Below are 57,671 nucleotides of genomic sequence, written 5' to 3' on the forward strand. Positions count from 1 at the left end.
TTCTTGCCCAGTCCGAATACGAACCGCTGCACGCCATCGGCAAACCCATCGAGTGTTTCGCGACGACCGTGTAAGTCGTCGGCGATCTGTGTGTATCGCACGATCGGCCCAGCGATCAACTGCGGGAACAAGGCAATATAAAGAGCCACGTTTACAAAGTTCTGATCGGCTGGAACTTCCTTGCGATAGACGTCAATCAGATAGGCCATCGCTTGAAAGGTGTAGAACGAAATTCCGATCGGCAATGCAATTTCAGGCACCTGTAGACCGGGTCCGCCGAACGCCACCGACAAAGAACTCAGGCTTTCCACTATCAGCACGGCGTACTTGAAATAGCCGAGGAACGCCAAGTTCGCCACGATTCCCGCCGTCAGAATCCAACGACATTTCGGGGTGTCTTGGGTTTCTTGAATCCAACGACCAATCATGTAGTTCAAGGCCGCCGAGCCAAGCATCAAGACGATCAGGCTGGGTTCGCCCCAAGCATAGAACAGCAGGCTTGCGGACAGCAGCAATCCGTTCCGCAACATTCGCGGCGACACGAAATAAGCCACCAGCAAAATGGGGAGAAACAGATGTAGAAAGATGCTTGAACTGAACAGCATGCCAGGTCTCCGATGCAACCAGCGAATCGGCAGGCGTGATACTGAGGACCGCCAAACCTGTCAATGTCAATCACTTCCGGGACGTGGCGAGCGTCGATTGCGGCGATGGTTTTTCCCTGATCAATTCGATACCATCGGGGCAAACTTACGTATGTCAGCAGTCAGCGAGGATGAGACAAATGGCTTCAGTCGGTTTGGTGGAAATGAACTTCCTCCTTATTTTATCCGGGTTCTTCGGCGGCGGCGGGATACTCGGCTTGCCTCCGGGTGAACGTGACATCCACTACGTGCAAGCCGCCCCTGAGAACGTGTTTCTCTACAATGAATGGAGTCCCCGCGGCGAGGGAACCGAAGGCGGAGCGGGCATCGACGGTTTCGTAGCCGACCCGGAAGTGAAGCTGTTCGCGGATTCCGTGCTCGAAGCCACACGGACCATGTTCGCCAACGACCCCGCCGGACTCACGGAGACGTTTGCCAAGTCCGTTCCCGAAATGTATCTATCACTACTCGGGAGTTCCGGCTGCTTCTACGTGGAGATGGACGCCGAGAAGGCCGCGGAATTGGCGGAGAATCCCCCTGAAATTCCACTCGGCATGCCACCGGGCATCATGATGGCAACCACATATCGTGCCACCGTGATCATCAACCCCGGCAAAGAGAAAGCCGACGCATTCGGCAAGACCATTGAATCCTTGCTGGGAATGATGCCCGGTTTGTTGCAAAAACCTGGTTTGGACCATCAAACGTTTCCCGTTCCGCTTCCGGGAGCCGAACTTACGCTGCATCGGCACGAGAACTATTTCATCCTCGGTTGGGGTGCCGGAACGATTGACCGGGCCGTCGCCGCCTTGGACGACAAAGTTGATAACGATACGAAATCCATCGCGGACAATCCCAAGTTCCAAGCGGCCATGAAGAAGATCGGCATGGAACGTTTGGCGAATGTCGTTTGGATGGATCTGGGCGGACTCTTGAAGCAGCAGGTCGAAAGTGCTGGCCAATCCGGCATGGTTTACACGCAGATGGCCAAGATTCTCGGCCTGGAGAATATCGGCACTTTCGCGCAAGCCGTCGGCGTGGTGGATGGACGCATCACACAAAAAGGTGCGGTTGTCACCGGAGGCGAAACCACTCGATTGTTAGCGGTTCTTGGTGGTCGGGCATTGACGGCCAAAGACTTCGGCCACATCCCCGCCGATGCGGATTTCTATCAAGCATGGTCTGTCGATTGGCCTAAAGTCCTTGCGGAACTGCAAACGGTCGTTGGGGATGCAGATCCAGTCGCTTTGGACGCCCTCAACGGCACGTTGAAACAGCTGGAAACCGAATTGGAACTATCGTTTGAGGACGATATCTTCCCGGCGATCGGTCAGGTGTGGAGTATTCACAGTTCCCCCGCAGGCGGTGGATTGCTCTTCACGAGCCCCGTTCTCACAGTCGACGTGCAAGACAAAGCCAAGGCCGAGAAAGTCTTCAAGCGGCTCATGGAGGTGTTGCAACTCGCTGTTCCCGGCCAAACCCAAGCGGGGCGTTGGGGCCGCGGCGTGTACCTCACAAAACATGAATTTCTTGGGAAGGATGTGCACTTCATCAACACGGTCGGTGATGACGTTCCCTTCGCACCAGCGTTCTGCTTGACGGATTCTCACATCGTGGTTTCGCTCAATCCGCAAGCCATCAAAGCTCATCTGCGTACCTCGAATAAGACGCGGAGCTTGGCGAGCACAATCGAGAAACGACTCGCTGACCATTCGGGCGAGGTGTTGAGTCTGGGATATGCGAAATCGGAAGGAGCAGCGCGAGCGTTCCTGTCGGTGGCCCCGTACATTTCCCAGCTCGTGTTTTCGGAAATCCAACGCGAAGGCGTTCCGATCGACACATTTTCCTGGCCGTCTGCCGCAGCGTTTCTGCCGTACTTGCAAGATGCCCGATCATACGCCGTACGAACCAAAAACGGCGTCATCTGGCATTCGGAGTCCGCATTACCGATTCCCGGCATGGCAACGGTCGCCCGACAGATGCCTATGTTTTTGGGCTTCAGCTACTTCAGTATGGTGCAACGACGGGCACGCTTTGCCCCCGTCCAAGAGGCCATTGAAGCCGACGCGATCCAGGAAGAAGAGTTTTAGGCGGTCGCAAGTCACGAAGTCATCGGTGTGCCACGGCTCTGTGAGCCGTGGTTTCCGTTTTGCCCCAGGGTTCGAATCCGACTCATCGTGCCATGACACCGGTTCTCTAGCTGGCGGCTTCGAATTCCAGCATGAGCCGGCGAACTTGCCGAAGCTGCCCGATTAAGCGGGCGGCGTCTTTCAGGAAGACTTGGTTCGGGCCATCGCTCTTGGCTTCGTCAGGGTTGGGGTGCGTCTCGAAGAAGACAGCATCACAACCACACGCAACAGCGGCACGAGCCAGCGGAAACACCATCTCGCGATTTCCACCGGTTGTTTTGCCGCCCGGTCGTTGCACACTATGTGTGGCATCGAAGCAAACCGGCGTGCCAAGTTCGTGCATCGTGGGAATGCACTGCATGTCGTTGACCAACCGCCCATAACCGAACGTGGTGCCACGTTCAGTCAGCATGATGTTCGAGTTCCCGCTTTCTTCGGTCTTGCGAACGACGTGCACCATGTCTTCCGGAGCCACGAACTGTGGCTTCTTGACGTTGACAACACCGCCACGCTTGGCCGTCGCTTCCGCAGCCGCCGAAACGAGATCGGTTTGCCGAGCCAGAAACGCGGGAATCTGAAGCACATCACAAACCGCTGCCACCGCTTCACACTGACTGGCTTCGTGAATGTCGGTCGTTACCGGCAGACCGAACTTTTCTTTCACCTTGCCAAGGATTTCCATGCCGCGTTCCAGACCTGGTCCGCGGAAACTGTGAATGCTCGTCCGGTTGGCTTTGTCGAAACTGGCTTTGAAGACCAACGGCACTTCCATCTGACTGGCCAATTCCGCCAGATGCCCCGCCGTCTCGAGGATCATTTCTTCGCTCTCGATCACACAGGGACCGGCGATGAACAACAATGGATGCCCCGGTCCGCACGGCGAACCGCCAATCATGATGGGGTTGTTCGGCATCGGGAATTCCTTTTCTCAAGTGGCGAATGAAGCCAAATCCGTAAATGTTTCACACTGCAACCAACCAAACGGAAATCTAGCCGGAAACGCAATCCAGGGGAAGAGGCAATCATCCGCTGCCCTGTCGAATCGCTCTAGACGCATCTTGGCAATTTGACTCTAATTCCGCGCGAACCGACCTGAGGAATCCCCTTTTCGCTTCCTCGTCCACTCAAAAATCCCTTAGTCTTTCGGGAAAAACGACCTGTGAGCAGTGCCACCCGAATCTTGGCTTACGTCATCCCCCACCGAGGAAAAATCGCGCTTTCCGTGTTGTTTGCGTTCCTGGTGGCGGTGCTGTGGAGCTTGAATCTTTCGGCCGCGTTTCCGTTAGTCAAACTTCTGCTGCAACAGCAAAGTTTGACCGAGTACGTCGAAACCAACATTGCCGAGGCCAATGCCGAATTGGACGAACGTCAGCGTCGCGTTGCGCACATCGACAAGCTCATCGCCAATCTCCCAGCGAACGCCGCAAGTTCGCCCGAACAAGTGGAACTTCTCCGCGAACAAGCGAAACAGCAGGCGCTTGCCAGCGAAGCATCGCGAACAGCGCTTTTGATGAACTGGCTGAAGACCTCGGTTCTGCCATGGCTGCCGAACGATCAATTCGCCATGCTCGCGATGCTGTTAGGGGTGGTTTTGTTTGCAACGGTCTTGAAAAGCATCTTTATCGTTGTGCAGGAAGTTCTAGTCGGTAGCATCGTGCAACTCACCGCAATGAGCATTCGCAAAGATTGCTTACGCAAAGTGCTGCACCTCGACTATCAAACCCTGTCCCACAACGGCACGAGCGATTTGATGTCGCGATTCACGTACGACATGAACGTGCTCACGCAAGGACTGACCCTACTCGGCGGGAAAGTCATTCGCGAACCGCTCAAAGCCATGGGCTGTATCGTCTTCGCGTTCCTCGTGAACTGGCGTCTTACGCTGATCTCCATGCTGTTCGTTCCGCTGGTCGGGCTGGTGTTTTACCGCATCGGTCGCAAACTGAAAGTCGCCAGTAAAAAGATGATGGAGAGCATGTCCAAGCTCTATAAAACGTTGGAAGAGACCTTCGATTCGCTGAAAGTCGTGATCGCATTCAACGGCGGACACAAGCACCGCGCTCGGTTCCATCGAGAGAACAAAGAGTATTACCGCAAAGCGATGAAACTCGTCCATTTTGACGCCCTGACGAGTCCGACGACGGAAATCATGGGGTTGTTCGCGGTATTCATTGCCTTGTTGCCTGGTGCGTATCTGGTGATGCGGGAAACCAAATCGATTTGGGGCGTTAACCTCGCGTCCGAACCGATGGACATGGCTCAACTCACCCTGCTCTATGTGTTACTCGCCGGGACTCTCGATCCGATTCGGAAACTGTCGACAGTCTACGCCAAACTGAAACGCTCGACTGCCGCTGCCGATCGCGTGTTCCACTTGATGGATCAAAAAACGCTCGTCAAGCAATCGCCGAAGGCTCAAAAAGCCCCTCGCCATACCCGCGAAATTCACTTCTCGGACGTCACCTTCAGTTACTATTGCAATGACGAAGCCGCGATCCGACCGCCAGTACTCAAGGATGTCGACTTGCGAGTGACGGCGGGGGATGTCGTTGTTGTCGTCGGCGAAAATGGGTCCGGCAAAAGCACATTGGTGAATTTGTTGCCGCGATACTATGACCCCGATCACGGTGCGGTACTCATTGATGGCATCGACATTCGTGACGTGCGATTGGCATCGCTTCGAGATCAAATCAGCGTCGTCACACAAGAAACGCTGCTGTTCGACGAAACGATTTACGAAAACATTCGCTACGGTCGTCCCAGTGCCAACCGAGACGAAGTCATCACCGCCGCGAAACAAGCGCACGCTTTCGACTTCATCAATGAACTGCCCGATGGTTTTGAAACCTGTGTGGGCGAAAAAGGTGGTCGGTTCTCTGGCGGTCAACGCCAACGTATTGCGTTGGCCCGAGCGATCCTCCGAGACCCAACGATTTTGATTCTCGACGAAGCCACTTCGGCCGTCGACGCTCAAAGCGAAAAACAAATTCATGCCGCTCTGCGGGAGTTCGCGGAAGGCCGCACCGTGTTCATGATTACGCACTCGGTCAGCCAAAGCATTCTCGATTTTGTCGACAAGATCGCGGTCATGGACCAAGGCCACCTGATCGCCTATGGTTCCCACGAATCGCTCATCGAGACATGCCCGGTGTATCGCAACTTGTATCGTGCTCAAACCGAGCAACGTCAAAGCAGCGACGCCACCCGGAACATCATTCCGCTTGCGTCCAAGAAAGCCAACGAAAAAACCGATCGAGCCGCACGCCCGACCGGTTCTGATGGATGACCTCAGTGTGGTCGTCAAAAAGACGATTTCGCTGCGTTACTCGGCTTGAAAGTCCTTGGCCTCGGTGAGTGTTGTCATGTATTCGACAACATCGACGAGGTCTTGTTCCGTCATGACTTTCTGTAAATCGGCGGGCATCAGCGACACTTCGTTCTTCTTCATGAACTCGACATCGTCCTTGCTGTAAGTCCGCGTGAGTGCGTTGATATCTTTAATCGAAACCGAATCTTCGGTTTCACTCGTCTTCAACCCGGTGACCTGCGTACCGTCCGTCATCAAGAGCGTGTACGACTCGTAGTTGTGACTGATCCCGGCGGACGGGAACAACACCGATTGGTACATTGCTTGTCGACTGAGCTTCTTGCCGATCTCGGAAAGATTCGGCCCGACCTCTTTACCGACGCCGTTGACGATGTGGCACTTCACACATGTGGCTTCCGTGTTGAACAGCACCCGTCCGCGTTTGGCGTCGCCGCGACGGGAGACGAGTTGCTCGATGGGCGGGAGCGGTTTGTTGTTCTTCGTCGGCGGTAGCGGGAAGAGCTCCTCGGCGGCACGTTTCACATGCGGAAACTGCGAGGCGTGCAACCCGGCGGCAGCGGCAGCGGTCAGTTTCTGATCGAGATTTCCAGCTTTCGCCAGTTCCACGATCCGTTCGGCTCCACCTTTGAACTGCGTCAGCCCGGAGACTGCCGCTCGACGAACCGCAAGTGCGGCCTTCTTGTCATTCATCGTTTGGGTCAGCAACTTCACCGCCCGGCCGTTGTTCGAATATCCCAAAGCCGTCGCGATTGCAGTCGCTTGCGGTGCATCAGAACTCGCGAGTGCTTTCTCCAATAGTTCGTTTTGCTCCGCATCCAAGAGCGCTCGCATGGCTTCGACACCGGCCTGATCCGCGGGGTTCTCGCGTGCGATTTGTAAGAGTCGCGGATACTGCTGCGACAATCCGAATTGCTTGGTCAACGCGACCACACGTTCGGGGTCTTCGATCTTCGCAACGACTTCGTTCAACATCGGCAGCAACTTCTCGCGTTGTTGCCCGGACAGTCCGCCGAGATGTTTCAACGACAATGCCGCGATCTGCGTTTGATCCGCATGATTGCCGGCAAGCAATCCCAAGAGCGTATCGGTTTTCAACTCCCGCTCGGCGGGGTCACGGTGGAAATCAAACGCACGGAAGTATTTCAACCGTTCGCTGTCGGATGTGTCTTCAGCGAGAATCGCGGTCGCCAACAACGGCAAGGCACTCGCGGATCGACTTCGCCAGATGATGTCTTTCTCGGCTTGCGAGAGTCCGGGTGACTTGCTGACGGCATCGGTTTTCAGCCAGGTTTCAAAGAACCGATCCCATTGCCCCTCCGCTCCGATCCCGAGGGCTTCAAGGTACCAACGATCGTTGCCGTCGTATTGGCTTGCCAGATCGGCCCACACTTCAGCGGCTTTTTCTGTCTCGTTGCCTCGCAAAGCAATGGCGGATTCACGTCGAACAGCGGGCGACGGGTCGCGACTCAAACCTTCCACCACTTTGGCCAGCAAACCTTCGGGACCATGTTCGCTGAGATACTCTCGCGGCGGTTCGGATACATATCGCTCCATGTCTGGCACCATCTCACGAATGGCTCGCAGGGCGACAATACGGATGTTCGGATCGGGATGATCCAACGAATTTGCCGCATGGAAGTAGCCGCGTCCTTCGATCTTCGATAGCAACCACAACGCCCGGGCTTGCATCCGCGGATCTTTGTTTCGAAGCAATTCCGTCAACGCCTTCTCGGCCTTCGTTCCCATCTTGTGGAGGGAAGTCCAAGCGAGATACCGAGCCGCCATGTTCGGGCTTTGCAACGCTTCGATCGCACCATCGAGACTTTCGAAGTCAAACTTCGGCGACTTGTATTCCATTTCCTTCGGAGTCAGGCGGAACAAGCGGCCTTTTTGAATATCAGCCATGCGGTGCCCGCCGACGCCAGGGTCGTACCAGTCCGCGACAATCAACGAACCGTCGGGAGCCACACACACATCCGAGGGACGGAACCACTTGTCCCGTGTGCCGGTGAGCATCGGAATGATGTCGGCCGTGTAACCGGCACCATCGACTTTCGCGGGATACGCCCGCACCACATTCGGACCGGCGTCACAGTGAATGATTTCTCCCTGATACCGCTTCGGCAGCAAATCGCCTTCGTACACACAGATGCCCGTGGGCGAACCCGCTCCGGTTTGCAACAAGTTCGGCACCACGCCGGGGTCGTTCAAATGCCAATGACGTTTGGGAATTTCCTCACTCCAACCGGTGCGTTCATCCCGCCAACCGGCTCCGGTGAATTCGTCTTTGTAGCCATAGTTGCCGAACTCCATGACGAAGTTAATCCGCACGCCGCGGTTGCCGTCGTCGTCGTTATCGCTCTGCCAAATGTTGCCGAAACTGTCGACAGCCAACTCCCAATTGTTGCGGAAGTTCCAGCCGAGCGTTTCAAATTCGCTCCCATCAAGATTGCAACGGAAGACCATTCCTTCCTGATACGGTTTGCGATGGTCGTGGACTTCTCGGCCGCTCATGTCGACTAAGACTTTGCCGTCTTTGTCGTGAATGCGTCGCCCGGCATTTCCAAAGTTGAAGTACAATTTCCCATCGGGCCCGAAGAGAAACGAGTGAATCCCGTGGTCGTGTTGTGTGCCGTCAATTTTGGTGAACAACACATCTTTGCGGTCGGCTTTCGAGTCGCCATCGTCATCGGTCAGCACGAACACGCTGTCCCCGGCGGACACAATCACTTGGTTCCCGAGCACACATACGCCATGAGCGGAATCAATGTCGCGACCTTGGTAGAAGGTGGTCGACTCGTCGGCTTTTCCATCGCCGTCGGTGTCTTCGAGAATCAGAATCCGGTCGCCTTCTTTCCGCTCGGGGGTGTCGTTGTTGCGAAACTGGCGATAGTTCACGACTTCGCAAACCCACACGCGGCCGAGATGATCGATGTCGATATTCGACGGGCTGAGCAACATCGGTTCGTGCGCGAACACGGTGGCAGTCAGATCGTCAGCAACATCCAACCCGTCGAGTGCTTCACCCGGAGGCAAATCCCCGCCGCTGGAATTCGCGGTTGAGGCCAACACACGTTGCGGCGGTTTTTCGGTGTAGACGAGGAACTGCACACTCGTGATTCCACCTTGGTCGGTGCCGCCGTTGTCCAGAGCACCGGTGGCTTGGAACTTCTTCGCCGGTTTCGGCAATTCGTAGTGAATAACGGAATTCGCATGCGTGCCGATGCCGTCTTCCAAATACACTCCCAAAACCTTTAGCGGTCGCCCTTCGGCATTCTTGCCGACGTTGACGTTCCCCCAACCGGTTTTCGCCGATTTCCATTTCAGTTCGGTAAGCTTGATTTCCTCACCATCGGCCAGCGTGACGCGTGGGTTGCCCCAGTCGGCCCAATCGCAAGAGTACCCATCGCCGCCGTCCGTCACCACCAAATACAAGTTCTTGGCGTTATTCAGGTCGATATCGATTTTCACCGCGTGACCGGGTGTCGACTCGTTAATCACTTTGCTTTTGAAAACCGGTTCAACGGCAGACGCCGACGAAATCGCCAAACCGAAAAACGCACCGGCCAACGCTGCATCACGCAGCCAGCGACCGAGACGCGGAGAAAATGAATGCATGAATTGTCTCTCCAGAGAATCTTAGGAGTGTGTGGGTTCCTACGAATGAATCTGGAAAAATGGTACGGCATTCATCAATCAAAGTGCAAACGTGCTACCCGAACGCCAAACCAGCATTGCACTCGAGCAGGAGATTCGGTCTACTCGCCATCGAAACTGCGAGTGTTCACTAGGGAGAGTGCGGAACGATGGCTGCTGAAAAATATCTTGTGACCGGAGCCGCGGGGTTCATTGGTTCTCAACTGAGTTTGCGACTGCTCGAAACCGGCAAAACGGTCGTCGGACTGGACAACATCAACGATTATTACGATGTCAGTCTCAAGCACGCTCGACTCGATCGACTCAAAGACCGTGAGAACTTTCGCTTCGTCAAAATGGACCTCGCCGACCGCGAACCGCTCACACAGTTATTCGCGGACGAGCAATTCGATGTCGTCGTGAACCTCGCTGCTCAAGCCGGCGTGCGATATTCGATTGAGAACCCGCATGCCTACGTCGATGCCAACCTCGTCGGCTTTGTGAACATTCTTGAAGGCTGTCGACATCATGGTGTGAAGCATCTCACGTATGCGTCGAGCAGTTCCGTGTACGGCGCGAACACCGAGATGCCGTTCTCGATCCATCACAATGTCGACCACCCGCTGAGTCTGTACGCCGCCACGAAAAAATCCAACGAACTGATGGCTCACTGTTACAGCCATCTCTACGGTTTGCCCACGACGGGTTTGCGGTTCTTCACGGTATACGGACCGTGGGGTCGGCCGGACATGGCGATGTTCCTGTTCACAAAGGCGATCCTTGCGGGCAAGCCGATCAACGTGTTCAATCACGGCCAAATGCGACGCGACTTTACGTATGTGGACGACATCGTCGAAGGTGTGCGACGGATCTCCGAACGCATCCCGACCGGAAATCCCGATTGGTCCGGTGACGCCCCGGACCCGGCGAGCAGTCGGGCACCGTATTACGTCTACAACATCGGCAATAATCAGCCGGTGGAGTTAATGCACGTCATCGCGACGCTCGAAGACTGTCTCGGGAAAAAAGCCGAGAAGAACATGATGCCGATGCAACCCGGCGACGTCCCCGCCACCTTCGCCGACATCGACGACCTCGCCAGAGACGTCGACTTCCGCCCCAGCACCCCCATCGAAACCGGCATCAAAAACTTCGTCGAGTGGTACCGCGAGTTCTATCAGGTCTGATTTTGGCAAAGGGCAAGAGACCAGGGACCAGAGCCGGAACTCGCGGTTTGAGATGAAAGGACTCAGACATGAATAGCACGATCGTGGGACTCATGGTGATTCACCTGCAGTTTCAGTACGGAGTGCAAATTCCTGTCGCTGAGTCTCATGACATGTATCCAGCTTTGAAAGCGTATCAAGATTCCACCGAGCAAAGATATCGCGTTGGTGGTTACGCTTTTGCGCACTTTAGTCCATGGCATCATGTGTATTCACCAGCGGCCGGAAAACTTTTCCCGGAACTTCGCTTCGCACGGGTCGGGTACGATGAACGACCAAACCCTGCAGCACCAGAACGATCTCATGGACTGGCTATGGGATTCGGAGTGACAATGGCTTGCGATGAGAACGGTAACGTCGTGCATCGCTCGTCACTTCACGGCAACAACGATACCTTTGCCGAATTGCTACTCAACCACCAAATCAAGATACAGACCAATCGCGATGCCGAACTCGTGTGGCACGCGTTCTGTGACATTAGTGGACGCCACTTCACGCACAAACAGCAACCGTTTGAGCGAATTAGCGATCGCGAGTGGCACCTTGGTCAGGGTAGCTATGAGGAAGGCGTCTCGTCCGGCCGCGACTTCCGAACGACCATGACCGTAACTTATTACACACGTGTCACGACCGATCCCAAAACCGGTCGCATCACGTCTTGGAAGAGTTGTAGCGACACATCGAACCGACGCACAATTTTGATTGATCCGGTTGAAGAAACGGAAGATACTCGTTCGGACTGACCTCGTGTCTCTAACGCCCAACGAAGACAGCCGTGTTCGAACTGCCATATGAAGTCCGCGAATGGTTTCTCGAATGTGATTGGACGCCGCATTACCGAGCGGCGGTTCCAGATTCCATTCCACGTGATCATCCGACTTACGACGTACTGGAGAACTTCGGCGGCATCACCCTACTCGAACGCAATTGCCCACTCGATGATGAGCCGATTCGGGAATTTACATTTCGCTCTTTTTCTCGGACGTTTGGTCACATTCAACTCTGGGCAGATCGACTTGAGACAACTCTGGTCGGCATTGCAGAGGAACACAATTGGCATGCAGAACTTTACATGGATTCCGAAGGCCGTTGTTTCTCAGATAGTTTGATCCATGATTGTTTTATGTTCTCTGGCGCATCAATCGAGGACATGCTCATCGGCGAACTGCAACAACGTCGTAAGCGTGCACTGCTACCACCACATATTGCCAGCGTTCGCATCTATGGCGAAGAAATCCAGCGAGGGGATCCGCGGATCTGGGACTACACGCAGCACATCCATTAAACCAAGTTCCGGCTAACCGTCAGTGGTACTGCGTTCGATGGCGATCATTTGAAGACCTTGACAGTAACGACAGTACCCCAGCGTGCGTTTGCCGACGGAGGCGGCTCCGATGCGGACGACGCCAGCTTCACTGGCATCACGGGTGGCATTGCAGGAGGTGCAGCGAAGTTGCCAACCGGGTGCATAACCATGCTGACCGCTCACCAGTGCAATGATGACGTGGACAACCAAGAACACACCGACGACAACCGGCAGCATCCAAAACTGCAGCAAAGATTCCATGCGAGCGCGCCTTAGAAACAGTAGCCGTAGGGGGCGTCGTGACACGATTTCCCATTCGTTAGCGTTTATGGGTGTCACTGCTGGCTTGTCCAGAAGTGTTGTTAGCGACTCCCGGATGGCTGGTCACTTGAACTGCTAGGCAAGCTCGCAGTGACACACAACTTCTTTACTGGTAATAGTTTGTGTTCCTTGCGATCTCACAAATTCGCAATTGTACACGACGTACCGCGTTTCAGTGCGGAATCGTCGTGCGTCACGATGCACCCTACGTTTGATTAGAACAACTCCTTGATCACGCTGCCGTGGTCGATCGCGGGGATCGGGCGGCCGGCGTGGTTGTTGAATGACAAGTTGGGATCGACGCCGAGAGCATGGAAGATGGTGTGATGGATGTCGCCGGGGCGTTTCGGGTTGTCTTGCGGGGCGGCACCGAGTCGGTCGGTCGAACCGACCAAGCGTCCGCCTTGAATTCCACCGCCACCGAGGAGGCAGAACATCGAGTTGCCCCAGTGATCGCGTCCGGGGGTACCGTTGCCGCTGCCGTCATTCATCCGAGGCGTCCGGCTGAACTCGCCACATAGCATCACCAGTGTCGAATCGAGCATGCCCCGCGTCGACAAGTCGTCGAACAACGCTGACACGAGCGCATCAATCCGAGGCAGATAGTTCTCGTAACCGGCTTGCAGGTTCCAGTGGTGATCCCAACCGCCGAAGTGGCAGGAGACGACCGTGGAACCGGCTTCGACTAACCGTCGTGCGAGCAGCGTGCTTTGTCCCCAGGTGTTGCGGCCGTACTTGTCACGGAGACGCGGGTCTTCGGAATCGATATCGAACGCCTTCCGTGCTGCGGGACCGGTGACCATTTCGAACGCGTTTTGCTCGAAGCGGTCCATCGCATCCATCATACCGCTGCGGTCGGTTTCCCGACGCAAGCCGTCGAACTGAGCCAACAAATGCCGACGGTCGCCGAGCCGATCGACGGTGATTCCATTGGGAATGTTGAGATTCTGCACCTGGAATTTCGGGCGGTTCGGATCGCTCTGGGTTTGGAACGGATCGTGTTGCACGCCGAGATAGTTGCCGCCGAAGTAACCGGGGCGGATGCCAATGCTCATGGCGTAGGGAATCGCTACGTTCGCGGGCACGCCGGGCTGTTTTGGCCCCCGCATTTTGCTGATGATCGAACCGAAGAACGGATACTTACCGGCGGTGTCGGCTCCACTGGCTCCGTCGCGTCCGGTCAGCATCCAATGCCCGCCGGTGAAGTGGTCGCCATTATCGTGATGCAGCGAACGCACGATGGAAAACTTGTCGGCGACATGTGCCTGCTTGGGGAACATCTCGGTGATGTCGAACCCGGAGACGTTCGTGCGAATCGGGTTCCAAATGCCGCGATACTCCGCCGGAGCTTCCGGTTTCATATCGTACATGTCCATGTGACTCGGACCGCCGTCGAGCCACAAGAGAATCAATGAGGTATCTTTTCGATTCCCACTGGCTTCCTTCGCCCGCAACAGGTTCGGCAACGACAGCGAACCGAGACCGGCTAAGCCGACTTGCAAGAAACTCCGGCGATTCCAACCATCGCAGTACGAATCCGTTCGACCAGCATCAATGCGGAGCATGGCAAGTGTCCTTTTGATTCCACTCCGAAGAGCAAGAAACACGTCGGCGACAATTCATCGGAACCCGCCGATACGTTCCCTATGGTATATTATGCAATTCCTGTGGTAAAGGATTAGTTCACCATCCGGGTCTGTTTTTTGGGACGAATTTTCACCATGTGTCGGCTGATCCATTCGGAACAACCGAGGGGAAATCAAGAGGTACATCGTATGATGCGAATTGCTGGTCTCTCGATTGCTGTACTCCAAGCCATCACGACGCTGTCGGCTGCGGAACGTGTGCGGGTGGAGTTTCGGACCGCGGACGATCAACCGCCGACTTCCACCACTGGACGAGTTCTGGTCGAGGCCCAAGACGGAGGGATTCTGCTGCAGACACCGACGGCGGAAATCGTGACCGTGCCGGGGGAGAATCTCATCGGGAAAGAACCGGCCGGTGAGTTTCAACCAGCCGACAAAGAAACACTCGCCAACGCATTGCTGAACGAACTCGGCGCGGGCTTTCGGATTCAAACCACCGAGCACTATGTCATCGCCTCGGACGCCAACCGTGATTACGCTGCCGATGTGGGGAAACTTTTCGAGCAGTTACACGCCGCATGTCACGAAGCGTTTGCCTCGAAAAGGATCGCATTGACGGAGTCAGAATTTCCGCTGCCTGTGGTGTTGTTCGCCGATAAAAAAGACTTTGCCACATACGCCACCGCGGAAAATGGCCAGGTGACGGCTCAAAGCCAGGGGTATTACTCGGCCCGAACGAATCGGATCATTCTGTACGATCTCTCCGGAAAATCACGGAGTCGGTCGGCACGGGCAAATGCGTTGCGAACGAATGCGGCGACGATCATCCACGAAGCGACGCATCAAATCGCCTTCAACTGCGGACTTCACACTCGCTACGCGGACAATCCGTTGTGGTTCACCGAGGGCTTGGCCATGCAGTTCGAGACGTTTGATCCGCGAACTCGCAACTCGACACGCACGATCGGTGTGCCGCATCGACATCGTTTGCAACAATTTCTGGACTACGCCCGCAAACGCCGACCTCCGAATTCGCTCGAAACACTAATCGCCACCAATGAGCGTTTCGTCGATCCCAACGTCGCGATCGACGCCTATGCCGAAGCCTGGGCGTTCACCTATTTTCTGATGCATCATAAACGGAACGAATACGAGGATTTTCTCAGCCAAATCGCAAAGTTGAAACCATTAGAGTTCACGTCTGCGGAAGATCATGTTCAGGCATTTCAACATGTGTTCGGCGACGACTGGGAATCGCTGGATCAAGAATTCCTACGTGTCCTTAGCCGCCTGGCTCGCCGTTGATTTCTTCAAAGCTTCATGAATCATGGGATTGTCAATGACTTGCAAAAGTTCCATAATGTCTGCGAAGGATTTTCGACGTTCTGCGTAGTTTGTGAAAATGAGTGTGTTTTCGCGATCACTGGCATTCATTGCACTGGGCGGGTATTGGCTCGCTTCGGTGGCCGGATCGTGGTTGCATGATCACTCGCATCTGCACGCGTTGAGCAACACACCGCCCGCAGACGCCAAGCAATCCTCCGCCGAGCACAGTTGCTGTTCGCACGGGCATTGTCATTCGCCAGCGACAACGCCTGCGACAGACACACCCGCGAAACCTCATCACCATCATCATGGTCCGGTACACGACGACGACTGTACTGTTTGTCAGTTGATCGCGTTGGCTCCGATGACCACCATGCCGGTCGAGTTACCGGCGATTGCCGAAATGGTCGCGAACACGGCACCTGTCTCGTGTTCACAGCCTAGCAAACTGCTGCCTTCGCGGTTCCGCTCCCGTGCTCCGCCCGCCGTTTGACGTTCATTTGATTTTATCATGAATGTCGCTCAGGTCGCGTTTCGTTCTGACGTTGCGTCCTGCTGCATTACGGTCATTTTTTGCGGACTTATCTTTCATTATCGGGTTCGCCAATGCGCGGATCTCAGACGGGAGCTGTTGATGTCGACTTTTTCTTCCAGCCGGACGCAAACGCGTCGCGGTTTTACGTTGATTGAATTGTTGGTGGTGATCGCGATTATCGCCATTTTGATTGCTTTGTTATTGCCCGCTGTGCAACAAGCTCGCGAGGCAGCCCGACGCACGCAAACGCGGAATAACCTTCGGCAAGTAGCATTGGCATTGCATAACTATCACGACACCAACCTGACCTTCCCGCCTGGTTGGATTGGCTACGAAGCGGGTACCGGACGAGCCGATGTCGAGGGGCTCAATGGTTGGGGCTGGGCAACATTCATCCTGCCACAACTCGAACAGAACAATCTCTACGATTTGATCGACTTCAATCTTCCGATCAATGACCCCGCGAATGCTGCCATCATCGCGACGCCGCTGGACACGTTCCGCTCTCCGTCCGATCCTTCCAACGACACTTGGCAGATCGAAGAGGAAGGCAGTCCTGGGACGGTTCTGGCGACACTTGCTACCGCAAATTTCGTCGGTAACTTCGGAACAGAGGAACTTCACGACTGCGAAGGACTCTCGGTCGGCCAAGCATGTTCGAGCGACGGGGTGTTCTTTCACAATAGTCGAATCGGCTTCCGCGACCTGACCGACGGAGCGAGCAACACGTTCATGGTCGGCCAACGCAAAACCAATCCCTATGCGTCACCGCCTTGGCACTCGACCTGGGCCGGCGTAATTCCGGAAGGCGAAGAAGCATTCTCGCGGATTCTCGGGATCGCCGACCATGCTCCGAATGATCCGGTCGGCCACTTAGATGACTTCAGCAGCAATCACACGGGCGGCGTGCACTTCGCTTATGGCGACGGACGTGTCCGCTTCGTCAGCGATTCGATCGACCTGACCGTCTACCAAGCTCTCGCCACCCGTGCCGGTGGTGAAGTGATTGGCGACTACTAACGGTTCCCGACATCTCAGCCACGGGGCAGTCCCGTGGCTTGGACGGTGTCAAGAATTTGCAAAGCGAGTCAGTTCGAGTTCTTCGTACGGCCAGACGCCTTCAGATTCGGCATCGAAACCCGCAGCGATTTCCGCGAGAGTTTGGCCGGTTTCGGGGTGTCTGTAGTTCGGGTCCAACTCCGCGAGTGGAATCGCCAGATACGCCATCTTCAAGATCGCAGGATCGGGGACCGGGCGGTGTTCGATTTGCAAAATTTCGTCGTTGAACAATGCGACATCGATGTCGATTGTTCGCGGAGCATTCCGATTCGCAGGATCGCGGACACGGCCCAAACCGGTTTCGATCGCCGTGATCGCTTCCAAGCGAACCGCGTCGGCGGACAGCGGTGTCTCTAACAACACGGCCGCGTTGAGAAAGAATTCCTGATGACCAGGACAATCGATCGGCTTCGTTTCCCATACCCGGGATACCGCGATGACCCGGCCGTACTCCTTCAACTGTTGAACCGCTTTCGGCAAATTCGTGGCCGCGTCGATGTTTGATCCAAGACCCAGATAGACGCGGTTCATGGCTGCTCCTTCCGTGACCGACTCAGCGGCGATCCGCCTGCGTACGTTCGATCGAAACACCGACCGAAGCTGCAAACCGGAGAGCCGATGGTTTCTCCACCGTCACTTCGACGCGTTCCACACGCTCATCGGACAAACACAACTGCGCAATTTCTTCAGCCATCCGTTCGACAAGAAGAAAATCCGAGTTCTCGACCAAATCGATCACGTCTTTCGTAACCGAGCGATAATTCACGGCCTCGGCAATATCGTCGGTCTTTGCGGCGACGCGAGTATCGGCATGCATGACGAGGTTGATCACGACGTCCTGTCGATTCACACGTTCGTCATCGTTGATCCCGATGATCGTCCGCAACAAAAGATCTTTGACGAGAATTCGGTCAGTCATAGTGTGCCTATTGTGATGGGTTCGCAATCGTTTCGCCAGCACGGAAATCACGTTCGTGGCGACTTCAAATGTTCGCCGCCGTTGACGTACAACAAATGCCCGGTGATGAAATTCGATTCCAGCAGATAGATGGCCGCCTCGGCGATGTCGGCAGCGGAACCGGTATGCCCGAGCAGATTGTTCTCGCCGCGTTTCTCGAATTCGGCTTCACTTTCATCGGGTGGCGGCAGAATCGCACCGGGAGCGATCGCATTCACATGCACACGCGGAGCCAGGTCCTTTGCCAATCCTTCCGTCAAAGAAACCAGTGCGGACTTCGTCAATGTGTAAGCCAGATAGTTCGGGTCCGGATGCGTCGCCCGCCAATCGGCTATGTTGAGAATCGCCCCCTCCTGGCGTTCACCCAACTGAGCCACAAACCGTTTCGCCAAGAAGAACGGCGACTTCAAGTTGATCTGCAGATGACGATCGAATAACTCGTCCGACGTGTCGGCCAGACGAGCCGGCTCGAAAATTGCCGCACTATTGACGAGCACGTCGACACCGCCGAACTCTTGCTCGGCAGCTTGAAAGATCACGTCAGCCGCATGTTCGGGGTTCATCAGATCCGCTTGGACCGACGTTGCGCGAACTCCGTGTGAGCGAATGTCGTCGCAGGTTTGTTCCGCTTCGTCGGCAGAACTTCCGTAATGCACCACAATGTGCATCCCCGCTTCGGCCAATCGCAGAGCGATCGCCCGGCCCAATCGAATGGCTCCACCGGTGACGACAGCCGTTCGCCCTGTCAACTCCATACCGTGTTTTCCAATGCTGGGATCCGTTGTCGGTCGTCTTGGGTAAGCATCCAGTTGTAGTTTCTGCGTGGAGAAAGTCCAGCCCAGCCCTCGTTCGCCGGCGCAACCTCACTCGCATTGTGTAGACGCACCAGAGTCTCGAATCGAGAGGATATCATCATGAGTCGCCTTGCACACTGGATTGGTTTAACGATTCTGTTTCTGGCGATGAATCGGGGACTGGCATCCGATGGCACGGAAGCCGTCTATCGCTTGCGAATTGTTTCGACCGAATGCGAGCGGGAATCGTGTCGAGTGACGACAGCTTACGCATCAGCGGTAGCGATCGGACACTACAATCCTGGCAAGGAAATCCTGGTGACGGCGGCACACGCAGTCGATGGAAACCCGCGAAAACTCGAAGTCGACATCAATGGACGATGGACTCCCGGATCCGTTTTGGCGGTGTCGAAAGAGCATCACGATTTAGCACTCATCGGCGTCACACTTAGCGACCGTAAGCTCCAAACGGTTTCCATCGCGGAGTCCCGATTATCACCAAACACTGCGGTGACTTTGGCGGGATATCCCGGTGGAAACGAACAGCATCGTCGCACCAGTCACATCATTGCCTCGCGGTATGGCGAGCGAATTCTCACCGTCGCCACACCTTCGCGACCTGGCGATTCCGGTGGCGGTGTGTTCAATAACCATGCGGAACTCGCTGCGGTCATTTTTGCCACCGCGCCCGTGCGTCACCCGACTCACACACTCGCTACCGATGCCATCGCAATTCGACAGCTGATTCGCGACACCTTCCAAGCCGCACCGCCGACGGTTCATTCCATTCAATCCGCAGCCCATGGCACACCACAACCGCACACCGCATCGCTCAACCCCCTGACGCCCTGTCAATGTCGGGACCAGCTCGCTCGAATCGAAACCCTTACGCGTCAGTTGCAAACCTTGGAATCGGAATTACGCGTTCTGAAATCCACACCTGCGGAAGTTACATCGAACGATCTGCTGCCAATTGAGAATCGTCTGCAACGGCTCGAAAACACTCAGATTCCCGTCCATGTCCTCACGCCCAACGGGACTGTGCAATCGAAAGCCGTCTACCGACTCGGAGAGCCCATTCAACTCCGGCTCATCCCGAGACGCGAGTGACTTCCGAAACAATACCAGCGTTGATCGGGAAGCAGTTTTTATCACGCGGCGATGCGTTCACGATGGAGTCTTCGTATTGACCGCACAACTCAACGACCGTGACTACGGTTCTAGGAGGAAAAGATGCCGATTGAATTGGGAAGTGTCTCGGCGGAAATGATGGTCACACATGCACTCAACGGAGCGCAACGACAAGCGGATGCGTCCGCGAACATCGCCGAGCAAACGCGGTTGGCGTACTTGGAGTCGAAAGAAAAGATCAGTGTTCGAGAGGCACAAGCCATGCAGGACGTCCGCACAAGCGGGATCGCACGTGAAATCGTGCAACACCGTAGTGTGCAGAATCAACCTGCGTAGCTTTTGGGCAAACTTCGGCGTGGGTGGGAACCCTTCACTGAACCCACTCACGCCGATTTTTTTGAGAACAGAGAAACCGTCATGTCATGGATTGAACAACTGCTCAACGACTACGGCAAGATGCGTCTGGCGGGTGAAGCCAAGGATTTGCAAGACAATCAGAAGATTCTCGCGATGGATCGGGCGGTTGTGGACGCTCACAATCGTCGCAACTTTGGTTCCGATTACCGTTCCCCTACTGACTCCGAAGAGTCTGACATGATTCACATTGGCGATCGACACGAGCATTGGCCTTCGCGTCGCAATCCATCGCGACTTTGGCCTGCATTGTTGGGGGCCGGTCTCTTGGCCAGTGGCATTGGCGGGGGAGTCGGTTTGACGCTTCTGTGGAACGCGATCAAACCACAGGGCGGGAACGCCGAACCGAACTCAAACATCGCCAGTCCTGCGTCTTCCAGGGATGACGACACACTGTTCGAATTGCGACTTGGTCCGCCGGAACAATAGCTGGAGCAATCAACAAGCAGCGTTCGCTTCCAGAACGTCAAGGTCGACGAACTCCAGCACGGAAATGTGTGTGGCATCTAACACGACAGGGGCAGCGTAACCGGCTTCGAAGGCTTCCTTCCATCGCAATGCACACACGCACCATTGATCCCCCGGCTTCAAACCAGGAAACTGATAGGCTGGGTTAGGAGTGATCAAATCATTCCCCCGCATGGCAGAGAACTCGAGGAACTCTTGAGTAACTCGCGTGCAAACCAGGTGCAATCCGAGATCGTCGACTCCCGTATTGCAACAACCGTCGCGAAAAAACCCCGTCAACGGGTCTTTGCTGCATGTTTGCAGGTCGCCACCCAAAACATTTTTGGCGGGCATATTCATTCTCCTGGTGAAGTCGTGATGGCTCGGGGAAACCGGTTGATTAACGAATCGATCACCGCATGGTCAAGTGTTCGTTTCGACCGCGATCACGTAGCCGTCGAAAACATTTGCCGAACCCGCTAGGATTTCGAGTGCATTGGTTTCTTTCAAATTGCAAGTGAGCTGGATGTTCGAACGTCGTCTTCTGCCCCCCAATCGACTTGCCATCAGTATGGCCGGTTCCGCAGTGGTTTTGCTGGGACTGACTTGGGCGTTGTTCCAATCGACACCGACGGCCAATCGGCAAAACACAAACGCGATTCCGTTGTTTCTCCATTGCGCGGCTGGATGTCGACTGCCGATGAACCAGCTGATTTCCGATTACGAGCAGTCCAATAATGTTCACATCGAAACGAACTGGGCCGGCTCGGACACGTTATTGAATCAATTGGAAGTTTCGCGACGCGGCGATTTGTACCTGGCGGCCGACGAAACCTACATCGAAGAAGCCCAGCGACGAAATCTCGTTGATGAATCGTTTCCGTTAGCCACGCAACGACCAGTGATTTTGGTGGTCAAAGGCAATCCCAAGAATATCAAATCTGTAGCCGACCTTTCGCGAGACGATGTATTTTTGGCGATTGGAAATCCGGAGTTGGCAGCGATCGGCCAGAAGACTCGCTCGCTATTTGAACAGTCTGGCGACTGGGATGCGATTGCAGCGGCCGTCACCGATCACGGCACATTTCTTCCGACCGTCCCCGAAGTCGCCAACGCGGTGCAGATCGGAAGTGTCGACGCGGGCATCGTTTGGAACACTATTGCTCGACAATACCCCGATTTGGAACCCGTGCGAATTCCGGAACTCGATACCGGTCTTGCCACAATCACACTCGGCGTATTGACGCACTCCGACCATCCCGACTCGGCTCGTCGATTGGCTCGGTTTCTCGCCGACAAACAACACGGGTTGCGGGTCTTCGAGGAAATGGGGTGGGGCAAAGTCGAGGGCGATACTCCATGACGAAGCCCCCCAATATCGCCCCGGTTCGGAATCGATCCGATTGGATCTTCTTCACACTTCTCGGCGTGATCGCGAGCACCTATGTGTTGTTTCTCGGCGGGCTCGTGCTAGCCGACTTCGCCTACATGGCCGGTGCCGCTAAAGATGGGGAATCCATTTGGTCTCCCATTGTCAACGCCTTGAATCGACCGGAAATTCGCGCTTCGATCCGTCTGAGTTTGATCTCCTGCACCATCACGACCATTCTCTCGCTTTGGGTTGCGATTCCGGTGGGATACGTGATGTCACGATGTCAGTTTCCCGGTCGAAATCTTGTCGACGCGATTTTGGACATCCCGATCGTGCTGCCGCCGTTGGTCGTGGGGTTAAGCCTGCTGATCCTTTTTCAATTCCCCCCGTTTGCATGGTTCAATCGGCAGGTTGTGTACCAGACGCCCGCGGTGATTCTCGCTCAGTTTGTGGTCTCGGCGGCGTTTGCGGTCCGGACGATGCGAAACACATTCGACAACCTTAACCCCCGTGGCGAGCAAGTCGCGTTGACGCTCGGATGCACCCGTGCCCAGGCGTTTGGGCTGGTCACGTTTCCGGAAGCTTGGCCGGGAATTCTAACTGCGGGAACCTTGGCGTGGGCTCGCGCGTTGGGCGAGTTCGGCCCACTGCTCGTGTTTGCCGGTGCGACTCGGTACAAGACAGAAGTGCTCTCGACAACGATTTTTCTTGAACTCTCCATCGGCAATCTTCAAGCCGCCGTCGCCGTATCACTGATCATGGTCTTTGCCGCTGTCGTGGTCCTCATGCTGACCCGGATGTGGGGACGTCGAGAAACCACCGCGTAATCTAAGATCATTGCCGGAGAATCTTCTCCATCTTTTTCCCCCTCGCAAGTTCGTCGATCAATTTGTCGAGATAGCGAATTTTTTTCATCAAAGGATCTTCGACCTCTTCAACACGCACACCACACACAACGCCTTTGATGAGTGTATGATTCGGGTGCAACTGAGGGGCTTCTTCGAAGAACGTTTCAAAGTCGTTTTCTTGTTCGATTTGTTGTTGCAGTCCCGCTTCATCATAGCCGGTGAGCCAACAAATGATTTCATCGACTTCCGCTTGCGTTCGCCCCTTGCGTTCGGCTTTGTTGACATACGCCGGGTAAACCTTCGCAAACGCCATACTGTAAATGCGATGCTTTGCCACGGTTAGTTCTCCTGAATCGCTTTCTGAGTCGCGGTTGATCGGTTTAGATGTTCCAACGCGGACGGGCTTTGACAACCGACGATCGCAGGAGCCTCGTGAATGAGCGAATCATTCGTGAGTGCGTCGACCATAAACAGGGCGAAATCGATTCGTCGGGTTTTATTGCTCTTGAGTATGGGATCGCCGACGTGATGACTCCAGACCGGCAGTCCTTGACGATCACCTTCTTCAAGATCACTGCCGCGGACGACCGTCCATTTCTTGTCACTCGCGAAAATCTTGCGACACGCAACCACTTGGTCATTGATATCGACCAACCGCAATGCCTTGGCAATCCAACCGGCTACTTTGACTAGCACTAAAAACTTCTTCGAGTACACATCCTGACCGTCTTTCGTGATATGCCAACCACAGGAAAAAACGAGTCGTGCATGAGGTTCTGCATAGTCTAAAACTGCCTGAGCGGTTCCGGACGAGTAATCATGCACACCCCACGGTGCGAGAACGGTCAGCACACCATCACAACCGGCGACGGCTTGCTGGATGACGTCACGATCGTTCGTAAACCCTGGGATGATTTGGATCTGATCTTTAAAGTCATCAAGTTTATCGACACTCCGAGGACGACAAACTCCGACGACTTCATAGCCCCGGTCTAGACAATGCCGGACCATATAACGTCCGAGTTTCCCCGACGCCCCCACAATGCAAACCTTCATGCTATTTCCTACGATAAGACACACGTCAGCCCGGACGCCGGTCCTTGATTCACCGCCTTTACTTGAGTTTTCCGATAACCCAGAAGATTCCCGTGATGAAGAGAATCGGCGCACAACCGAAGTCTGCTACGAGTGGAACCCATAACCACGGTAATCGGCCCGGTACTGGAATCACAAGCACTCCAATAAACGCAATCAATCCGCCAATGACAGGTATGAAAGAACTATTGCTGCCGAGGAATAACTGACTTGCAAGTATCATCCAGTTTCCGGCAGAACAAAAACCGCCAAACGCTAGCGCGACCCCACCCACAATCCAACGGATAACCTCGACGACTTCCATATCACCTCTACGGACTGTGAGATGGTTTAGTTTCTGAGATCGCCTTGGCTCAATTCTTTGACCATGTCACTCGTGAGACTTTTCAGCCTGAGAATGTGTACGGACACGAAAAACGCAATGATGCACACAACGCATTTGATGCCCCATAGGATCTCAGTAAAAAACACTAAGTATCCAATTGTAACCACAATGAGTGCGAGGGCGACGATCTTGGCGTGATGAGGAATGGCCCGGACTTCGCGATAACTTCGGATATAGAAACCAAACCACCGATGATTGATGAGCCAATTGTAGAGTCGGGGAGAACTGTGACAGAAGCAGGACGCCGACAGCAACAAGAACGGTGTCGTCGGCAAAAGGGGCAGCACGATTCCCAAGAGCCCAAGTGCCAACGACACCAGTCCGATCAGTACTAAGACAATTCGAAGCATTTCTCACAACACGACAGGGTCACGGAACTGCTCCAACATTCGTGATCGGCAAGTCGGCATCTTCTGACATCTCAAACCGATTGGGTTTCGTCGGTGTTTTCGTCGTCGGAAGTCGGGGCGGATGTGGGGGGCTCGAATTTGGGGGCGGTGATTTCCGCGCGTTCTTCCTCGGGCAATGGTCGGCGGGAACTGCTACTCGAGGAATCGGAATACGCGGTGCGGTGAACTTCATCTTGGAAGCCGCTCATGCCGCTTTTGAATTCGCGAAGGCCCTGCCCCATACTCTTGGCAACTTCCGGCAAACGCTTCCCAAACAACAGGAGCCCGATGACAGCGACGATCATCATTTCCATCGGGCCGATGCCGCCAAATTGGGCCAGAATTGGACTGGTCATAACACGCTTATCCTTGACGAATCGAAATACGCGAGTAGGTCAAAATCGAACGACGGCCTTCTTCAGGCACAGGTAAAGAACACGGATTGAATCTCCCGGTTCCCTGGCCGTTCTACGACTTGGAATGATCGCTCAATTCCTCGCGTTCCGGGACGTCCTTGCCTTCGTCGTCTTCTTTGAGTCCTTTCTTGAACGAATTGACACTCTGACCCAGGTTACGCATTGCGGATGGTAGTCGGCTACCGAACAGCAGCAGGACAATGCCGCCGATGATGGCTAACTCGAACGGGCCGGGCATCCCGATAATCGCGGGCATCGTGCTTGATGAGACAGCGGTGAAAAGTGTCGCCATGTTTCGAATCCTCCACGGTAGTTTGAGTGCGTCCAGCAGCACGCACAGAATTAGTCAGAGAAAAAAGCCAACGGCCGAGACCCGGAAATCATCTTCAACGCGGATGGAAACGGATGACCCGTATAGCAAGCAAAACCTGCAAGTTGGATTGCGGGCGAGGGGCGGGACGATTCGTTGAATCAACTTGTCAGCGTTGAATCTGATCAAGGACCACGGCAATTGTCTGGTGCCCACTCAAGAGCCCGCCGAAAGCAGGGAGGATGAGCGGTAGCAACCTCATCATAGCTGAGTGAGTTCCACTGTCAACGAATTCCCCGAAATTTCCCGGTCGCGACACCGCCCAGATCGAATGTTGCCGAAAACCCACGATATGGAGCAAATCGACCAAACGGCCCCGACCCGCCAGATTTCTTCGCTCACTCGCCGATTCGGCTCGCGTGCGGGGTTCGGTGGCGATTAGTTTCGACATGCGAGTACTCCTCGATTGAATCATCGAACCGGATTTGAACCATGCCACGCAACATCATTCGACAAGCCGTTCTCTTGACGACTTTTTTCACGGTTTTCTGGGGATGTCAAACGTCATCCAATCCTGATGCCGTCCGCTTGACCAACGAGTTTGGCGACCGGTACCTCGCAGCCTTGGAACGTGCTGCCATTACTCTGGAAGACGTCGAGAATACCGAGTCCGTCCCACCGGCAATCGAAACTTTGGAACAAATCATCGAGGACATGAATCGCCTCAGTGCCGAAGCAAAAACGCTTCCCAAAATCTCGCGAAGTGAAATGAGGGACTTCGAAGCTCGCGTCGGCCAGGAAATCCAGCGACTCCACAAACGGTTGATGTCGGCAGCCAATCAAGCGGCGTTGGCAACCGGGAGAAATCAAGAACTTGGGGCAGCTGTAATCCGACTCGACCAAACGGTGCACCGATTCGGTCAGTCGTAACAGAAAACGGTGACTTCCGACCCGGCAGCGTACCCTTCACGTTCGCCGGGCACGATGACGAAACCATTGGCCCGAGTCGTGGAAGACAGGATCGATGCCCCACTCACCGCCAACGGAGTGACCTGGCCGTCCTGGAGAATGACCCGGCAATAATCCACTCGTCCGACCATCGAGACGATCTTTTTGCTGAGTACGCCGGTCTTGCGAGTGTAGGGCCAATCGATGATCCAACCGCCAAGTTGGCGAATCGTCCGTCCGGCGAAAAAGTCGTATGCACATAGACACGACACGGGATTACCGGGCAGCAGGAACACGAACCCGTTATCGATCCGCCCCATACCCGCCGGGCTCGACGGTCGCATGGCGATGCCGTGAATATCGAGCGAGCCGACTTCTTGGACCAGCGAAGGCGCATGGTCTTCTTTGCCGACACTCGATCCGCCCGATACCAGCACCACATCCGCCCCCGGTTCGGTCAAACCCTCGCGGATGGCGTCTCGACTGTCGGGCAACGATCGCACGGACTCCAATACCGCGCCATCGCGTTCGACGAGTCCGCGGAGCAAATGCGAGTTGGCCTCGAAGATTTGATGTTCGCCGCGTGTCTCTCCGGGTTGCACCAACTCGTTGCCGGTGATCAAAATCCGCACCACGGGCCGGCGAATCGCCTGCACATCGGGTAACCCGACCGACGCCAACACACCAACATCTTGCGGGCGTAATCGTCGACCGTTTGGCAACAATTCCGCCCCGGCTTTGACATCTTCTCCGACTCGGCCAATATGTTTGCCGGGTGGGACGGTTGTCGTCAGTTCGAGTTGCCCGCCGCGTTCACGGGCATATTCAACGGGTAATACCGCGTCTGCCCCAGACGGCACCGGGGCGCCCGTCATGATCCGCACCGCGGTTCCCGGCGTGACTTCTCCCATGAACGGTTGATTCGGTAGCGACTCACCGATGATCTTGAGCGTTAATGGCGTGTAATCAGCGGCTCCGTCGGTTTCTTCCGCCCGCACCGCGTAGCCGTCCATTGCCGACCGATCGAACGCCGGCACGTTCAACGGCGAGACGACCGTCTCCGCCAGCACACGACCGGTCGCGTCCGCCAACGACACTATTTCCGAGTCGAGAATCTGGACACGGCTCGCAATCCACGCCCACGCATCCTCCACCCGAGCCCGCTGAGCAAACCCCCGCATTCGCACGTCGTTCGGTGTTGGTTCCGTCATGAAATCTTCAGCCCCGCGATTTTCAAGGCGGTTTCGTACTCGTCGGGTGTGTTGGTGTTGCGAAGGGAATCGAGTTCGGGATCGACGGTTCGCAGGTCATCTACGTCGATTGTCACCGACTGACAGCGTTCCAACAACCCGACCGGGCGGAGTTGGTCGGCGGTGATCATTTCGCGAATCGTCGGTTCCACCGCTCGGCGATAGACTCCGGCTAACGGATGATGAAACTTGCCATCCTGCGGCATCAACACGTCCGCATCGCCGAGCCGATTCAGCAAATATCCCACGAATTCCGGTTTCAGCAACGGCACGTCACACGAGGAGGCGTACGCGGCAGAGGTCTCGTTCGGTAAGGCCGCCAGACCAGCTGACAAACCGGCGAGTGGTCCAAGATCGGGTTGTTCGTCGCGGGTGACGATCACATCGCTCGGCAATGGCGGCAACTCTTGATCGACCGCCGCCACCACCACGATCGGTGAGACGACTTCACTCAGCACTCGGACGACGCGTGCCAACATCGTTTCATTGCCGAACGGCAAACTCAACTTCGGACGACCCATGCGTCGACTGTGTCCGCCGCACAGCACGATTCCGCCGAAGTTCGTATCTCGCCACTCAGTCGTCATAGCCGGTCAATTCCGGCTCGCCTTGGCTGGGTGTGGCCAATTGCACCGAACCGCACATCAACATAATGCACAGCAACGCCGTCACATAGACGGTTTTGCCGACGTAGTTCGAGAGTTTCAATCCGAAGATTTCGTGCGGTTGCGTGGCGGGATCGACAGACCCCCACACCAAAATCGTCACGAGTGCCAACAGCAACACGCCGACCCAGCCGCCGGAGAGCATGACCCGCCGGAGTGCCACCCAATTGACAGCGAACAGGAAGAACCCGATCCAAGCGGCCAAGAACAGCCACAGTCCCAAATTCGGCTCGAACACACCGAGCAGCGATTGGACCACATTCCACACCGCCACCAACAGTTGCCGTAAACTCTCTAACAGCTGACTCATCGCCCTGCCCTCGAAAATTGAATCGGATGCGAGTATTCCAACGCATCACAGCCGAAGCGTCAAGCGGAGCGAGTTTTTTCATCATTGACTGGCGAATTGTGAAAAAACATAACCGCTCTATTGAGCGTTTGACAGCACGACTTGCGACTCAAGACAATTGATCTTTATCTAGATTTCAGCTGAAGAACGGAAACCTTGAGGCGAGAATGAACGAAAGTCGTAGCACATTTGGTGGTCGGCGGGAACTGCTCGCGATGGTCGTACTTTTCGTTCTATTAACGAGCATTGGTCCGACCGCGCGTCCCATGTTCTTACTGATTGCTACCAGTTTTGCCGTTTGGTGGTACTTTCGAACGGCGTTTCGCTTTGGCAAACGAGTTGGAATTGCCGCTACGGTCCTGTTTAGTTTGGTCTGCGCTACCGGCATTGGCATTCAATACTCCGCTTATCGGAAGAATGTTCAGCTGGAAGAACAGCTAAGCAGCTACAACACCGTACAGATCCAAAGATGGTCGGTCTGGCCGACCTCGGCGATTTATCAGGTCTCATTCGAAGACAACGTGTCTGATCAAGACATTGCTGCAGTCTGCAAAATTCCAGAGCTAAGAACTGTGAGTCATGTCTTTATCGAGAACTGCCGTGCAACCGACTTGTCGTTGGACACAATCGCTACGTTTGACCAACTCAGTTACATCTGCATCGAATCTGACATTATCTCTGATGAAGCGATCACCGAATTTGAGCAACTCTACCCGAACTGCACTGTCATTCCTCCCAACAGAAATTGAACTTCGAAAGCTATCGCACGGGTAACCTAATTGACGGTAGTTCAAATCGCATGGCGACGGTACAGTGAACGCGGGCCAGTTCTGACCTGAATCTCTCGAACGAAAAGGTTTCTCCCATGCGTTGGGCGTTGCGAATTTCACTGGTTGGCAGCTCGATTCTGAGCTGGTGCACGGTCGTGCCAGCTTCCGAGGCGGAAGTGCGGAAGGCGATCTCGGCGTACGTCGATGCTTTCAACGAAAACGACCTCGAAGCGGTCGAGAATTTCTTGGCAGAGGATGTGACCTATACCGACCACAGCACCGGTGAGGAATCGGTCGGACGTGACGCGATCGTGGACAGCATTCGAGCCACGAAGAAAGCCAGCCCAGACGCGAAAATGTTGGTCAATGTCGAACGTGTTCGCCTGATCAAACCGGATGTGGCCATCGTGAATGGTTTGAGTGTGGTCGACATTCCCGGTGAAGCCCCGGTGCAAAGCCAATTTCAATCGGTCGTCATGAAAACCGACGCGGGTTGGGTACTGCAATCCGTGACGGAATCTGAGGTTCCCGTTCCGAAATCCGCGAGTGAAGCGTTGGCTCCGCTCTCGTGGCTTGTCGGCAGTTGGGAAGACGTGGGCGACGATCACACCGTCCGCACCGAAACCAACTGGGCGCCCGGCGGTGCTTATATCATTCGATCGTTCTCGGTGATTCAACAGGACGACGCACAACGACAAGGCACGCAGATCATCGGCTGGGACGCGAAAACGCAGCAGATTCGCTCGTGGACGTTCAATCTCGATGGCAGCTTCGGCAGCGGCACATGGTCGAAGAACGGTGAAGATTGGCTGATCCAATCGACACAAACTCTCAGCGATGGCCGGGCGGCGGCGGGCACTTATATTCTCTCGGCGAAAGATTCCGACACCGTGCAGATCAGACTGATCGGGCACTCGATCGACGGCACACCCCAACCGACCCGGCCCGCGGTGACCGTGACCCGTGTTTCAGAGACGGCTTCCAAGACGAATGCGGCTGCTGAGGAAACATCCGATTCTGCAAGCGATCAGGAGAACTAACATGAAGTTAAGCATCCTTGTTTTGCTGAATCTTTCGTTGGTTTTTGTGCAAGATGCGGACGCCTTCGGTCTGCGTGGACGTGGGGGCGGCGGAGGTGGGAGAAGTCTCGGAAACATCGGCTCCGGTTCCCGCCCGAGTTTTTCCTCGCGTCCAAGTATGCCAAACCTTGGAAGCTCGCGGCCGAACTTCAGCCGCCCGACGACACGCCCATCCATCGAACGCCCGAGTGGCGGCTTCAACCGCCCTTCCACACTCCCAGGGAACATCAATCGCCCATCACGTCCGACCACATTGCCGGAGAACATCAATCGACCCGATTTCGGCAACCGACCCAGCCTGCCGAACCTCGGCGATGGTAACCTACGACCGGGTGGCGGTCGTCCCGACATCAATCTTCCCGATCGGCCGAACATTGGAGATCGGCCGAACATTGGAAACCGTCCCGGTGGCATCGAGCGACCGAACATCGGCGATCGACCGAATCCTGGAAATCGCCCTGGAGTGCTCGATCGTCCCGCTTTCGAGAATCGTCCGGGCACCGGAAGTCTTCCCGGTCTTAGTAACCGGCCGGGAATCACCGATCGCCCCTCCGCCGGCGACCTGGGCGACTTCTTGGGAATGGATAAACCCTTACGCCCCAATGGTGATTTTGGAAATCGGTTGCCCGACCGTCGCCCTGATATCAACCGACCAAACATTGGAAACCGGACCGATATCGGGAACCGGACGGACATTGGAAATCGCCTGGACCTCGGAAACCGAAACAACCGCGTCATCGATTTTGGCGACCGGGGAAATCTCAATATCGGTTCGGGCAATCGTGGCGATCGCACGAACATCAACATCGGGAATATCAATCTCGGCGGTAATCGCGTTATCAACAATCGACCGTCGTGGGTGAACATCGACCGCAACCGCATCAACTCGATCAACAATCGTTGGTCGAATCAAATCGGCGGGCTTCGAAACTACGGCGTGAGACATCCCGACCGCTTACGATATTGGCACGATCGAGGCGATCTCATTCGACGCAACTCATGGTTCAACGGCTACGCACACGGGTGGTTCAATCGAGGCTGGTGGGATCGGCATCCGCATCACTGGTGTGGTTGGCATTACGGCTACCGTTTCAATCGGTATCCGTGGTCCTACTGGTGGACCGTTCCCACGTTTGCAGCGGTGACGAATTGGTTCACCTGGTCCGCTCCCGCAACGGTGTGGGCGGAGCCGGTCTACTACGACTACGGCAGTGGTGGCAACGTCGTCTATCAAGACAACAGTGTCTACATCGACGGTCAACAAGTCGCGACAGCCGACGAGTTCGCCCAATCTGCGGCAGCCCTTGCGACTGTCGAACCGCCGGCAACTCAGGCGGAAGCCGAGCAAACCGAATGGATGCCACTTGGCACCTTCGCCGTCTCTAGCGACGAACAAGAAACGAACCCCGGCCGAGCCATTCAATTGGCGGTGTCCAAAACGGGTATCATCAGCGGGACGCTCTATAACGACGACACCGACGTCGCCGTGAGCGTGCAGGGGCAAGTCGATAAAGACACGCAACGTGTAGCCATGCGAATCGGCGATAGTGAAGATGTCATCGCGGAAACCGGTTTGTACAACCTCACTCAGAACGATGTGCCGGTGCTCGTTCACTTCGGGACCGACCGTGTCGAAAACTGGTTGCTCGTCCGCATGGAACAACCCGAATCCGAGGCTGATTCGAACACCACGGACCAGCCTGAATAAAACTTGAGCGGTCCATTTTCACCCACGACATGCCGGTTCGACGATTCGTTCGGATCGGCATTGTCATAGACGGACTGTTCTTCTTCCCGATTCTCTTTCGCATCATTTGTAGGTCTGACGAACATGCTCGCGTTTCGATGGATGACTGTCGTCCTGATTGGATTCTACACCCCACTCACAGGTTCCGCACAAACCCTGGAACAGCAACTTGGCGGAGAGTCGATCCGTGCATTGGCGAAAGCCGCTGGCGAGTTGGGCGATGCCAAACGCGGTGCGATTGTGTTTCACCGCGTGACCGTCGGGTGTGCGAAGTGTCACCAAGTCTTCGAAACGGCGAACACCTCGCCAGCAAAGTCGCTGGGGCCGAATCTCAGCGAGTTGGCGAAGCAGCAAGACGCAACCGCGGAGCACATCGTTGAATCGATTTTGAAACCATCCGCCAAGATTCGCCAAGGGTTTGAGACGGTCAATGTGATCAAAACCGATGGCACGGTGCTGACCGGTCTCAAAGCCGACAACGAAACAAACGGTGCGGTCCGTATTCGCGAAGCAACCGGTGATGGCATCACCATTATTCCGGTGGAAGACGTCGACCAGGTGGCTGTGAGTAAAACGTCGATCATGCCGGCGGGCGTCATCAACACGCTCGCCAGTCGCCAGCAGTTTCTCGATTTGGTGCGGTATGTTCTGGAAATCCGCGACGGCGGTCCGGCCCGTGCCCGCGAACTTCATCCGCCAGCCGCGTTGATCGCCTTCAAACTTCCCGAGTACGAAAACCACGTCGATCACGCCGGTCTCATTAGCCGGTTGGATGACGATGCCTATGAACGCGGCGAAGCGATTTACAATCGACTGTGCATCAATTGTCATGGCAATTTGGAGCGTGCCGGTTCGTTGCCCACAGCGTTGCGGTTTGGCGAAGGCAAGTTCAAGAACGGCTCCGCACCATATGCGATGTACCAAACCCTCACGCACGGATTCGGGTTGATGTTGCCGCAGACGTGGATGGTGCCTCGGCAGAAGTATGACGTGATTCACTACGTCCGTGAAACCTATTTGAAGCAGCGCAACAAGACGCAATACGCCGCCGTGACGGAGCCGTATCTGGCATCGCTTCCTACCGGCAACACGTTCGGACCGGAACCCGTCGAGTTTGCCCCGTGGCAAGACATGGACTACGGCCGCTGGATGCACAACACGATCGAAGTCGGTCGCGATAAATCGAACATTGCCTACAAGGGGATCGCAATGCGGCTCGACCCTGGTCCCGGCGGCATTTCGCGGGGCAACCAATGGATGATGTTCGACCACGACACGATGCGATTCGCCGCCGGTTGGGTTCACTCCCCCGATCAAAAATCTCGCTTCATCGATTGGCAAGGCATTCATTTCGACGGGCGGCACCAAGCCCATCCGCATGCGGTCGGTGATGTGATTTTCCAGAACCCCACAGGTCCCGGTTGGGCGGATCCTGAGACTGGTTCGTTCGCCGACACGCAACGTGTGGAAGGCCGCGACGGCAAACACTACGGACCGCTGCCCAAAGAATGGGCGGAGTATCACGGACTGTACGACACCGCGATCGGGCCGGTGATCTCTTACAGCGTCGGTGGAAAATCGATTCTCGAAACCGCCAGTTCGGTGCCGTCGGTCAATGCAGACATCTCCCCTGCGATGGTTCGCACGTTGCAGTTGCAAGCGACCGATCGTCCGCGAATGTTGTTGGTCGCGACTGTTCCTGAAGGAACTGAGATTCAACCGACACACACGGATCACTCGGTAATGTTGCAGCCGACCAGCGAATCTCCATCAGACGAGAAAAACGAATCGACTCTTGCCGGTCGGTTTGATGGTTCCGAATGGCTACAAGTCGATGCCGCGAAACCACTCAACACGTTTAATCGCGACTTCACGATTACCGCCCGCATCAAGACGAAGCAAGACGGCGTGATTGTTGCCAATACCACTCCCGGCGCGAAATGGGTTCCCAACGGCACGGTGTTATTTCTTCGCGGCGGACGGTTGTGTTACGACATCGGTTGGGTCGGCGCGGTGGAATCGCGACAGAAAATCGACGATGACCAATGGCACGATGTCGCCATCAGTTGGGATGCGAAAACCGAACTGGTGCAACTCTTTGTCGACGGTAAAAAGTCGGCCTCTCGGCAAATGGCAACCAAAGACGCGTTGAAGGACGCGGCATTTCGCATTGGCTTCGGTGCACCGAATTTCCCCCGACAACCGTCGTTTGTCGGGACCATCCGCAACGTGCAATTCTTCACAAAAACTCTTAGCGAAGACGCCCTGAAGAATCCGCAGAACATCAAAGCCCAACCCATCGCCAGTTGGTTGACGGAAGAAACGACAGAGCCGAAGGAACTCGCGGCGAAGGTGGTTTCGAACCCTGTCCAGCAGTCGCAACAAGCAAACCGTTTGCTCGCTGGTTTCACTGGCGAAGACGCGGGGTGTGAGTTCCAACAGCAGGGCCAACGGTTGTGTCTTGTGATTCCTCCATCGCAAAAAATACGCACGCTGCATGTATGGATGGCCCGACCCACCGGGGATGAGGCGATTTCACAAGCCACGATCGCAAGGCTTGAGAATTCGGTGTCACAGAACGTTGCACCAATTTCGCTGGCGGAACTGGCTGTCACGCCAGCTTCCAACCGTTGGCCGGAATTCCTTAAAACAACCGCTACGCTCGGCGAGTTCAACGACAGTGGATTTGCGGTCGACACCTTGACCGCTCCCGATGCCAACCCGTGGTTAGCACGGTTACGGTTCTCCGGTTTGGACTTCTACGACGACGGCGACCGGATGGCGGTTTGCTCGTGGGATGGTGATGTCTACGAAGTCTCGGGCCTATCGCAACTCCACAATGACAGCGACGCGACGCTCACATGGAAACGCATCGCCTCGGGTTTGTTTCAGCCGCTCGGATTGAAGATTGTCGACGGGGAAATCTTCCTGACTTGCCGGGATCAACTTGTCATTTTGCGAGATCGCAACGGCGATGGCACGACGGACTTCTTCGAATGCTTCAACAACGACCAGCAAGTCACAGAGCACTTCCATGAGTTCGCCATGGGCTTGCAACGCGACGAAGCAGGAAACTTCTACTACGCGAAATCCGCTCGGCATGCACTCGAAGCGGTGGTGCCGCATCATGGCACGCTGCTCAAAGTCACTCCTGATGGCAGCAGAACGGAAATTCTTGCCGTCGGTTTTCGAGCGGCGAACGGCGTATGTCTCAACCCTGATGGCAGCTTCGTCGTGACCGATCAGGAAGGACATTGGAATCCCAAGAACCGAATCAATTGGGTCACGGAAGGTGGGTTTTACGGGAACATGTACGGCTACCATGACGTGACCGACTCGTCGGATTCCGCCATGCAACCGCCGCTCTGCTGGATCACCAACGCATTCGATCGATCACCCGCGGAACTCTTGTGGTCCCAACCGAACGAATGGGGCAACCTGGGCGGCACCCTGCTTAACTTGTCTTACGGATACGGCAAAGTGTTTACCGTTCCGCACGAACATCTCGACAAAACCGGCAGCGTGCAGGGGGCGATGTGTCAGTTGCCGATCGATCAATTCCCCACCGGCACAATGCGTGGGAGTTTTCATCCACAGGATGGCCAACTGTATGTGTGCGGATTGTTCGCGTGGGGCAGCAGTCAACAATTACGGGAAGGCGGGTTGTATCGCATTCGTTATGCCGGTTCCGGTGCCGTCATGCCGACGAAAGTGCAAGCAACGCCGCAAACGCTTTCCGTCACCTTCAGTGACACGCTTGCAGCGGATTCCGTCGTAGACCTTTCGCAATACCAACTCACCACTTGGGATCTGAAACGCACGAAGAACTATGGTTCCAAGCACTACAACGAACAAGTCCGCGAGATCACCGCAGCTGCGTTGGCGCCCGATAGAAAGACCGTTTCCCTGACCATTCCTGAATTGGCCCCCACTTGGTGTTATGAATTGCAATGCCGATTGCATACGCCAGATGGACGAACCGTCAGTCGCACGATGCACGGCACGATTCATCAATTGCGGTAGCATTCGACTGGAGACTTCTTTGGCGGGAATTCAGGAGAGACCCGCGTTATCTATCAATACGTCTTGTGTTTAAGTCCTGATAGGCGTATACCATGACGCCACATTCCGCAAACGACTTGTGGTGTCAACTCGGGTTTACGCTCGTAATACCCAGATGATTTCATCGCACAGCTACCAGTTTGAAATCTCATCATGGACGTATCATTCGCGGTCGACAGTCCACTTTATCAACTCGCGAACGTGCTGGTTGCAGGCATTATCGCAGGTGAGTTGTTCGGCAAAGTTCATCTTCCGAAAGTAACCGGTTGGATCAGCGTCGGAATTTTGTTGCGGGCGACTTCACCTTATCACGGTGATATCACTGGCCTCGGCGGAGCCACTGTCGCCGCGTTCAAACCCTATATGAATTTCGTGCTGGGTTATATTGCCTTCACGGTCGGGGCGGCACTTCACTTTGCCAGTTTGCGAAATTCCGGCAATCGGCTCAAGCTTCTACTGTTGGGTGAAGCACTTTGTGCTCCCTTGCTGGTCGCGGTGACGTTATCCATGTGCGGCATGACGATGCGGGCCAGTTTGCTGTTAGCTGCAATTGCGATCGCAGGGGCACCCGGAACCACCGTGCTCGTCGTTCAAGAAGCCCGAGCCCGCGGTATTCTCACTCGGACGCTGCTGGCAGCGGTAGCGCTGATTGACATGGTCGCAGTCGGTGCGTTTGCGTTTGTCGCGTCTTATCTGGCAGAAGGAAGTTCCGGCAGCGCCGTTTGGCACAGCACTTGGTCCACCGCGCTCGGGTCTGTCCTGTATCAGTTCGGCATCTCGTTCGCGGTCGGTAGTGGAGCGGCGTTGGCAGCACTGGGGTTGAACCGCACGGTTGTCGGCCCTGCCTTTCTCGGTCCGACGATGGTCGCCGTCATCTTAGGTGCTTGGGGAGGCGCGGAAGGCTTTGGCGTCTCCGGGATTCTCGCCTGCACGTTTGCCGGGATTGTTGTCTCAAACATCCAACACGACGTCGTACGATCGACGGAAGCTTATCTGCATGCCATCGGAGGCGTTCTGTTCGCTGCGTTCTACACCTTCGCCGGCATGAACTTGGACTTCAGCTTAGTGATGCAAGCCGTCGGGTTGGTGTTAGCCTTCTTCGGTGCCCGACTCGTCGGCAAATACATCGGTGCGTTCGGTGCAATGTCGATTGCAGGCGTGCCCTCTGCCGTTCGGAACAATTTGGGAATGGCGTTGATTCCGCACGGTGGAGTCGCGGTTGGTCTCGTGTTGTTGGTTCAAGGCGATCCGCATTTGAAGGACGTCGCCGAACAAGTGACAACAGTCGGACTCGCGGCCCTCGCCATCAATCAATTGGTTGGCCCGAGTGCGGCTCGGTTCGCGTTGCAACGAGCCGGCGAAGCGGGCATGGATTTCCCTCGCCTACTCGACTTCCTCGACGAACATCACATCACCGTCAAACTTTCGGGCACGACGAAAGAAGAAGTCATTCGGGAACTCGCTCGTCAGTTGTACGCAACTTCGACACCACCTCCGGTTCCCGAGGAAAACTTCGTTGCGAAAGTGCTCGAACGCGAAGCTCTTGAAACGACGTGCTTGTCTGAAGGCTTGATGGTGCCACACACAGTGATTGAAGGCGGCGAAGAGATCACCGGGATCCTCGGCATCAGCTCAAAAGGCATTCACCTGGGTGCTCCCGATGGCCAACCGATCCACGCGGTGCTACTACTCGCCACGCCGCAAGCCGATCGCAAACGACACCTGGAAGTCCTCGCCGCATTCGCAAAAGCGATCACCCGAGATATCAACCTCCGCGAACAACTCTACCACGCCCGCAGCGCCGCCCACGCGTATGCCGTATTACACGCGGACGAAGCCGAAGACATCAACTACTTCCTCGAAGACGCCGTCGCCCACGCCAACGAAAGCCCCCCCAACAAACGCGGCTAACTTCGCATCCCTCGCAACGAGCATTGGAAACAGGTTGTCTATTTCAACATGCCGAGGATTTTGTCTTTCATCATGGCGTTCGTCGAAACACCATTCCCGCCGTCGATGATCGTGTTGCCTTTCCAGTCGCCACAGTAGCCGCCAGCTTCGCGGACGATGGGAATCAACGCGGCGATGTCCCAGGGACTCATCAGCGGATCGATCGAGAATTCCGCCCGACCGGTTGCGACGAGCATGTGACCGTAACAGTCGCCCCAACCGCGGATCGCTCGGGCGGAGCGGGCCAGGTTATCGAACAGTTCTTTGCGTTCGATCTTGAACCACCCGGCTAGTTCCGTGAAACAACCAAGCGATTTTTCGATCTGATCGACAGAAGAAACGCGGGCGGCTTTTGGTTCGTTGTCGCGGGTTTGGAACCAGGCTCCGCCGCCTTCGCGGGCATATACGACTTCATCGAGAGCCGGAAATCGACACACGCCCGCAATCATTTCGCCGTCACGCTCGATGCCGATCAGTGTGCCGAACAATGGCGTTCCAGCGACGAAACACTTCGTGCCGTCAATCGGATCGAGAATCCAGCGGTACCCGTTCGTGCCTTCTTTGGGCGGAAATTCCTCACCCAGGATGCCATCGTCGGGGAAAGCATCGCCAATTCGCACCCGCAACAACTCTTCGGCTCCACGGTCGGCTACCGTTACCGGCGACGCATCACTCTTGCTTTCCAGGCCGATGTCATCGGTTTGGTAGTACTTCAGAATCAGCTCGCCGGCTTCCTTCGCGGCATCGACGGCGAGCTTCAAGCGAGATTCGTAATCGGTCTCAGACATTCTTCAGGCAACTCCGTTTTGGAAAAGGCAGTCGTGATTGTATTGAGCGACGAACACTACTGATCATTCAAGCGATAAAGTTGCTCGCCGGCTTTGCGAACGAGCAGCACACCTTCGTCTTCACGGTTGGCAAACGATTCCACATCAATCGACGCAGGGTCACGGTAGCCAAGGTTGATTCGCTCGCAAACTTCCGGCGGAATCTGTGAGGCCAACGTGACTTGCACGCGGGGGTGTTCCACTCCGTTCTCGAATGTCCCACCGCCGCGAACGTGCGTCGAATGGGCCAGCACGCCCCACGGGTGATCCTTGAACTTATCCCACTGTTTCAGGAAGTAATCGCGAACGTGGTAACCGATGGCTTCGATCTTCGCACCGTGCGTGATCGAAATGCCGTGCATGTGCGGGGCGTAAATGATGAGTTCCCCGCCGTCCGCGACGACTGGTTCCAACTTATACATGCACTTGCCGGCGACCCACAGTTCGTCGTACATCGGCGGAGCACACGAGAGCACCGTGTGGAACGGCTTCGGTTTGCGGACGATGTGCACCTGCGACGACAACCCCGCTGCGTTCGCCCAGGCGTCTTCCGGTGTGCCGTAGAACAGGCCATACGGTGAGGCATCCGGCGCGACGACGAACGTGATGCACTTTCGCTCGATGGGAATCATCTTCGCCGCCTGATTGACGACTTGCCGCACGGGCGTGTCCATCACGCCGATGATACCGACATTCGTGATGAGCGCCCCGAGCCAGTGGAAGAAGTTCAGCAACTCCGGCCCGCTAATGCCGGGAAAGAAGTACTTGTTCCCACCGGAAAACCCAACGACTTCATGCGGAAACACCGGGCCGAGCACCAACAGCGTGTCGTAATCTTTGATCCGGGCGTTGATCTGGACGGGCACGTCCATCGAGAGTTTCCCGTTGGAAACTCGTTCCGTGTCGGCTTTCGTGAGTGTGCCGATGGTCATCAAAGCAGTCGGATCATCCCACGCATGGTTATACAGCCCGACATTCGGAAACTCGTTCTGCCGACGTTCCGGCGAGAGTCCGAGGAGTTTGTCGATTTGCTCTTCCGTCATCGGCGGATGCGTGCCGAGAGCGATCAACACATCCAACTGGCTCACAGCCGGACCGAGATGGGCGTGCAACGCTTCGAACAACAACGGCAACGGAGCCGTCCGCGTGTGATCGGGGACGATCAGCAGCACACGTTTGCCTTGGAAATCTCCGGCAGGTACTTGCGTGCTAATCCATTGACGAACTTCATCGGGCGAGAGCGGGGTCGGTGTGGACATGGCGGGACATCAAAAAAGAGCAAAAACTTGCGGAAGCAGTCGACACAGCCTTCGTATAGCACAGAGACCGGTAAATCACAAAGAACTTGCCTTGCCGGGGCGGTGATGTCTACAATCCGAGTGCCCGGTGCCGCATCGATGGGCAATAGAATATCGGCACATTCAAAACATGGCGAACGAAAAGTTGCGGCGGCAGATCGTGTTCGAAGCCGCCCGAATGATGTACACGCGTCAGGAATCCGAGTACTACCGAGCGAAAATCAAAGCGGCTCGGAAAATCTGTCACGGTTGGGTGAAACCCTCGGAACTACCCAGCAACAGCGAAATCCGTGACGAAATCCAACGCTTTGCCTTCATGCACGAAGGTGAATCACGGTTCGACAAGCTCCGCGACATGCGAGTGCAAGCGTTGTGGCTGATGCGGTTGCTGCGTGAGTTTCGGCCCAAGATCATCGGCAGCGTGCTCACTGGGCATGTGCGGATGGGGTCGGACATCGATATCCACGTCTTCGCCCAAAGTTCGGAAAGCATCGTCGGCGTGCTGGAAGATCAGGGTCTCGTCTACGATGTGGAGCACAAACGCGTTCGCAAGCACGGCGAAGAACGCGTCTTCACGCACATCCACGTGCAGGACCGGTTCCCCGTCGAACTGACCTTATACACGCCCGACAAAGCGAGTTATGTCTTCAAGAGTTCGATCACCGGCAAAGCGATGGAACGAGCATCGATCGCGGAATTCGAACAACTTTTGGAACACGAGTATCCGGATTTGTCCCTCGACGACGCGATGATCGAAGCGGAAAGCCAGATCGATCGGTTTCAGATTTATCACGCGTTAATGTTGCCGATGAAGGATGTGAAGCAACATCGCAAACACCACCCCGAAGGGGACGCGTTGTATCATAGTTTGCAGGTGTTCGATCTCGCCTGCGACGAGTTGCCTTATGATGAAGAGTTCTTGCTGGCGGCGTTGTTGCATGACGTCGGCAAGTCAATCGATCCGACCGATCATGTGTTGGCGGCGATCGAAGCGTTGAAAGATGTATGCACCGAGCGAACCTTATGGCTGATTGCGCATCATATGGATGCCCACAAGTTGCACGACGGCAGCATCGGAGCGCGAGCACGGCGGCGGTTGGCAGCGCATGAAGATTACGAAACCCTGCAACTGCTCGGCGAATGTGACCGAGCCGGACGCGAACGTGGCGTGGATGTGCCGGAACTCGAAGAAGCGTTAGATTACATCCGCGATTTGGCACGAACCTGTAGTTGATTTTCTGAGGATGGAGGACGGAAGATAGAGAATGGCAAGAATTCGGTGTGCCATCCTCTATTCTCCCTCTTCGAGCCTCAGCTCCGAATTGATTTTGACGCCGGAGTGGCGAAAGTATTCTTTGTCGATCCAACCTTGAAACCAGCCGCCATGAGTGAAACAAACATCGTGCCGTTGCACACCGATCACGCTCGTACATTCCACGCGAATCGGTTCGTGTATCCGGTGTTGTCGCGTCGTAGCGGCGGGATTTCGATCGGGGTCAATCTCAATCCCGATAAAGTCTGCAACTTCGATTGCATCTATTGCCAAGTCGATCGTCGTAGCGAAGCGGAAACGAAGTTCGTCGAATTTGATGAACTCTTCGCCGAACTCGAACACATGCTGGAACTCGTTACGAGTGGTGAACTCTATCAAGACGAAAAGTTCCAAGCGGTTCCTGAAAACCTACGACGACTCAACGACATTGCGTTTTCGGGCGATGGCGAACCGACGACGTACCGCAATTTTGACGACATCATCCGTCGTGCCGCCGCACTCAAACGCGGGTGGAATTTGGACGACGTAAAACTCGTGCTGATTACGAACGCCAGCATGTTTCACCGACCGGCTGTAGAAGCAGGGCTGGAACTGCTCGACCAAAACAACGGCGAAATCTGGGCGAAACTCGATGCGGGCACCGAGGACTATTATCACCTCATCGAACGGACGAAGATCCCGTTCTCACGGATTCTCGACAACATCACGATGGCGGCCCAGAAACGACCGATCGTGATTCAAAGTCTGTTCATGCGGGTGCAAGGCGAACCGCCGACGCCGGAAGAAATCGACGAATACTTCGAACGTCTCGCGGAAGTTCTGGACGCCGGCGGACAAATTCGACTCGTGCAAGTCTACACCGTCGCCCGCCCACCCGCGGAGAGTTTCGTCACACCCCTGACGAAAGACGAGCTAAACGCCATCGCCACCAAAGTCCAGAACCGCTGCGGCTTGCCCACCGAAACCTATTAGCCAGTCGGTTGCGTCGCGTACGATTGCGCATTTGTGAGACTGCAAGGAACACAAGCTAATACCAAGAAAGAAGTTGTGTGCCACTGCAGGAAATTGCATCGACATAGCGTCGTGGGTGGCATGCCCACGGTTTTACGTGGGCATGATTGGACATTCAAGCATCGCTGGCCCATGCCCACCCCAAACGGTGGGCATGCCACCCAAACATAAACCGCATTGAATGTTACGTAATATTGTCTCTAATACATGCAATTTCCAGCAGTGGCACACGTTAACGCTGTCAAATGCGAAATCGTACGCGACGCACCTGGCTGAAGTAAGTTTTTGTCCGCTTTACTTGGTGGTTGTTCGTGCTTGACGTTCTCAAAGTCAACGGGCTATAACGCGCTTCGAACCTGAGCGGTCGTGTGAACTTGCCGCTCGGGTTTGTGTCTGCACCGTTGGGGGATGGAGATTGCCTTTCGTATCGGCGACTCCCACGGTCATCTCACCAATGGCGGCCAACGAAAATGCCGCCGAAGGATGCATCGACATGGTCTCGGTTTTGCTTCCCGATGGAACTCAAAAAGATTACCCCGCCGGCAGTTCGGCGATTGATGTGGCCGCTTCGATCGGCTCCCGATTGGCGAACGACGTAGTCGCGGCAGAGGTGAATGGCACCGTGGTCGATGCCATGCGTCCGCTGGACGAAGTCGCCGGTGATGATTCGCCGATCAATCTGACCCTTCTCACCAAGAAGAATCGTGGCGACCGAGCCGCCGAACTCGACGAAGCCGCCTTGGCCGTCATGCGGCATTCGTGTGCCCATGTGATGGCCCGCGCGGTGATGCGGTTGTACGAAGGCGTCGGGCTCGCATTCGGGCCGACCGTGGGCAATCGGTTCTACTACGATTTCGACCTGAAACAACGCATCAGCGAAGACGACTTCCCCGCGATCGAAGCGGAGATGAAGAAGATCATCAACGAAGCCGAGGAGTTCTCGCGGTTTTCGCTCAGTCGGGATGAAGCGTTGAAACTGTGTCAGGATTTGAACCAAGAACTCAAGTGCGAGCACATCGAAACTGGTCTCGCGGACCACGGTGATTTGAGTTTCTATCGGCAGGGTGAGTTCGTCGATCTCTGTCGCGGACCGCACATCCCGGATGCCGGTCGCATCAAAGCGTTCAAGCTGCTCTCGGTGGCCGGTTCCTACTGGAAAGGCGATGCCGACAACAAGCAACTCCAGCGTCTCTACGGCACCGCGTATTTCGACAAGAAGGATTTGAAAGCGTATCTCGAAAAGTTCGAGGAAGCCAAGAAACGCGATCACCGTGTGCTCGGCAAACGGCTGAATCTTTTCACCATCAGTAACGATGTCGGCCAGGGTCTGTGTTTGTGGCAGCCCAAGGGTGCGACCATCCGGGCGATTCTGGAAGACTTCATCAAACGAGAATTGCTCGCACGGGGTTACGAGCCGGTCTATTCGCCGCACATCGGGCGAGTGGAACTTTACGAAATCAGCGGACACTTTCCGTACTACCGCGAATCGCAGTTTGCACCGATCTTCCAACACGATGCCGGTGCCCTCGTCGACGGTTGGATTCGGCGACTGAAAGACGGTTCCCTGAGTGAAGCCGACGAAAAGAAATTCGTCGATGCCGCGATCACGCTCGGTTGTGAGTTGGGCGGCTATAATCTCTCGGCTCCCGTTGAGGAGAAGGTCGAAAAGCTGCGGGCGTGGGAGAAACAGCAAGAGCGGTATTTGCTCAAGCCGATGAACTGCCCGCATCACGTGCAAATGTATAAAGCGCAACCGCGGTCCTACCGCGATCTGCCCGTGCGGCTCGCGGAGTTTGGTACCGTGTACCGTCACGAGCAATCCGGCGAACTCAACGGCATGCTCCGTGTGCGGGGACTCACTCAAGACGATGCCCACCTGTTCTGCACTCCCGATCAAGTCGAGGAGGAATTCCGCGAAACTCTCGGCTTGGTGAAGTTCGTGTTGAACAGTGTCGGTCTCGACGATTACCGCGTGCAGTTGTCGAAACGCGATCCGAACAGCGATAAGTACGTCGGTAGCGATGAACTGTGGGATCAAGCCGAAGCTGTGCTCAAGAAAGTGCTGAGCGAATCGGGCTTGGAGTTCTCTGAGTGTGAAGGCGAAGCCGCGTTCTACGGACCGAAAGCCGACTTCATGGTGCGGGATTGTCTCGGCCGCGAATGGCAGTTGGGCACCGTGCAACTCGACTACAATTTGCCAGAGCGGTTCGAACTCGAATACATCGGCACCGACAACCGACCACACCGCCCGGTGATGATTCACCGTGCTCCGTTCGGTTCGATGGAACGCTTCGTCGGCATGCTAATCGAACACTTCGCCGGCGCGTTTCCGTTGTGGCTCGCGCCGGAGCAAATCCGCGTGTTGCCGTTGAGTGACAAATCACTCGATTACGCCAAAGACGTGGAGAAACAAGTCCGTGCCGCCGGTTTCCGGGTGAGTGTCGACAGCAGCAGTTCGAAAGTCCAAGCGAAGATTCGCGAAGCTCAGCTCGATCTGATTCCTTACATGCTTGTCGTGGGACCGAAGGAAGCCGAGACCGGCCAAGTCGCCATCCGCGACCGCATCGACGGCGACCTCGGAGCCATGCCCCTTGCCGACGCCATCGCCAAACTCAAGAAGGAAGTCGACGACCGCGTCGTGCGACAAGTCGTCAAAAGCGACTTCGCCGGTCTAGAGTCCGACGGCGATGCTCAAAACGAGTATTGAGCAAGGACGACGGGCGCAGGGTGGCCCAGGTTGCTTGCAACCTGGGATCACGAAGTGATCAAGAAGCTGCAAGTCAGTCGCTCGGGTGGCACGCCAGACCAACGGGAAGGGCGTGGATTCCGGCCTCGCCACGCGTATTGCCACGCCCATCGCTTCGCTTTGGGACGTGCCACCCTGACTGCAGTTCAGAAAGTGTTCTTCCTGGGGCCACCCTGGGTTATCGATTTCATCGATGTGGCCATTTGGTGTAGGTCTTGAATACGTCTACGCCCCATGAACCGTACCAGGTGTAGCCGCCGCGACGTTCTTCGCCGATGTCTTCGATGTCGTATTTGATGACGCCGTCGCGGTCACTGAAGATGGGTCGGTTCGTTTCGATTTCGTAAAACCGAGCCCAGAGTGGCGGGGCTTGGGGGTCGGAAATCAACGCGGGTTCCGATCGACTCTTGCGATAGCGGATGCCTTCGATCTTGCTTGCTTCGTACCAATTCACGCCGGCTCGGACAGCCTGAATGACTTCAGGTGATGGGTCATCGAGACTCATCAGAAAAACGAGGATGCCGGCACTCTCACCGCCACTGAGCGAAGGATGTTCGTAACTGCGGGCCTGCACCGGGGCGAGTGTTTCCGCATGATGTTGAGCACACCACACCGTGCGTTTTCCATCGACAACAACCTGACAGTTCACAATACACTTAATGCCCCGCTCAAAGGCGTTTCGAGCAAGCAACCGGCGTTTGGTGTCGAGACAGTCGTCTTGACTTTCCAAAGCGACATCACGCAGAAACTGCAGCAGGCGGATCATCGAACCATCGTTGAATGTGATGTGACGATGATAGTTCTTGCTGAGCGGATAGAACTGTGGCCAACCGCCATTAGGATATTGAGCGGCAAGAATGTGATCGAATCCGCGTTGAAAGGCTTCCTTGTAACGCTCGTCACCGGTCACCCGATACGCCCGCGATAACACCCGCAGTTCGACAGTGGTGGCACCATTATCGAATGTGCCCGCCGGTTTCTTGTTCCCCTTGGGAAATGGTTGGCGGACGGTGTCGGTATTCTTCGGCCAATCGCCGTGCTGCGTCTGCCAAGACAAAATATGGCTCACAGCGATTCGGCCTTCTTCACTTTGGAACCAATCGTCGGATTGCTTCAGCAAGCGTTCGGCCGGCGAATCCGCATAGAGAGACGAAGCGAAAACCAGAATCGTTGCGACGCTGAACGAGAAACGCGGAACCCCCATTGTCATGTCTCCGAAATATCGCGGACCGGGCCGGAAGAAGTTGCACACATTTCTTGTACGTGGCCAACGACTGTTGTTCAATCGTCGGCATTCACCAGACGTTCGAGCACATGGATGGTGCCGGCGAAGAAGTCGCTGACGAGAATGTATTGGCCGTTGGGGGAGATATCTAAACCGTCGCTACGAGGATCGTCGAATCCTTTGGCGATCACGGTGGTTTCCTTCTCGGGGGAGTCCGAATTGAGATCGACATGCAACAACGCCGACTGATAACGCGTGGTAACGAGCAACCCTTTCGTGATCGGGTCGTAGACAAGTCCTTCGACGAGTCGCATGTGTCGGGTCGTGGTTATCGGAATCAAACGGTCGAGACGGACTTCGAAGATCCTTCGGTTTCGATGACTGTCATGACGCGGACCTTTCTCGTCCTCTAGTGCCCGTTGGCAAACATAGACGGCGTTCGGGCTGACGGTGATATCGGTCGGATTGAAGAACCGTTCGGGGTTTCCAATCTCGACGCACAATGCATTCTCGAGCGTGCACTTCCAAATGGTGCCAGGGGAACTCGGATAACCGTAGTCGAGCGTCAGTATATCCCCGACGGAACCAATTTCTCCTTTGTAGAACGTCGGCAAAAACGCGATTGCAAAGGGGTCGTTGTCGCCATCCAGATGGCATTGGTAACTCCCGACTTGCTCGCCGGTGGCGGTTTCCATCAGGACAACTAAACCGTCGCGTCCGTAGTGGAAGGCGAAATACCGTCCCTGTGGGGAGAACTCGACAAGGTGCGTCATCGAGGTCGCTTGGACAAGACGAGCGCGACCGGTGGACCGCCACAATTCGGGAGTCGGCGAGACGGGCTTCATTGGCAACTTGCGGTCGTACTCAATCGGCGGCCCCAGCGGACCAATCCGATAGATACCGGGCGGTGCGTCCAGACCCATGTAGCAAAACCAGATGCTCCCATCGAGCGGACAGAACTTCGCCGACCGCAACTTGCCATTCACGCGGAAAGTCTCGACGAGTCGCCAATCGGGATCGACAAATTCCAATTCGATCGACGGATCGGGATCGAGCAACTGCAAACTCGGCGAAGCGATTCCCTGATAATATGGTCGCGTTTCGGGAATGGGAATCGCCTCGATAAACTCCGTCGCCGACGATTGTGCCGAGCTGGAGACGGACGATTCTTGCGGAACTTCGTCGATTGCGGGGAGCTGTTGTTGAGTGTTTCGTCGACTGATCGTCAAGTAGATCGCTGCGATCAGCAACGACGTTCCAATGCTCATCACCAAAATCGATAACACCGATGGTCGCGCGGTTTGCCAGGCTGCGAACAGACGAAGAACTTCCGTCGCGGACTGGGGGCGGTCGTTGGGATCTTTCTCGATCAGTTGATGAACCAGACGGGCAAGCCGATTCGGAATCTCGCGGTTATAGGTGTGAATCGGAACCGGGGGCGAGTTTTGGATGTTGACTTTCAGGGCATCGGCGGTCCGTCCCAGGAAGGGAAACGTGCCCGTGAGCATGCGGTACATCAATACGCCGAGACTGAATAGATCGCTGCGGGCATCGACCTGCGAACCCCGGCATTGCTCGGGCGACATATACAATGGTGTGCCGAGATACTTTTCGGGATGGCCGGTTTCTTCCCGACTGGCGGCGTAAGAGATTCCGAAGTCCGTCAGCCGAGCGGTTCCCGCATTTCGATCCAGCAGGATGTTGGCGGGTTTGATGTCACAATGAATGACGTTCACGGCATGAGCGGCCTCGATCGCATGGAGAACCTGAGTCGCGATCGAAATCGCTTCCTGAGCCGGTAACTTCGGACGTTCCTGCAGAACCTCTTGGAGCGAAGAACCCGCCACATATTCCATCACGAAAAACGCGGGATCGTGGTCGTCATGAACCGAGTGAATCGAGACCACGCCGGGATGATTGATCGCTGCAGCAGCTTGGGCTTCGGAAAGAATTCGACGGCGGATTTCGCTGTTCCGCGCGAGAATCGGACGCAGTTGTTTCAAGGCCACATAACGATTGAGTCGCGTGTCTTTGGCTTTGAAAACCGTGCCCATTCCCCCTTGGCCGATCACTGCTTCGATCTCGAAATGCTCCAACCGCTCGGGTGGTGGCGTATCGGGGACGGTGTCGCCAAGGGATTCGGCCAGTGTTTCGCCACGCACGATCCGCACCAGTCGATTGACGACGGCATCGCATGCGGAAGACGTGGACTCCGCGATGTCGAGCGAATCCCACGAGACCCCTTCACCCGCTTCCCGCCCCAAACGCTCGATCAGTTGCTGACAGTCGTGGCAACGATCGATATGGTGAGCCAATTCCTCGAGTTCGACCTCGCCGGAGGTGTCTTGAAGGACTTTCCGGAGCGTGTCTTCGTCGGGGCACTCGTGGTCAATGGGCATCTGTCGTATCCGGCGATTAACGCGACGGAATCGGGAATGTCATACTTATTACTACGTTCGGCTTGGACATGCATGCCGGTTTTCGATCCGGTTTCGCATCATTGCGTGAGTAGACTGCGATTCCATTCGATCTCCAAGCCGGCGAGTTCGGTTTGAATGAGCTTCAAACATCGCGACTTCGCTTTGTAGACAGCCCACGTCGACATCTCGAGTTCCGCAGCGACATCGCTGGGCGGTTGACCGTCGATGACAACTCGCCAAAACGCTTGCCAAACGTTTTCTTGAAATCGCGATTTCATCGCTAGCACGGCCCGCATCAGCAAAACTCTCTGATCGGCACGTCCATCGGGAGAATGTTCGTTCGGCGGGGCATCGGCGAGATTAGGCACACTTTGAAAAAATTGTTGGCCGGTTGTGCCGCCTAGTGTGAGAGGTTGCTTTTGTTCTCGACGAAATCGATCGGTCAGTCGACTGCGAAACACTCGCCACAGCCAATTGCGGAAACGACCTTCGCGGTTGGCATCGAGACGACTGAAGACGGTCAGGAAGACGTCTTGCATGACGTCTTGAGCCACATCATCCGCAAGCCCTTCGCGTCTGGCCCACCGATAGACGACCGGACCATACACTCGAACGACCAACTCGCAAGCGTCGGAATCTCCGGCTTGTACGCGTTGAAATGCAGTCTGGCTGAGTGTGTTGCCCGGTTCTGGCGACATATTCCCTCCCGCCACCGTCGGAGAACAACCGACGGTCGGATGAGTGATGTCAAAACCCGGCCACGAACTCCCTGCGGCAAAGTCTCCCACCGTAGGTCCGACTGAGGAGTGGGCTTTGTGCTCCCACTACTCTACCGCGTGGTTTGTACCGCAATCAAGGTTTTCGTGCGGCTACGTACGATTGTTGGCAGAAAAATTGCTTTCGAAAAATTTTGCGATGGGAATGTCCAAGCCCCGCGTATTTATCAGCAGAGGCTCTTGCGACTTTCTCCAACACTCAAGTCCCTGAAATCACTCAGCCGATTCCAGCCCATTCCATCGCTTCGCCATTTCCGAAAGACTCCGCCGATGTTTTCACAATCGAAATTCTGGACCCGCATCCGCCAGACCCGCGAGCTGGTCGCCAACCGCATTCAAGAGCAACTCCGAAACGACCGCCGGAAAAACATTCGCCGAAGTCTCTCCATGCCCACCGCGACGGAAGTCCTCGAAGACCGCACGCTGCTGGCGTCATTCACGGTCGATACGTTGGTTGACGAAAACGACGGCATCGGCACCGGCGGTGTAAGTCTGCGGGACGCAATCGCCGCCGCCAGCGATGGTGACGATATCACGTTCTCAGTCCAAGGCACGATCAATCTAACCAACGGTGAGTTGACCATCGACAAAGGTCTCAGCATTGATGGTGAAACGAACCAGATCATCATCGATGCCGGCGGTAGCAATCGGGTGTTCAATGTCGATGATGGAAATACCAACAACCAGGCGGTTGTTTCTCTTGCCAATCTAACGATCGCGAACGGCGACGGGTCCGCAGGCTTCGGACGGGGTGGCGGTATTCAAAATCTCGAAACTCTCACGATTTCCAATGCGACTATCGCGAACAATTTGGCCTTCAATGGGGGCGGCATCGCGAACAATGGCACACTCACGATTTTCAACTCGACCATCACAGGAAATTCGGTCGGGAACAGTGGAGGTGGCATTGTGAACAGCGATGGTGCGATCTTGACAGTCATCAATACGACGATCTCCGGCAACTCAGCCAATCAAGGAGGAGGAGGAATTCTTAACATCTTCGCATCTTCTCCTAATGTCCCAGGTGTACTGACCGTCTCGAATTCTACGATTACGGGAAACACGGCTGATGCCGACGACAGCGGTTTCTCATTTGATGCTGGCGGTGGTATTGCCGGTGACGGTACGGATACACTCAACAATTCGATCGTCGCTGGAAACTTTCGCGGCACGGCTGCTCCGGTTCCCGATGACATTGACAACACCATCGAAACCGCTAATCACAATCTGATAGGCGATAGTGGTACGGCTGGCAATATCATAGATGGTCAGGACGGTAACATCGTCGGGAACAGCGGGACCGGGACTCTCGCCATCAGTACCGTCTTGAATACCACGCTGGCCGATAACGGCGGCGCCACCGAAACCCATGCGTTGGTCACCGGTTCCCCGGCGATCGACGCGGGAAGTGACCCGCTCGCTGTCGATGGCATGAACAACGCCTTGATGACCGACCAACGCGGCACGGGTTTCGCCCGGATTCAAGGTGCAATGGTCGACATCGGAGCGTTCGAGACGCTGGGTCCGCCCTCGACACTCATCGTCAATACGCTGGTCGATGAAAACGATGGCATCAACACGGGAGACGTCAGTCTGCGAGACGCCATCGCCGCCATTGCTGACGGTGGCACGATTACCTTCGGCGTGCAGGGCACGATTAACCTGACCAATGGCGAATTGCTCATCGACAAAGGTCTCAGCATCGATGGCGAAATGAACAATATTGTCATCGATGCGCAAAGTAATAGCCGAGTGTTACAGGTCAACGACGGAAACCCTTCAAACCAGGCAACGGTCAACCTGGCTAACCTGACGATTCAAAACGGGCTCGTTGCCCTTGTGAATGGGGCCGGGATCTGGAATTTCGAAGATCTGACCATTTCGGATTCGGCAATTACCGGCAACACCGGGGCGGACGACGGCGGAGGAATCAATAACCAACTAGGCACGCTGACGGTGATGCGATCAGTCATCACGGGTAATTCGGCAAATACAGGCGGGGGGATCGGCAACACCGGCGAGTTGAGCGTGATCGACTCCGCAATCTCCGGGAATATGGCCACATCGGTCGGGGGTGGCATCAGCACGAATGCATCGGCGTTCGTCCTCAATTCGACGATCGACAACAACACCTCGGGTGGTCGCGGCGGTGGGATTTCGAACCGGGGAATTTTCCAGGTGATCAACTCGACCGTTTCCGGAAATTCGGCCAACGGGAATGGCGGCGGGATCTTTACAAATTCCGACACGCTGACCGTGACCAACTCCACAGTTACCGGCAATATCGCTGACGCCGACAACAACGATCCGAACGAAGTCGGTGGCGGAATTTTTGCTGGGGATGACTTCGGAACCGTCGAAATACTCAACAATTCCATCATCGCTGGGAACTTCGTCGACGGCATGACCACTGCGAACGACATCGACGGCGACACCATCAACACCGCCAACAATAACCTGATCGGCGATGCCAATACCGCCGGCGGCATAATGAATGGTCAGGACGGTAACATCGTCGGCAACAACGGCAGTGGTACGATCGACATCACGACCGTGCTAGATACGAATCTCGCCAACAACGGCGGACCGACTCAAACCCATGCGTTGATTGCCGGTAGCCCAGCGATCAACGCGGGTGACAACGCTCTCACCGTCGATGCGATGAGCAACCCGCTCACCACCGACCAACGCGGCACCGGAAATCCGCGGATCTCGGGTTCTTCCGTCGATATGGGAGCCTTCGAGGCGGTGGCGAATGCGATGGCGGTCATCAACTCTCCGGTCGGGACGACCGAGACTGGGAACATCACCATCAACTTCGACGTCATCGACTCTTTGAACAGTCCGGTGGAATTGACGTTCGGTTGGTCAATCGACAACGGGGCCACCTACTTCGACGCCACGCCTGCCATGTCATCTCCGCTGCTGAACCCGGCTTCGAATCTCGCCACGCCAATCAGTGGCGGAACGTTTGTCTGGAACAGTTTCGCGGATATTGTCGGAACAGAGAACATTCTTTTCCGTGTCGACGTTAATAACGGGACGAATTTCTCTGAAGCGACTACGATGATCACCGTCGACAATCCGCCTGCTGAACTTTCTATCGACGACGTCACGATGGACGAAGGAAACAGTGGCGACACTGCGGTCACGTTTACAGTGTCACTGAACCAAACAACCAATCAGGATGTGCAATTCAATTTTGCAGCAGTTGACGGAACGGCACAACAAGATGCCAACGGTGGCGACGACTTCCTCAATGCGGCTAACACAGCGACGATTCCTCGAGGGCAAACGCAAACAACGATTACCATCTTTGTCAAAGGGGATACCAAAGTCGAAGCCGATGAGACGTTCACGGTGATGCTGTCAAACGCGATGGGAGCCATCATCGCCGACGACACCGGCGTGGGCACTATCTCGAATGACGATGTGGCGACGATCAGCATTGACGATGTGACCGCTGCTGAAGGTAATGCCGGCTCGACTGTGTTCACATTTACCGTCACGTTGGATGCGGAAGTCGACACCGGTGTGAGCTTCGATTTCGAAACCGGTAACAACACCGCCACGGCCAGCGACTTCACGGCTCTCACTACGACCACTCGCAACTTCGGCAGCGTGACTGCCGGTTCCACGGAAACCATCACCGTGCAAGTGAACGGCGATACGCAGATCGAACCGGATGAGACGTTCTTCCTCAACCTCAGCGGTATCAGTGCCGGTGGACGCCAAGTGACGTTTTCCGATAGCCAAGGACTTGGCACCATCACCAACGACGATGCCGCGACATTGTCGATCACTGACGTGAACGTCATCGAACGCAACAACGGCACGTCCCAGGCGATCTTCACCGTCACGCTCGACAATGCCGTCGATACACCATTCACCGTGGACTTTGCTACCAACGATGGCACCGCAACCGCCGGTTCCGACTACACCGCAGTCAACGGCACATTGAATTTCGTCGGCAGTGCTGGTGAGACGCAAACCGTCTCGGTCGACATCAATGGTGATCATGATTTCGAAGTCGACGAACAGTTCAGCGTCGATTTGTCCAATCTTCAAGCCAGTGGACGGAATGTGACGATCGCGGTCGGCACGGGTGACGGCCTGATTCAGAACGATGATCTGCATCCGAACCAAGCGACATTCGTCACGAATCCGGTTCCGTCCGTCGATATCAACGGCAACTTCACAACGCTAGTCAGCGGCAATTTCGACGACACGCCGACGGTGGCGATCGATGACATTTTCTTCTGGAATCCGAACACCGGAGCCAATCTCCTGCTGTTCGGCGATGGCACCCGGACGCAACAAGCGAATGCCATTGATCCGACTCTGATCAACGGTGGCGATTTTACCGAGGTGCTCGTCGGGGACTTCGACGGTGGCGGTAACACCGATCTGTTGTTCTGGAACCCCATCAGTGGACGCAATCGCTTGATCCACTGGAACGGCAGCACCGGTAGCGTGATGAACACGTTCCAAACCAATGTGATCGATCCCACCCAAATCAACGGCAACGACTTCACCACCGCCGTCGTGGGGAACTTCGATGGCATCGATCAAGCGGACGTCTTCTTCTGGAATCCCACCAGTGGACGCAACCGCATCGCCCATTTCGTGGCTGTCACCGCGGGGACGGACAGCGCGGTGAGTAACGTGGAAGACAACGTGATCGATCCCACTCAAATCAACGGCGACGATTTCGAATCCGTCCACGTCGGTGAATTCGAGTCCGGCGGCGTCGATGAGCTGTTGTTTACAAATCTTTCCAGCGGGAAAAATCGACGTGTTTCGTTGATGCCCTCGGGTGGCAGCACGGCGGTTGACATGATCCGCGATGGCAACGCTTCGCTACTCAACGGTTCGGTTTACAAGACGGTGGAAGTCGCCGACCTCAACGGTGACGGCCTCGATGACGTCTTCGCCTGGGATCCGACCACGGGCGAAAATCGCAGCGTGCTGTCCGATATCGACCCCACAGCCGATCCGGCATTCGTCGATAACGCTCTCGCAGCCGGCGGGGTCAACGGTGACTACGAACAAACCGTTCGCCTCATCGAAGATGTCTTCACCAATACGCCGCAAGACGATCTCTTCTTCTGGAACCCAACCACCGGAGCAAACCGCATCGGTTCCTTATAACAGACGATTCCGCCGAAACGCTTGGGCGAGAAACCTGCCACCCGCACATCGATCTGAGGTGGGCGGTGGCACTCGCCTTCAAGGACTGAGAAGACCACCAAGATGCCGCATCAAACTCAGCTTGCAGGATCGATTAATGAAGCATTAGAGAGGAAGTCGCCAATCGTGTGATCACGGGGAGCAAAAGTCAACGACTCTAGAAGCGGTCCTTGACGTCTTCGTAGCCACCGCCGTTCTCGACGTTCGTATAACCCAGTTTTTCCAAGAAGGACTTGGCCTTACCGGCACGACCGCCGACAGCACAGTACAAAACAATCTTGGCGTCTTTGTCGGTAGTCACTTCGGAGATTCGGTCGGCGATCTCGGTATGCGGAATATGAACCGCCTGCTCGACGTGCCCAGAGTCCCACTCCTCTTGGCTGCGAACATCGATCACAATGACTTCATCGGTGGCGGTGTTCTCAGACGCTGAGGGTTCAGAGCTCGGCTCTGCAATCGCCGGTGCGGACGGAGTTTTAGGGGCGGGTGTCGCGTTTGTTGGTTCCGTCTCAGACGCACAACCCGAAATCGCAACAACAACGGCAATCCAGGTGGCAAATCGCTTCATGGGGGCGTGTCCCTATTCCTCGAAGAAAGATAGCACTTCGATTTGAGAATAAGGAGTTCATCGGTAGCCGACAAGCGGACGACCCGCGTCTCACTAACCGGGCAATGCCCAACCGTAACGAGCCAGCGACAACACCAACAGGACAATCGCTCCCAACGTAGCGGCCACAGAGACCAATTGGAGCGAGGTCAGCACCGTTTCCGGTGCCTTGGGGCGTCGGTCCTTCTCTGGTTTCTCCCGACGACTGTTCTTTTTCGATTTTACGTCGTCGATTGCTTCCGACATCGCATTCAGCCCCACATTGTGGTGATAGATTGGGAAATCTTACCGCAATTATACTTGATGCTTGATGTCAAGCAAATTCTTTTTCGGCTTCCGAGTCTGCAGGGCTTGCGAACTTGATGCAAAGGTTTCAATACGACGGCCAACCCACCTTCGGAAGAAACGGAAGACGCGGATTGTGCGGGATTTGTCTTTGGTTCATCGGTCTTTTCGGGGAAAATTCGGGAACGTCGTTCGATGAGATCGCCAGCGAAAACAAGGTCGGAATTGACGGAAGAATTTTTGGTCCGCAGAATGCACTCACGAGCGGGCCTCTGTCCTTGCCCACCGCGAATCGCACCGATTGCCCAAGCCGATTGAGAGATTCCTTCATGATTTCTAACTTGCGTTCCGTTTTTGGGTGCCTCCGCCAGTCGCTTCGACATCGAAACGTGGCACCTCTGCTTCTGCTCTTGGCGACTGGGGTTTCGCAGTTGCTCGACACACCGCTGACGGCCGCCGAGCCATCCCAACGGCCCAATATCGTGCTCATCATGGCCGACGATCTTGATAACTACACTCCTTGCACCTGCATGGAATCTTGCCAAAACCCAACAAAAACCCTGTACTATATCCCGTTTCCTGCACTGCTCCAATGCCGCTCGTTTCAGTGGAATTACGGGCTGTTTTGAGTAATTAACTACAGTTTGCTACACGAATTGCTGATGGGGATGTCCGCATGACCTGAATCGTCCCGGGGGTGAGAATCACATTTTCGAGTCACAGGAAATCGTGTGGCCAATGACAGGGTTTGCATGCGTCTGTCGACAATGAAACGATGGCTTGCTTAACCATCTTCGACGCTAGAAATGGCCTGTGGGATGCTTTGTTGACGCCAAGGTTAAATCCGCCGACGTGCATTCATTCATGTCATCCGCGGTAAAGAGAAAAAAGTCCTGCCGCGAGCGTCAGTTCGATCAGCACGAAACAAGCGGACTTGCGAAGCTGGTCCACGAGGCGTTTTCCCCATAGAAGCTCCGACGAACGATCGGAGATCGTGTGAGTGGACTCGACTGCGACGCGGATGACTACGTGATCAAGCCGTTTGCCTTCGAAGAACTCTTGGTCCGCAGCCGGGTATTGTTGCGACGGGCAGACTCGAACGAATCCACGGTACTGCGAACCGGCGATTTGGAATGGAACCCGTCGCGCGGCGGGTGAGCCGAGCCGGCGCGAATTGGATTTCAGTGACCGCGAGTGTGAACTATTGGAATACTTCCTGGGGCATCTCGACGAGATTATCTCCCGGGACGCAATCGCCCGCTCTGCTCTTATGCGGATTGGGAAAGCTTGGTTATTGGTCGATGAGAGACCACATCGTCGAGCAGTTGAATGCGGAGGTGACCGAAGACCTCGCCGAGTTCGGGCGAACAGTCGGCTACGCGGAAAGTCTTGAAGTACTTCGCACGAAATTGGCTTCCTACTTTGCAGTTCACCTGAACGACCACGTCGAAATCACGACATCGCCGCGAGAACGTTTTTTTTGCGAATTTGGCATTTTGTGGTCTACGATCCATTTCGCCCATGGGGCAATGGTGTGG

At 55.5% G+C, this 57,671-nt stretch carries 51 protein-coding genes (1 of these 51 only partly in view); 25 read left to right on the top strand and 26 right to left on the bottom strand.

From position 1 onward, the window contains the following. Positions 1-605: the 5' portion of an MBOAT family O-acyltransferase gene (locus AC5DDB_RS19665; RefSeq protein ID WP_491741464.1), read on the bottom strand. It extends 853 nt beyond the left edge of the window; 605 of the gene's 1,458 nt are visible here — the first part of the coding sequence; it begins with the start codon at positions 603-605; the stop codon falls past the left edge of the window. A gap of 179 nt (positions 606-784) precedes the next feature. Here AC5DDB_RS19665 and AC5DDB_RS19670 point away from each other — a divergent pair, with 179 nt between their 5' ends. Beyond that, the gene (locus tag AC5DDB_RS19670) at positions 785-2,734 is read left to right on the top strand and encodes a hypothetical protein (RefSeq protein ID WP_491741465.1); all 1,950 of its coding nucleotides are present in this window, start codon (positions 785-787) and stop codon (positions 2,732-2,734) included. A 106-nt stretch (positions 2,735-2,840) separates the two neighbouring features. On the opposite strand, the gene kdsA is transcribed toward AC5DDB_RS19670, so the two are convergent. Then, positions 2,841-3,686 carry a 3-deoxy-8-phosphooctulonate synthase gene (gene kdsA / locus AC5DDB_RS19675; RefSeq protein ID WP_491741466.1) on the bottom strand — a complete coding sequence of 282 codons (846 nt, stop codon included), beginning with the start codon at positions 3,684-3,686 and terminating at the stop codon, positions 2,841-2,843. A 246-nt stretch (positions 3,687-3,932) separates the two neighbouring features. On the opposite strand from kdsA, the gene AC5DDB_RS19680 reads away from it, so the two are divergent. After that, complete coding sequence (locus AC5DDB_RS19680) at positions 3,933-6,059, top strand: ABC transporter ATP-binding protein (RefSeq protein ID WP_491741467.1); 2,127 nt, start codon at positions 3,933-3,935, stop codon at positions 6,057-6,059. 36 nt (positions 6,060-6,095) lie between these two features. Here AC5DDB_RS19680 and AC5DDB_RS19685 read toward each other — a convergent pair whose 3' ends face one another. Then, the gene (locus AC5DDB_RS19685) at positions 6,096-9,719 is read right to left on the bottom strand and encodes a PVC-type heme-binding CxxCH protein (protein WP_491741468.1); all 3,624 of its coding nucleotides are present in this window, start codon (positions 9,717-9,719) and stop codon (positions 6,096-6,098) included. Between the two features lie 188 nt (positions 9,720-9,907). Here AC5DDB_RS19685 and AC5DDB_RS19690 point away from each other — a divergent pair, with 188 nt between their 5' ends. The 3 genes from AC5DDB_RS19690 (at position 9,908) to AC5DDB_RS19700 (ending at position 12,248) form a co-directional block, all read left to right on the top strand. Then, complete coding sequence (locus AC5DDB_RS19690; RefSeq protein WP_491741469.1) at positions 9,908-10,924, top strand: NAD-dependent epimerase; 1,017 nt, start codon at positions 9,908-9,910, stop codon at positions 10,922-10,924. A gap of 68 nt (positions 10,925-10,992) precedes the next feature. Continuing rightward, positions 10,993-11,706 (top strand): hypothetical protein, encoded by a 714-nt coding sequence (locus AC5DDB_RS19695; RefSeq protein WP_491741470.1) that lies wholly within the window; start codon positions 10,993-10,995, stop codon positions 11,704-11,706. A 32-nt stretch (positions 11,707-11,738) separates the two neighbouring features. Then, positions 11,739-12,248 (top strand): SUKH-3 domain-containing protein, encoded by a 510-nt coding sequence (locus AC5DDB_RS19700; protein ID WP_491741471.1) that lies wholly within the window; start codon positions 11,739-11,741, stop codon positions 12,246-12,248. A 12-nt stretch (positions 12,249-12,260) separates the two neighbouring features. On the opposite strand, the gene AC5DDB_RS19705 is transcribed toward AC5DDB_RS19700, so the two are convergent. Further along, positions 12,261-12,530 (bottom strand): hypothetical protein, encoded by a 270-nt coding sequence (locus AC5DDB_RS19705; protein ID WP_491741472.1) that lies wholly within the window; start codon positions 12,528-12,530, stop codon positions 12,261-12,263. Between the two features lie 275 nt (positions 12,531-12,805). Then, a complete protein-coding gene (locus tag AC5DDB_RS19710; protein ID WP_491741473.1) occupies positions 12,806-14,155 on the bottom strand; it encodes a DUF1501 domain-containing protein in 1,350 nt (449 codons plus the stop codon). Between the two features lie 210 nt (positions 14,156-14,365). On the opposite strand from AC5DDB_RS19710, the gene AC5DDB_RS19715 reads away from it, so the two are divergent. The 3 genes from AC5DDB_RS19715 to AC5DDB_RS19725 all read left to right on the top strand — a co-directional run bounded on the left by AC5DDB_RS19715 (position 14,366) and on the right by AC5DDB_RS19725 (position 17,057). Further along, positions 14,366-15,481: a DUF1570 domain-containing protein gene (locus AC5DDB_RS19715; RefSeq protein WP_491741474.1), complete on the top strand. Its 1,116-nt coding sequence runs from the start codon at positions 14,366-14,368 to the stop codon at positions 15,479-15,481. 103 nt (positions 15,482-15,584) lie between these two features. Then, positions 15,585-15,995 carry a hypothetical protein gene (locus tag AC5DDB_RS19720; protein WP_491741475.1) on the top strand — a complete coding sequence of 137 codons (411 nt, stop codon included), beginning with the start codon at positions 15,585-15,587 and terminating at the stop codon, positions 15,993-15,995. A gap of 141 nt (positions 15,996-16,136) precedes the next feature. After that, positions 16,137-17,057 carry a DUF1559 domain-containing protein gene (locus AC5DDB_RS19725; protein WP_491741476.1) on the top strand — a complete coding sequence of 307 codons (921 nt, stop codon included), beginning with the start codon at positions 16,137-16,139 and terminating at the stop codon, positions 17,055-17,057. Positions 17,058-17,105: 48 nt separating this feature from the next. On the opposite strand, the gene folK is transcribed toward AC5DDB_RS19725, so the two are convergent. From folK to AC5DDB_RS19740, 3 genes are read right to left on the bottom strand one after another with little or no spacing between them, the layout of a single operon-like run. Next, on the bottom strand, positions 17,106-17,627 hold the full coding sequence (folK, locus tag AC5DDB_RS19730) for a 2-amino-4-hydroxy-6-hydroxymethyldihydropteridine diphosphokinase (RefSeq protein WP_491741477.1): 522 nt from the start codon (positions 17,625-17,627) through the stop codon (positions 17,106-17,108). A gap of 22 nt (positions 17,628-17,649) precedes the next feature. Next, on the bottom strand, positions 17,650-18,015 hold the full coding sequence (gene folB, locus AC5DDB_RS19735) for a dihydroneopterin aldolase (RefSeq protein ID WP_491741478.1): 366 nt from the start codon (positions 18,013-18,015) through the stop codon (positions 17,650-17,652). Between the two features lie 47 nt (positions 18,016-18,062). Continuing rightward, on the bottom strand, positions 18,063-18,809 hold the full coding sequence (locus AC5DDB_RS19740; RefSeq protein ID WP_491741479.1) for an SDR family oxidoreductase: 747 nt from the start codon (positions 18,807-18,809) through the stop codon (positions 18,063-18,065). Positions 18,810-18,968: 159 nt separating this feature from the next. Between AC5DDB_RS19740 and AC5DDB_RS19745 the strand changes: the two genes are divergently transcribed. From AC5DDB_RS19745 to AC5DDB_RS19755, 3 genes are all read left to right on the top strand, one after another. Continuing rightward, complete coding sequence (locus AC5DDB_RS19745) at positions 18,969-19,958, top strand: S1 family peptidase (protein WP_491741480.1); 990 nt, start codon at positions 18,969-18,971, stop codon at positions 19,956-19,958. A gap of 123 nt (positions 19,959-20,081) precedes the next feature. Further along, the gene (locus AC5DDB_RS19750; RefSeq protein WP_491741481.1) at positions 20,082-20,315 is read left to right on the top strand and encodes a hypothetical protein; all 234 of its coding nucleotides are present in this window, start codon (positions 20,082-20,084) and stop codon (positions 20,313-20,315) included. An 81-nt stretch (positions 20,316-20,396) separates the two neighbouring features. Beyond that, positions 20,397-20,822 carry a hypothetical protein gene (locus AC5DDB_RS19755; protein ID WP_491741482.1) on the top strand — a complete coding sequence of 142 codons (426 nt, stop codon included), beginning with the start codon at positions 20,397-20,399 and terminating at the stop codon, positions 20,820-20,822. Positions 20,823-20,831: 9 nt separating this feature from the next. Here the strand turns inward: AC5DDB_RS19755 and AC5DDB_RS19760 are convergent, their stop codons facing one another. Then, entirely contained in the window at positions 20,832-21,194 is a 363-nt protein-coding gene (locus AC5DDB_RS19760; protein ID WP_491741483.1) for a DUF2237 family protein, read from the bottom strand. Between the two features lie 172 nt (positions 21,195-21,366). Between AC5DDB_RS19760 and AC5DDB_RS19765 the strand changes: the two genes are divergently transcribed. Both AC5DDB_RS19765 and AC5DDB_RS19770 read left to right on the top strand, forming a co-directional pair. Next, positions 21,367-22,203: an extracellular solute-binding protein gene (locus AC5DDB_RS19765; RefSeq protein WP_491741484.1), complete on the top strand. Its 837-nt coding sequence runs from the start codon at positions 21,367-21,369 to the stop codon at positions 22,201-22,203. Further along, complete coding sequence (locus AC5DDB_RS19770; RefSeq protein ID WP_491741485.1) at positions 22,200-23,039, top strand: ABC transporter permease; 840 nt, start codon at positions 22,200-22,202, stop codon at positions 23,037-23,039. The genes AC5DDB_RS19765 and AC5DDB_RS19770 overlap by 4 nt, the downstream gene beginning before the upstream one ends. A gap of 7 nt (positions 23,040-23,046) precedes the next feature. Here AC5DDB_RS19770 and AC5DDB_RS19775 read toward each other — a convergent pair whose 3' ends face one another. The 7 genes from AC5DDB_RS19775 to AC5DDB_RS19805 form a co-directional block, all read right to left on the bottom strand. Further along, the gene (locus tag AC5DDB_RS19775; protein ID WP_491741486.1) at positions 23,047-23,397 is read right to left on the bottom strand and encodes a DUF2200 domain-containing protein; all 351 of its coding nucleotides are present in this window, start codon (positions 23,395-23,397) and stop codon (positions 23,047-23,049) included. Between the two features lie 2 nt (positions 23,398-23,399). Beyond that, positions 23,400-24,116 carry an NAD(P)-dependent oxidoreductase gene (locus AC5DDB_RS19780; protein ID WP_491741487.1) on the bottom strand — a complete coding sequence of 239 codons (717 nt, stop codon included), beginning with the start codon at positions 24,114-24,116 and terminating at the stop codon, positions 23,400-23,402. A 58-nt stretch (positions 24,117-24,174) separates the two neighbouring features. Continuing rightward, on the bottom strand, positions 24,175-24,378 hold the full coding sequence (locus AC5DDB_RS19785) for a hypothetical protein (protein ID WP_491741488.1): 204 nt from the start codon (positions 24,376-24,378) through the stop codon (positions 24,175-24,177). A gap of 107 nt (positions 24,379-24,485) precedes the next feature. Next, on the bottom strand, positions 24,486-24,890 hold the full coding sequence (locus tag AC5DDB_RS19790; RefSeq protein ID WP_491741489.1) for a YbaN family protein: 405 nt from the start codon (positions 24,888-24,890) through the stop codon (positions 24,486-24,488). Positions 24,891-24,961: 71 nt separating this feature from the next. After that, entirely contained in the window at positions 24,962-25,285 is a 324-nt protein-coding gene (locus AC5DDB_RS19795; RefSeq protein ID WP_491741490.1) for a Sec-independent protein translocase subunit TatA/TatB, read from the bottom strand. Between the two features lie 112 nt (positions 25,286-25,397). Continuing rightward, a complete protein-coding gene (locus AC5DDB_RS19800; protein WP_491741491.1) occupies positions 25,398-25,637 on the bottom strand; it encodes a Sec-independent protein translocase subunit TatA/TatB in 240 nt (79 codons plus the stop codon). Positions 25,638-25,824: 187 nt separating this feature from the next. Beyond that, positions 25,825-26,106, bottom strand: coding sequence for a hypothetical protein (locus AC5DDB_RS19805; protein WP_491741492.1), 282 nt, complete (start codon positions 26,104-26,106; stop codon positions 25,825-25,827). A 41-nt stretch (positions 26,107-26,147) separates the two neighbouring features. Between AC5DDB_RS19805 and AC5DDB_RS19810 the strand changes: the two genes are divergently transcribed. Next, positions 26,148-26,585 carry a hypothetical protein gene (locus AC5DDB_RS19810; RefSeq protein ID WP_491741493.1) on the top strand — a complete coding sequence of 146 codons (438 nt, stop codon included), beginning with the start codon at positions 26,148-26,150 and terminating at the stop codon, positions 26,583-26,585. Here the strand turns inward: AC5DDB_RS19810 and AC5DDB_RS19815 are convergent. Genes AC5DDB_RS19815 through AC5DDB_RS19825 form a run of 3 tightly spaced genes read right to left on the bottom strand, consistent with a single transcriptional unit; the run spans position 26,576 to position 28,828 of the window. Further along, a complete protein-coding gene (locus AC5DDB_RS19815; RefSeq protein WP_491741494.1) occupies positions 26,576-27,814 on the bottom strand; it encodes a molybdopterin molybdotransferase MoeA in 1,239 nt (412 codons plus the stop codon). The two genes, AC5DDB_RS19810 and AC5DDB_RS19815, sit on opposite strands and share 10 nt — an antisense overlap. Then, on the bottom strand, positions 27,811-28,440 hold the full coding sequence (gene mobA, locus AC5DDB_RS19820; protein ID WP_491741495.1) for a molybdenum cofactor guanylyltransferase: 630 nt from the start codon (positions 28,438-28,440) through the stop codon (positions 27,811-27,813). Before mobA ends, AC5DDB_RS19815 begins: the two co-directional genes overlap by 4 nt. Next, entirely contained in the window at positions 28,430-28,828 is a 399-nt protein-coding gene (locus AC5DDB_RS19825) for a hypothetical protein (protein ID WP_491741496.1), read from the bottom strand. Before AC5DDB_RS19825 ends, mobA begins: the two co-directional genes overlap by 11 nt. Before the next feature lie 206 nt (positions 28,829-29,034). On the opposite strand from AC5DDB_RS19825, the gene AC5DDB_RS19830 reads away from it, so the two are divergent. From AC5DDB_RS19830 to AC5DDB_RS19850, 5 genes are all read left to right on the top strand, one after another. Next, positions 29,035-29,616: a hypothetical protein gene (locus AC5DDB_RS19830; RefSeq protein ID WP_491741497.1), complete on the top strand. Its 582-nt coding sequence runs from the start codon at positions 29,035-29,037 to the stop codon at positions 29,614-29,616. Positions 29,617-29,732: 116 nt separating this feature from the next. Continuing rightward, entirely contained in the window at positions 29,733-30,677 is a 945-nt protein-coding gene (locus AC5DDB_RS19835) for a YybH family protein (protein ID WP_491741498.1), read from the top strand. A gap of 1 nt (position 30,678) precedes the next feature. Next, positions 30,679-32,424, top strand: a complete 1,746-nt coding sequence (locus AC5DDB_RS19840; RefSeq protein ID WP_491741499.1) for a mu-protocadherin- cell-suface protein — start codon at positions 30,679-30,681, stop codon at positions 32,422-32,424. Between the two features lie 123 nt (positions 32,425-32,547). After that, positions 32,548-36,486: a DUF6797 domain-containing protein gene (locus AC5DDB_RS19845; RefSeq protein ID WP_491741500.1), complete on the top strand. Its 3,939-nt coding sequence runs from the start codon at positions 32,548-32,550 to the stop codon at positions 36,484-36,486. Positions 36,487-36,678: 192 nt separating this feature from the next. Next, positions 36,679-38,436 carry a cation:proton antiporter domain-containing protein gene (locus AC5DDB_RS19850; protein ID WP_491741501.1) on the top strand — a complete coding sequence of 586 codons (1,758 nt, stop codon included), beginning with the start codon at positions 36,679-36,681 and terminating at the stop codon, positions 38,434-38,436. 38 nt (positions 38,437-38,474) lie between these two features. Here the strand turns inward: AC5DDB_RS19850 and hisN are convergent, their stop codons facing one another. Then, positions 38,475-39,263 carry a histidinol-phosphatase gene (gene hisN / locus AC5DDB_RS19855; RefSeq protein WP_491741502.1) on the bottom strand — a complete coding sequence of 263 codons (789 nt, stop codon included), beginning with the start codon at positions 39,261-39,263 and terminating at the stop codon, positions 38,475-38,477. 56 nt (positions 39,264-39,319) lie between these two features. Then, complete coding sequence (locus AC5DDB_RS19860) at positions 39,320-40,561, bottom strand: lactate racemase domain-containing protein (protein ID WP_491741503.1); 1,242 nt, start codon at positions 40,559-40,561, stop codon at positions 39,320-39,322. 169 nt (positions 40,562-40,730) lie between these two features. On the opposite strand from AC5DDB_RS19860, the gene AC5DDB_RS19865 reads away from it, so the two are divergent. The 3 genes from AC5DDB_RS19865 (at position 40,731) to thrS (ending at position 45,591) form a co-directional block, all read left to right on the top strand. Further along, positions 40,731-41,834, top strand: coding sequence for an HD domain-containing protein (locus tag AC5DDB_RS19865; RefSeq protein ID WP_491741504.1), 1,104 nt, complete (start codon positions 40,731-40,733; stop codon positions 41,832-41,834). Between the two features lie 150 nt (positions 41,835-41,984). Continuing rightward, on the top strand, positions 41,985-42,845 hold the full coding sequence (locus AC5DDB_RS19870; RefSeq protein ID WP_491741505.1) for a radical SAM protein: 861 nt from the start codon (positions 41,985-41,987) through the stop codon (positions 42,843-42,845). A 532-nt stretch (positions 42,846-43,377) separates the two neighbouring features. Beyond that, positions 43,378-45,591 (top strand): threonine--tRNA ligase, encoded by a 2,214-nt coding sequence (thrS, locus tag AC5DDB_RS19875; protein ID WP_491741506.1) that lies wholly within the window; start codon positions 43,378-43,380, stop codon positions 45,589-45,591. 226 nt (positions 45,592-45,817) lie between these two features. Here thrS and pelA read toward each other — a convergent pair whose 3' ends face one another. From pelA to AC5DDB_RS19890, 3 genes are all read right to left on the bottom strand, one after another. Then, entirely contained in the window at positions 45,818-46,834 is a 1,017-nt protein-coding gene (pelA, locus tag AC5DDB_RS19880; RefSeq protein WP_491741507.1) for a pectate lyase, read from the bottom strand. Between the two features lie 77 nt (positions 46,835-46,911). After that, positions 46,912-49,254 (bottom strand): serine/threonine-protein kinase, encoded by a 2,343-nt coding sequence (locus AC5DDB_RS19885; RefSeq protein WP_491741508.1) that lies wholly within the window; start codon positions 49,252-49,254, stop codon positions 46,912-46,914. A gap of 98 nt (positions 49,255-49,352) precedes the next feature. After that, positions 49,353-49,973 (bottom strand): RNA polymerase sigma factor, encoded by a 621-nt coding sequence (locus tag AC5DDB_RS19890; protein WP_491741509.1) that lies wholly within the window; start codon positions 49,971-49,973, stop codon positions 49,353-49,355. A 348-nt stretch (positions 49,974-50,321) separates the two neighbouring features. Here AC5DDB_RS19890 and AC5DDB_RS19895 point away from each other — a divergent pair, with 348 nt between their 5' ends. Next, on the top strand, positions 50,322-55,202 hold the full coding sequence (locus AC5DDB_RS19895) for a beta strand repeat-containing protein (protein WP_491741510.1): 4,881 nt from the start codon (positions 50,322-50,324) through the stop codon (positions 55,200-55,202). A gap of 196 nt (positions 55,203-55,398) precedes the next feature. Here the strand turns inward: AC5DDB_RS19895 and AC5DDB_RS19900 are convergent, their stop codons facing one another. After that, complete coding sequence (locus AC5DDB_RS19900) at positions 55,399-55,809, bottom strand: rhodanese-like domain-containing protein (protein ID WP_491741511.1); 411 nt, start codon at positions 55,807-55,809, stop codon at positions 55,399-55,401. A gap of 93 nt (positions 55,810-55,902) precedes the next feature. Continuing rightward, positions 55,903-56,094, bottom strand: coding sequence for a hypothetical protein (locus tag AC5DDB_RS19905; RefSeq protein WP_491741512.1), 192 nt, complete (start codon positions 56,092-56,094; stop codon positions 55,903-55,905). Between the two features lie 428 nt (positions 56,095-56,522). Between AC5DDB_RS19905 and AC5DDB_RS19910 the strand changes: the two genes are divergently transcribed. Continuing rightward, positions 56,523-56,762, top strand: coding sequence for a hypothetical protein (locus AC5DDB_RS19910; protein ID WP_491741513.1), 240 nt, complete (start codon positions 56,523-56,525; stop codon positions 56,760-56,762). A gap of 367 nt (positions 56,763-57,129) precedes the next feature. Then, a complete protein-coding gene (locus AC5DDB_RS19915; RefSeq protein ID WP_491741514.1) occupies positions 57,130-57,291 on the top strand; it encodes a hypothetical protein in 162 nt (53 codons plus the stop codon). Positions 57,292-57,671 lie beyond the last annotated feature (380 nt).

The organism is Thalassoroseus sp. (assembly GCF_984380535.1).

Bases quoted from the DNA above. Each gene is read 5' to 3' on its own strand.
- AC5DDB_RS19695 (WP_491741470.1), top strand. From the start codon at position 10,993: ATGAATAGCACGATCGTGGGACTCATGGTGATTCACCTGCAGTTTCAG.
- AC5DDB_RS19810 (WP_491741493.1), top strand. From the start codon at position 26,148: ATGCCACGCAACATCATTCGACAAGCCGTTCTCTTGACGACTTTTTTC.
- AC5DDB_RS19870 (WP_491741505.1), top strand. From the start codon at position 41,985: ATGAGTGAAACAAACATCGTGCCGTTGCACACCGATCACGCTCGTACA.
- mobA (WP_491741495.1), bottom strand. From the start codon at position 28,440: ATGACGACTGAGTGGCGAGATACGAACTTCGGCGGAATCGTGCTGTGC.
- AC5DDB_RS19755 (WP_491741482.1), top strand. From the start codon at position 20,397: ATGTCATGGATTGAACAACTGCTCAACGACTACGGCAAGATGCGTCTG.
- AC5DDB_RS19840 (WP_491741499.1), top strand. From the start codon at position 30,679: ATGAAGTTAAGCATCCTTGTTTTGCTGAATCTTTCGTTGGTTTTTGTG.
- AC5DDB_RS19780 (WP_491741487.1), bottom strand. From the start codon at position 24,116: ATGAAGGTTTGCATTGTGGGGGCGTCGGGGAAACTCGGACGTTATATG.
- AC5DDB_RS19760 (WP_491741483.1), bottom strand. From the start codon at position 21,194: ATGCCCGCCAAAAATGTTTTGGGTGGCGACCTGCAAACATGCAGCAAA.
- AC5DDB_RS19850 (WP_491741501.1), top strand. From the start codon at position 36,679: ATGGACGTATCATTCGCGGTCGACAGTCCACTTTATCAACTCGCGAAC.
- AC5DDB_RS19765 (WP_491741484.1), top strand. From the start codon at position 21,367: ATGTTCGAACGTCGTCTTCTGCCCCCCAATCGACTTGCCATCAGTATG.
- AC5DDB_RS19830 (WP_491741497.1), top strand. From the start codon at position 29,035: ATGAACGAAAGTCGTAGCACATTTGGTGGTCGGCGGGAACTGCTCGCG.
- AC5DDB_RS19895 (WP_491741510.1), top strand. From the start codon at position 50,322: ATGTTTTCACAATCGAAATTCTGGACCCGCATCCGCCAGACCCGCGAG.
- AC5DDB_RS19790 (WP_491741489.1), bottom strand. From the start codon at position 24,890: ATGCTTCGAATTGTCTTAGTACTGATCGGACTGGTGTCGTTGGCACTT.
- AC5DDB_RS19745 (WP_491741480.1), top strand. From the start codon at position 18,969: ATGAGTCGCCTTGCACACTGGATTGGTTTAACGATTCTGTTTCTGGCG.
- AC5DDB_RS19685 (WP_491741468.1), bottom strand. From the start codon at position 9,719: ATGCATTCATTTTCTCCGCGTCTCGGTCGCTGGCTGCGTGATGCAGCG.
- AC5DDB_RS19900 (WP_491741511.1), bottom strand. From the start codon at position 55,809: ATGAAGCGATTTGCCACCTGGATTGCCGTTGTTGTTGCGATTTCGGGT.
- AC5DDB_RS19805 (WP_491741492.1), bottom strand. From the start codon at position 26,106: ATGTCGAAACTAATCGCCACCGAACCCCGCACGCGAGCCGAATCGGCG.
- kdsA (WP_491741466.1), bottom strand. From the start codon at position 3,686: ATGCCGAACAACCCCATCATGATTGGCGGTTCGCCGTGCGGACCGGGG.
- pelA (WP_491741507.1), bottom strand. From the start codon at position 46,834: ATGGGGGTTCCGCGTTTCTCGTTCAGCGTCGCAACGATTCTGGTTTTC.
- AC5DDB_RS19750 (WP_491741481.1), top strand. From the start codon at position 20,082: ATGCCGATTGAATTGGGAAGTGTCTCGGCGGAAATGATGGTCACACAT.
- AC5DDB_RS19705 (WP_491741472.1), bottom strand. From the start codon at position 12,530: ATGGAATCTTTGCTGCAGTTTTGGATGCTGCCGGTTGTCGTCGGTGTG.
- folK (WP_491741477.1), bottom strand. From the start codon at position 17,627: ATGAACCGCGTCTATCTGGGTCTTGGATCAAACATCGACGCGGCCACG.
- AC5DDB_RS19725 (WP_491741476.1), top strand. From the start codon at position 16,137: ATGTCGACTTTTTCTTCCAGCCGGACGCAAACGCGTCGCGGTTTTACG.
- AC5DDB_RS19905 (WP_491741512.1), bottom strand. From the start codon at position 56,094: ATGTCGGAAGCAATCGACGACGTAAAATCGAAAAAGAACAGTCGTCGG.
- AC5DDB_RS19670 (WP_491741465.1), top strand. From the start codon at position 785: ATGGCTTCAGTCGGTTTGGTGGAAATGAACTTCCTCCTTATTTTATCC.
- AC5DDB_RS19785 (WP_491741488.1), bottom strand. From the start codon at position 24,378: ATGATACTTGCAAGTCAGTTATTCCTCGGCAGCAATAGTTCTTTCATA.
- AC5DDB_RS19860 (WP_491741503.1), bottom strand. From the start codon at position 40,561: ATGTCCACACCGACCCCGCTCTCGCCCGATGAAGTTCGTCAATGGATT.
- AC5DDB_RS19825 (WP_491741496.1), bottom strand. From the start codon at position 28,828: ATGAGTCAGCTGTTAGAGAGTTTACGGCAACTGTTGGTGGCGGTGTGG.
- AC5DDB_RS19885 (WP_491741508.1), bottom strand. From the start codon at position 49,254: ATGCCCATTGACCACGAGTGCCCCGACGAAGACACGCTCCGGAAAGTC.
- AC5DDB_RS19800 (WP_491741491.1), bottom strand. From the start codon at position 25,637: ATGGCGACACTTTTCACCGCTGTCTCATCAAGCACGATGCCCGCGATT.
- AC5DDB_RS19865 (WP_491741504.1), top strand. From the start codon at position 40,731: ATGGCGAACGAAAAGTTGCGGCGGCAGATCGTGTTCGAAGCCGCCCGA.
- AC5DDB_RS19710 (WP_491741473.1), bottom strand. From the start codon at position 14,155: ATGCTCCGCATTGATGCTGGTCGAACGGATTCGTACTGCGATGGTTGG.
- AC5DDB_RS19815 (WP_491741494.1), bottom strand. From the start codon at position 27,814: ATGACGGAACCAACACCGAACGACGTGCGAATGCGGGGGTTTGCTCAG.
- AC5DDB_RS19890 (WP_491741509.1), bottom strand. From the start codon at position 49,973: ATGTCGCCAGAACCGGGCAACACACTCAGCCAGACTGCATTTCAACGC.
- thrS (WP_491741506.1), top strand. From the start codon at position 43,378: ATGGTCTCGGTTTTGCTTCCCGATGGAACTCAAAAAGATTACCCCGCC.
- AC5DDB_RS19795 (WP_491741490.1), bottom strand. From the start codon at position 25,285: ATGACCAGTCCAATTCTGGCCCAATTTGGCGGCATCGGCCCGATGGAA.
- folB (WP_491741478.1), bottom strand. From the start codon at position 18,015: ATGACTGACCGAATTCTCGTCAAAGATCTTTTGTTGCGGACGATCATC.
- hisN (WP_491741502.1), bottom strand. From the start codon at position 39,263: ATGTCTGAGACCGATTACGAATCTCGCTTGAAGCTCGCCGTCGATGCC.
- AC5DDB_RS19715 (WP_491741474.1), top strand. From the start codon at position 14,366: ATGATGCGAATTGCTGGTCTCTCGATTGCTGTACTCCAAGCCATCACG.
- AC5DDB_RS19770 (WP_491741485.1), top strand. From the start codon at position 22,200: ATGACGAAGCCCCCCAATATCGCCCCGGTTCGGAATCGATCCGATTGG.
- AC5DDB_RS19835 (WP_491741498.1), top strand. From the start codon at position 29,733: ATGCGTTGGGCGTTGCGAATTTCACTGGTTGGCAGCTCGATTCTGAGC.
- AC5DDB_RS19845 (WP_491741500.1), top strand. From the start codon at position 32,548: ATGCTCGCGTTTCGATGGATGACTGTCGTCCTGATTGGATTCTACACC.
- AC5DDB_RS19740 (WP_491741479.1), bottom strand. From the start codon at position 18,809: ATGGAGTTGACAGGGCGAACGGCTGTCGTCACCGGTGGAGCCATTCGA.
- AC5DDB_RS19690 (WP_491741469.1), top strand. From the start codon at position 9,908: ATGGCTGCTGAAAAATATCTTGTGACCGGAGCCGCGGGGTTCATTGGT.